Raw genomic sequence first — 57671 nt, forward strand, 5'->3', positions numbered from 1 at the left:
GTGAGTTCGAGATACCGGTCACGGCCCGAGTCCTCCCCGGTTGTAGAGACATCTGCTGCCGGGTCCGGAACCGTTTGGGCCGGTGCGATATTCGAATCCGAATCCGCGGGGATCGGTCCGGGACCACGATCGGTGGTGGTTCCCTCACCCGGGGTGGGTGTGGGTGAGGGAACCGCTGATGCCGATGCATTGGGGAATGCACCGACACCAGTTTCCGAGGCCGGGGCCTCGGAAGCAATGGGCGGAACCTCGATCGTCGGAACCGGGACGATGGGGGTGCCGTTGTAGGTGGGAAAGTTCGTCGGAGCATTGGCCCCGACATTCGGGCCACCGCCTGGAGCCTGCACACCGGGGAGCCCGACCGTGGTCGTCGGCGCAGCTGTCGACGTCGTGGACGGCGCGCTCAGGCACGGGTTGATGATCTCTGGCGGGATGGGCGCGCCAGGTGGCAGCGACGCAATGAGATTCAGGTAGATCTGATGATCACGTGCCCGCACCGCCGCGCAGTCTTCTTCCGGCGTCGCGTTCGCCGGAGCGGCGGAGAGTGCGATTCCCGCACCGATCACTCCGGCCGCTCCGGTCAACAGCGCCCCGGCGGCAAGCACTCCCGCGAGAGTCCGGCGAAGTCGTCTACCGGACTTCACCGGTGCGCACCACGATTGTCACTCTTCTTCGTTCGGAGTAGCGCGATGAGTTTGTCTGCGCCCCAACAGAACAACCGTCCGGAGATCGACATCCACAAGAAGAATGCCAGGTAAACCAGGATCGTCCCGTAGTCGTTCGCCCAGCCGGCGAGCTTCCCGATCACCGCGAATGCCGCGATCAGCAACCCCAGTCCGACTGCGGTGGCGATCACAGCCTTGGAAAGTGGACTGAGTTCGCTGTCCGGATCCCAGTCATCAACGTCTGCAACGTCTTTACTATCGACGGCAGTGGATTCCGACTGGACACTGCGGCGTTCGGCGTTGTTGACGGTCATGGCTGGAACTCCAAATAGGAAGGGAGAGCGGGGACAACGGGTCGCCGACGTTCGGCCTGGTATCAGTTCCAGTACTGCTCCGTCAGCACTATGTGCCCCTCACTGGCGGGGTGATTCGGGTCGGAGACAAAGACATTGGCATGCCCACCACGCGCGGCTGCTTCACCGAGCACAGCTCCTTCGAGGGCGTCGACCTTGCCATCGGTAACAGTTATCGCGGAACCAGGCGCCAACCAGACCCCCCTCAGCGAACCTGGAACGATGTTCGCAATCGCATCAGGAATCGGGCTCGCCGCCAATGCCGCGGTTTCCGCATTCGAGAGCGACAGACCGATCCGGCCATGTTCCGGTTCGACGATCGGAGTTGCGGCAGATGCCACGCCGGCGCCGAGAACACCGATCAGGGCGATACCTGCGGTGAGAGTTCCGGCAGTGGCCAAGGTACGAATCTTCATGATTTCTCCTTTGTGGGCGTGATGAGTAACCACCCCTGGACGGGGCGGATCGGGAATAGTCGCCAGCAGCGCTGACGACGGCTGCGTGGGTTAGAGCCAGGTGGGATCGGAGTACACGAACAACGTGTTGTCGGACGTCGCCGTCGACACCGAGAGTTGTGCGTACGAGCGGATCGTCACCGGCCCCATGCACGCATCAACCTTCACGTGCACGTTCTCTGCCGTGATCGACGCCTTCGACGACTCGAGATCCTTCTTCCCCAACGGAATCGTCGTGATCGTGCCCGGCGCAATCGTCGACTGAATACTCGGATTCACCGACGCATTCACACCCACGTTCGCCGACGGGACACCCGAAATACTCACACCGACAGACGGGCCGAGCGAAAAGCCGAGCCCCAAGCCAAGTCCGGAGGAAACATCGATCTGGCAGCCGATCTGCAATCCCTGCTCGACATAACCGGTCTTCACCGCCGAATCGCCCGCACCACCGATCGTGCCGGTCACCTTCGCCGACACGAACCCCTCACGAGTGAACGCCGTCGTCGCCAGATTCGGCACCGGGTTCGCCGACAGTTTCGTGGCGACAAGATCCAACGACCAACCGTCATCGGTGACAGTGCTCGCGAACTTGTCCGCCAACGCCATCGGCGTTGCCGATGCGCTCCCTGCGAAGACCACACCCGACGACAGCGCGGCAACCGCACACGCCGCGAGCCCTACCGCGGCCCTCGATCGACGGTGGGATACGCCGTTTTGCGATTCGATCGACATGAACTGCTCCTCCACGTGACACAGCAACCAGAGCGGTAGCCGACAACTAACTGAATTAGTTACCGGACGGTACCAATCGTCCTGTTTGCCCGCCAGCGCGCCATCTCCCCCATCTTGGATTTAGGGTGAACTTTCGGTAACAGATATATATCGACAGGCTTATCAGCAGCGAAAAGGACCTAGGTCCTACTATGAGCAAGGTCACCGTTTACGGACGAGAAGATCCCTCAGAAACAGTGCGGCAAATCGAATTGAATCCGCATTTCGCGGGCCTCAGAGCAGTTGGAGACCGAAAGTACGGGCATCAAGCCAGTGCGCGTACTTGAATATGAAACCAACAGGCATTACTTGGCAATCAATCGTGAAGTACGGCGCCCGAGCGGGGCCTGGGAGCGCAACTCTGCACAGCTCACGCGGAGATACTCACTTCGTGGTCGGCGCGAACTCGTCGGACCCACTGGCATCGCATCGTTAGCTTGTCAATCACTGATTAGCGCAGGCGACGCACACAAGTAGTACGCAAGTACGAGAAAAGGCTCTGACCAAGACCGGAGTCCTTGATCAGAGCCTTACCAACTCGGGGTCGAAAGTTATGCCGGTTCTCTCATGATGCCGAGATGCCGTGCAGTCCCTGACACCCCAGGAACCTCTTGCACAGGAGACCAGGTGTTCAGCCCGTCCGTGCTGTCGGAGTAGAGATACTTACCTTCGGTATAGGCGTCAAGATAGATCCGCCAGTCGCCGCTCGGCAACTGAACCACGGCCGGACCTTCGACAAGCGAACCCCAATTCCCTGGCGGGACAAACGAATAAGGTCCCGTCACCGAAGGAGCGACCGCATGCTCGACGACCTTCTTCGTCTCGTTCTTGGTGAACGCATGATAGGTCGATCCGACTTTGACCACGGTGGTGTCGATATGGTCCGCACCGATCCCGGCGAGCGGAACAGGCGGGCTCCACAACCGGAGCGACGGTTCCAACGCCGTCATCAGATACGGCACAAATCCTCCACCGGTCGACATCGACAGGATGACGTTGACGCGATCGCCGTCCACAAACCATTCAGGCGCCCAGGCCTTGGTGACGAATGGTGACAGCGACGGTCCGTCGCTGAATCCGGCCGAACCCGAGAAGCCCGGGGGGCTCGCAGAACCGGTGCCATCTCCCGTGCCAGGCATCAAGGCGCAGCAAAACGGAACCGGATAGTTCCCCAGCGGCGTCCAGTTGATGCGGTCGCTGCTGCGTGCGAACCCGATGTTCGCCCCACCACCCGTCGTGTAGGTGAGGTAGTACACCCCGTCCGTGTTCCGGAAGATGCTCGGATCACGCACGAGCCCAGATGGCGGCCTGTACGCCGACTGCTGGACGAGCTGAAAGCCGGTGCCGTCGGCCGACTCGTAGACATCCATGTCGCGGTCGCTGGCATTGCTGAACGCCACCATTGTGTATTTCCAGTCAGGCGGCGGCGCGGCGCTGCTGGCAGGGGCTGCGACCAGCAACCCCGCGACGACGAGGATCACCAGCGATACAACAGAAAGGCCGGTCCGTTTTGTCGGAATCACCGATGAAGTATGTATGACAGCAGGCCCACACCATGGGTAACTTCGGTCGGAGGCAGAGCAGGATCGTTACCTAAGTCGATTCGTCTTGTAGTGACGGCGGGACGGCGGCAGGTCGGCCGTTAGCATCACGCCATGGAACTTGGGGTGCATTTCGCGCTGTCAGACAGCGTGGCAGCGGAACTTCTGGACGCGCGCGGCGACGACGACAAACTCGGCGCTGTGGTCGAGGACATCGAGGAGACGGGCCGATCCGAGTTCTCGTGCGACACGGACAAGGCGTGGGATCCGATCCTGTGCGCCCTCTCCAGCACGGGGTACGAGCGCGTGTCCGAGAACTGGCCGGCCTACGGCGTGATCCTGGGGGACGAAGACCTCAACACCGACACCGACGACCAACTCGTCACCTACCTGGCACCCGATCGGGTCGCCGAAGTCTCCTCGTACCTGGCGGAAATCACCGAATCCGAGTTCGGCGTGCGCTACGACGCGATGCCGCTCGACGACCGCAACCCGGAGTACGGCTCCGACGAGCGCGGGTACGCCTGGGGCTGGCTTCAGGAAGTGGCGGACTTTTTCCAGCGCGCGGCCCGAGAGCGTCGCCACGTGGTATTCACCGTGCGGTTCTGACAGTCGAGAGCCCACTGCCGAAGCAGCGCGCCCTCGAAGAAGGAAAGACCGCTTGACAGTGGCGCTCAACTGCGGAGGACCCTCTGCGCGGGTTCTTGCTCTGACAATTCCTGTGCCGCAGCGTTTCTGGGTGACCGAGTGCGTGTCCTTCTCGCAGCCAGACTGACCAGTAACGGAAACGTAACGACGGTCCGGGCGCTTCTCTGGCATTCACGATCTTGACCAGCAATTTCACTGAAACAGTTTATTCTTCAACGGATTTCCAGTAGTGAGCTGCATCTCAAACCAACCCAATGGATTGCTCATTGTTTGCAACATGTCGTTGACTGTTACCGGAAGAATCAGACAAAGTGGCCCGTGGAGGCGCCAACTCGAGTGGGCCACCGACGAGGGAGAAGCCGAATGACGCACCTACGCAGGATGATTACCGCGGCCGCATTGATACCTGCCGGTATCGCAGCCATCGCACTCAGTGGCGCGGGCGCAGCATCAGCTGTTACTCCGATCGCCGACAACGGGCGCATCGGCGTGCAGCTGAACCAGGGTGAGACGGCATTGTTCGGCCAGCTCAATGCCGGCGCTGCGATCGAAAGCATCACTAACTCCACCCAGATCGGCGTGCGCCTCGCACCAGGATCGCGCTTCGAGAGCGGCCCCAACGTCGTCTGGGGACGTCTCGACCAGTTCGCCAACGAAGCAGCCTCCCGTGGTGGAGAAATTTCTCTCGGCGTACTCAACCCGGCGAGGGGTTCACAGCAGTTCTTCTTCATTCAGAACTGGTAATACCCTCCGCCGTCGAATTGATGCTTCGCTCTTCCTGTGGCGGGGCGGAGCATTTTTCGTTTCCCGTGGCCACGTTCGTCGCCGAGTGTTGAACAGGCGACGCTATCCCGGGCGACTTTTGTGAGGACTGTAAACGGGCACCGATTCGAGCGAGAAATTCCTTGTGCCGCTGCGTAATAACGCATCCACAACCGACCCCTGAGGCGAACGAATGAGCTGGACTCGAAAAGAGATAGCGATCATCGTGACCGCCACCGCGGTGAAACGGGTGCTGCCGTCATGGTGCGAAATGGTGTGACGCTGTTCCCAGCAGGATCCGGTCCCACAGGGTTCAGCGTGTGCATGGTGTATGGCAAGCAAAACAGCAGCGCGGGACCATCGCTGAGGTGGTCAAGACCGTCTTTGATTAATCGTCCCCGGACCGAACAAAAAGGACTACGGAAGCAATTCCAAGAATTCTTGGATAAATTCTCGAACTGCCGTCTCATTTTTGGATGCCTTCGCGGGATCGTCCCACCGCACCGCATTTACTATTTCAATCTGAAACCACGCACCCCTCAATTCCTCGAAATCGGGCGCATTTTCGGATTCACGTGCGTCCACATAACTCTCAAATATATCGACGAGCGTTTGTAAGGATATTTTACCTTCCCTGTAATCACGACTAACTTGCTCGCCTTCAGTGCGATATTTTCCGTTTCCCGTCATATCAACTTCACTTTCCTCTTAGCCGACCAAATGAGGTCGTCACAACTGTACCGACCTCGTTAACGACGACTGATAGGTTATTTGCCGAATCATAGAATACGATCGTTGCGTCGCTGCTAGGGGTGGCCACCCCATTTCGAATTGCCTGTTCGACAAGGGAGGGGAGGTTGCCGCGCCGCTGCATTCGATCAAACGCATGCCCAGTGTATTCGCGACCGTTGACCACTCCCGGAGGATTGGTTCCTGGCTTTACGTCCAACTCGCGGCGGATGCTCGAAAAAATGGGATGAGCTGCAGAGACTAGGGGAAGAGGACTACCGCTCGCGATGGCGTTGACAGCTACTGAATTGGGCTGCGCGAAGAGCAGTTTCGAGCCATCGATCATCCTGGTTGCTGTACAGCTTGCGCAAACCGGGCGCGTGTACGCCGCCATGTGGAAAGTACTGTTTCCCATGGCATCTCACTACAAGCTGTTCGGGTACGCGCGAGGGTGGTATTGAGGACATCACGTCAAAGCGCTCTACGCGCCGGCTCAGGTGTTGACCTGATTTCCGTCAGAATCGGTATCTCGTGCTTGGCGGTCAGTGTCTTTGTAGTGCAGTTTGTCGTACCTGTTTACCGGAGGTGCATCCTTCTGCTCGCGGTAGAGCGCCCGTGTCAGCCAAGCACCGAAAACATCGTTGAATCCGGTGGGATGCCTTCGCGTGAGGAAGGGGGTCCACCACCACGCCACGAACACAGCAGCGAAACCGCACAAAAGGACAGGTCCGAGAATCGACCGCTGAGGAGCGGTGAGCCAACCGAAAACGATGGTCAGGATCGACGAACTCCAGTAGATCGTTCTCGCATGACTGCGGTACATCACGTAGGGCGTGGATGCGATCAACGCCACAGCCCCTGTGGTGATCGCACAAATTGCATAAAAGGTGGTCATGGTGCCGATTCCGCTTGAGGAACGGTGTGTTGTCGGTGCACAGGACTCTTCTGCTGGACGCTGCTGTACAGGTAGTCGGTTTTACCTGGAATCATCAGGATGTGGTTGTGTTCCTCTGGGATGCGGTAGGCGAGGTAGTCGTGATCGGCGATCAGGGCAAATGGATGGCCACCCTCGAAGGCGAAGACGTCTGAACCGTCAGCCTGCGAATCCTAATCTGCTCCCACATCACAATAAGCAACTGCTGGCCAGTGTCACTTGACATGACACTGGTCGCGCAAGTGAGTCAAAGCCTGCCTTGATTAGTCGCCCCTGGACCGAGAAAAGAGACTACGGAAGCAAGTCCAAGAATTCTTGAATAACTTCTCGCACCTCCGACTCATTTTTGCTCGAATTCGAAGGATCATCCTGGTTAATTGCATTCATTATTTCAATTTGACCCCAGGCGCCCCTCAGGGTTTCGGAATCTGATGCACGCTCCGATTCGCGTTCTCTGACGTACCTCTCGAATATTTCAACTAGCGCATGCAAGGATATTTTTCCGTCACAATAATCGCGATTAACCTGCTCAGCTTCCAGGCGGTAAATTGATTGATCCGTCATGTTTTTCACTTTCCCGATAAATTGCCAAATGAGGTGGTCACAACTCTGCCCGTTTCATTGATGATAACTGATAGGTTGTTTATCGAATCATAGATCACGGTCGTGTTTCCTCTGCTCGGGGTCGCCACCCCTTCACGAATGGCCTGTTCAACCAGGGATGGGAGTATGCCGCGCTCTTGCATTCGGTCGAACGCATGCCCCGTATATTCACGACCGTTGACTATTCCAGGACGATTGGTTCCGGGCTTTACATTTATTTCGCGATCTCCGCGCCCACCCACAGGCGTCGAGGCCGGTCTGTCTCCGACGGGAATAGTCGGATCGCTAGGGGCTCTATTCCCGGCCTCACCGGCGGTGGCGGCTGCCCTGCGACCTGCGGCTTCGGCGTCTGCGGCGGTTCCGCCGCGCCGCAGAACAGCCTCCACCGCTTCTTGCACGGCAGCTCCGCCGACTCTGCCTCCTGTGCCTACGATCGGAATGAGGGAGACGATATTTGCTGCTGCGGCAGCGATCTCAGCCGGAGAATGCTCGGGTGAAGGTTGTGCTCGTTGGCCGCGATTGAAGCCGAACGGATCGACGGCGGCATCGTGCACGGGGACTACGAGGAAGTTTCGCCACGCATCTCCGAGCGTTCCGACGCTATCGACTGTTGTGTCGACGGCACTTTCCCCGACACCCCACGCGGTGTCCCATACTTTTTGCGGGAACGATCGGTCGTCGGGCGCGTTCGGATCTGGCGGGATCGGCACATTGCCGGTGAACCCGGCAGGCACGTCCCCGTGCGCTTCGGCAAGCTGGTTCGCAGCGTGTTGACGTGGACTGACAGTGGGTTTGGGGCCCGGACTGGTTGTGGTGCGTGGCGACTGATTTGGTTGCGCGGGTTTCGAAGGTGCAACCGGAGGGACTTCGCCGTATGCTTGGGCGAGTTGGTTCGTTGCTTGTTCCTGAGAGGTCGGCGCGGGCTTCGGTCCAGGTTTGGTGGTGGTGCGCGGTGACTGATTGGGAGATGCAGGTTTCGTGACCGGAGCGGAGCCTTGGGTGGTGGTCCCGGCGTACTTACCAGCGGTGGTGCCGCTGTTCGTGGCTCCGGAAGTGTTGCCCGAGTTCGTGTTTCCACTGTTCTGCGGTTTCTGCGGACTTGTGCGCGAGGTCATCGAATTCGGCTTGGGTGCGGCGGTGTTCGTATTTTTCTGGACTTGTTTCGAAGCGACAGAGGTGGGTGCTTTCGCCTTCTTTTCCGGCGGATCAGCCAAAATCGGGTACGCGGTCGCTTCGTCGGCGTACACCGTCTGAATCAGGCGGCCGTCGCGAACTTCGTAGTCGGTGGGAACAGGATTGCCGTTGGCGTCGTACGCCCACGGAGCTGCCACGACCGAGACCGGGTTTCCGTCCGCGTCGAAGACGGTGACTGAGCCGTCCGGATTAACGCTCATATGCCCGCCGGGCGGGACGTCGACGGGGATTTCCGCTTCGTGTGAGGACGTCGCGTCATGGATGAGGAAGAACGTACGACGTCCCCCGCCCGGTTCGGTGACCGTGATCTTCGACTGGCCACCCTTGGCGTACTGCATCAGCGGTGACGCGAGGGTACCGACTGTCTGGGAGAGGATCGATTCCGGCGTACGCCCACCCAACGGTATGCGTGGGCCGAACGGTGAACGACGCCCACGTACTCCGATCCCGCCGGCTGTGAATGCGGCGGCACCGACCAACACGAGTTCGAGGTAACGATCGCGCCCGTCGTCGTCGCTGAGTCCCGAGGGCGTGACTGTGGGATTCGATTCCGACTGTCCGGGAACAGTCTTCGGTGTTCCAGAGGGAACAGGTCCGGGACCACGATCGGGGACCGCTGTGGGTGCGGTCGATCCAGCGGGCTGCGGGGTGGTCGGGGCGGGTCCGCTGGTGGTCGTCGGAACCGGGACTCCTGCAGGGTTGTCGATACTTGGCGCTGTCGGCGTATTCGGCTGTCCAGGCAGCGCGGCGCCGGGGACGGGGACGATGGGGGTGCCGTTGTAGGAAGGGAAGTTCGTCGGAGCGTTCGCGCCGACGTTCGGGCCGCCGCCCGGAGCCTGCGCACCGGGCAACCCGACGGTGGTCGTCGGGGCGACGGTCGCTGTCGTGGATGGTGCCGTCAGGCATGGGTTGATGTACTCGGGCGGGATGGGGGCACCGGGTGGCAGTGACGCGATCAGGTTCAGGTAGATCTGATGATCACGTGCCCGCACAGCCGCGCAGTCCTCCGCTGGTCCCGCAGTTGCGGGTGAGGCGGTCAGTGCGATTCCCGCACCGACGGCTCCGGCCACGCCGATCATGAGCGCTCCGGCAGCAAGTACTCCCGCGATGGACCTGCGCAGCTTCAGCACGGACTTCACCGGCGATCACCCGTGTTCGACTTCTTCCGCGCCTCGGCGATGAGCTTGTCCGCGCCCCACCAGAACACCCGGCCCGCGATCGACATCCACAGAAAGAACGCCAGATACACCAGAATCGTCCCATAGTCAGCGGCCCAGCCCCCGAGACGTCCGATCACCGCGAACGCTGCAATCAACAATGCGAGACCGAAGACGGTGGCGATCATGGCCTTCGAGGTTTCGCTCAGCTCACTGGCGGGGTCCCAGTCGTCGACGTCCGCACTTTGACCACTGTGCACTGTGGCCGGCGGCTCCGTCATCGGGCGGGACCGAGCGTGTTCAGCGTTGCGGATGGTCATGACAGAAACTCCAAACGGCGGATAGGTGAAGTGAAACAACGAGATCGGCGGCAGCAGTCAGGGTCCGGAGTTACCGGCCCTAGTTCAGTTCCAGTGCTGGTAGGTCTGCACGATGTAGCCCCCGGTGACGGGGTTGTTCGGGTCGGACACGTAGATGTTGACGTAGCCACCCGGATGCGCCGCAGCTTCGGCGATCACGACCCGATCGGGGGCGCTTGCCCTGCCATCGACGTTGGTGATGACCGAACCCGGAGCCCGGCCAACCCAACGTTGCGAGCCGGGAACAATGTTCGCGATTGCATCGGGGATCGGGCTCGCCGCCAGTGCTGCGGTCTCCGCATTCGAGAGCGAAAGCCCGATCCGACCCTGCTCCGGCTGCACGATCGGGGTAGCAGCCGATGCCACGCCCCCGCCGATAACACCGACGAGGGCGATACCTGCGGTAAGCGCTCCGGCTGTGGCCAAGGTACGAATCTTCATGAACTTCTCCTGTGATGCTGATTGATGGGCAAACCCGTGACTCGGGCCTCGTGTGACGGGGTGTGCGAGGGCATGGTGGCCTGCGCAGAGTGGGTTGAGAATGCAGCGCTGACGACGGCTGCGTGGGTCAGAGCCAGGTGGGATCGGAGTACACGAACAACGTGTTGTCGGACGTCGCCGTCGACACCGAGAGTTGTGCGTACGAGCGGATCGTCACCGGCCCCATGCACGCATCAACCTTCACGTGCACGTTCTCTGCCGTGATCGACGCCTTCGACGACTCGAGATCCTTCTTCCCCAACGGAATCGTCGTGATCGTGCCCGGCGCAATCGTCGACTGAATACTCGGATTCACCGACGCATTCACACCCACGTTCGCCGACGGGACACCCGAAATACTCACACCGACAGACGGGCCGAGCGAAAAGCCGAGCCCCAAGCCAAGTCCGGAGGAAACATCGATCTGGCAGCCGATCTGCAATCCCTGCTCGACATAACCGGTCTTCACCGCCGAATCGCCCGCACCACCGATCGTGCCGGTCACCTTCGCCGACACGAACCCCTCACGAGTGAACGCCGTCGTCGCCAGATTCGGCACCGGGTTCGCCGACAGTTTCGTGGCGACAAGATCCAACGACCAACCGTCATCGGTGACAGTGCTCGCGAACTTGTCCGCCAACGCCATCGGCGTTGCCGATGCGCTCCCTGCGAAGACCACACCCGACGACAGCGCGGCAACCGCACACGCCGCGAGCCCTACCGCGGCCCTCGATCGACGGCGAGATGTTCGTGCTTTCAATTCGGTTGCCATGAGTAACTCCTACGTCGCGGACCAGCAACCAATTCGGTAGCTGAACACTAACTAAATGCAAGTTACCGGACAGTACCAAGCGTTCCGTTTTATCAACAGGCTCCCGCGACCAACTATCGGAGACTTGCGGTGAACTTCCGGTAACAGATACATATCGACAGGGCTCAGAGCAGGGAATGGGACTTAGGTCCCAATGTGGCGAACGACACCAAACTTGGACCATCCGCCCATTGGTGACAGTCGAGCAAACGTGCAAACAAGGCACGATCCGGAGCATTTCAGCAGATTGAATGCAACGTGGTCTCTGGCGATATGGCCACGCAAACTTATTGAACGGTCAACAGTTAATTGGTGGCGCGCAGCTCATTCGGACACCAAGCGCAAGGAGGCCGCGTAAACCACGAGCCCATCTAGCCAAGGAGGGAATCGAATTGACCACCAGCCGCACGATGCGATCACCTGGAACTCTCGTCGCCGAGCGCCGCAATGGCTGATCGTTCACCACAGCACAACGAGAACCGGCAGATTGCCGCAACATCGGACGTAGCACCGAAGTGGCGAAGCCATTGCTTCACCCGGCGACCCCAGGGCGGCAAAGATTGCTACACATCCGACTCCTCGACGCTCCTGCGCTTCGTAGGGCACGAAAAAACCCAGCCCACGCTTTCGCGCGGGCTGGGTTTGAACAACGAACATTTGGCGGAAGCGGAGGGATTTGAACCCCCGGTGGGTTTAACGCCACGCTCGCTTTCAAGGCGAGTGCATTCGGCCGCTCTGCCACGCTTCCGTGGGCGATCCTATCGGGTGTTCCCACGGACCGCGAAAACGGCTCCAGAAGTCAGCGCTCGCCGATGGCTTTGTCGACCTTCTCGAAGACGTCTGCCAGCACGTCCAGTTCCTGGGGAGTCAGCAGATCGACCAGATTGTTCCGCACCCCGGCCACGTGAGTAGGCGCTGCCTCGGCGAGGCGACGCCTACCCTCTTCCGTGATCCGCGCGAGCACGCCGCGACCATCTTCGACGCAGGTGTCTCGCACGACGATGCCCTGAGATTCCATCCGCCTGATCTGGTGCGTGAGGCGACTCCGCGAAGACAGCACGCCGTCTGCCAGGTCACTCATCCGCAACGACCCGTCAGCTGACTCCGAGAGCATGACCAAAATGCGGTAATCGGCCAACGACAGGTCGTGTGAATCCTGCAGTTCGCGGTTGAGCACCTCCATGAGGCGCTGATTACCGTCCATGTAGCCGCGCCATGCACGCATCTCGCATGGCGTCAGCCACGGTGTCTCACCGTGCGCCGCCTGCGATGTCTCCTCGGTTGTCGCTTCAGCTGTCACAGGTTCCAAGTTTAGACCTGTGTCCGCCCGTCACAGTAAGACTCACCCTAAAGTCACGAATTGGACATCAGGATCGAACGGTCGATTTCGGCAACCGATGCCAGCCCCGCCAGTCCCATAGTGAGATCCAGGTCGGCCAGGAGACTGCGCAATGCATGACGCACTCCGTCCGCTCCGGCCAATCCCAACCCGTACACCCACGGCCGCCCGTACAGCACTGCGTCGGCACCCAAGGCCAGAGCCTTGATTACGTCTGCGCCACAACGAATTCCGGAGTCCATCAGGATGTCCACCTCATGCCCCACCGCATCAGCGACGGGACCGAGAGCATCGAGTGCCGAAATCGACCCGTCAACTTGACGCCCACCATGGTTGCTCACGACAATGCCGTTGGCGCCGGCTGCGACGGCCTCACGTGCGTCGTCGGGATGGACAATTCCCTTCACCGCGATCGGAAGTGTCGTCCACTGGCGAAGTTTCGCGATATCGGCAATCCGCACCGCATGATTGCCGAACAACGACACCCACGTGAGAACCGCGATCTGCAGCGCTTCTGCGCTCTCCTCGGGCGGCGTCGCCAGTTTGGCGCGGAACACCGGATCCGACAGGTAGTTGGCAATACCCTTCGCCTGCAGGAACGGAAGGTGACCGAGTTCGAGATCCCTTGGACGCCAACCCATACCGGGAGTGTCGGCAGTCAGGACGATAGCCTTCGCGCCCGCCGTCTCCGCTCGGCGGACAAACGACTCGGCAAGTTCGTCGTCGGCCGGCCAGTACAGCTGGTACCACCAGTTCTCGCCGGAGGCCGCCGCTACGTCTTCGATGGTCGAGGATGCCGCCGTCGAGAGAATCGATCCGATCCCCAACTCGGCGGTGACCGAACCGACCGCAACCTCGGCGTCGTCGTGGACCAAGCCGAGCACGCCCACCGGAGCCGTCAGGATCGGTGCAGCCAACCTCGTCCCCAACACCTCGACGCTCAGGTCGCGTGCGTCGGGCGCCGCAGTCCCCCGCAACATCCGCGGCACGATCGCATGCTTGTCGAACGCCCGCAGATTCGACACCGCGGTCCGTTCGGTCGACGCGCTACCGGCGATGTACCCGAAGGCCTCCGGTGAGAGTTGCTCGCGCGCGGCATCTTCCAAGCCTGCCGCAGTCATCGGCAAAGCCGGCTTCGCGCCGCTCAGTCCCGTCAGATAGATCTCGTTCTGCATGTTCCCGAAGTAAGTCACGTCCGCGACGGTAGCGGCAAAACACCCGTCAGCGGGGAGATTCGCTAGCGTCGTATCCATGTACGCCATAACGATCGATCAGCCCGGCGGTCCCGAGGTCATGAAATGGGCGCAACAGCCCGATCCTGAACTACCTCGCGGGCACGTACTCGTCGAGGTCGCCGCGACCGCAGTCAACCGCGCCGACCTGCTCCAACGTCAAGGCTTCTACCCGCCGCCGCCCGGCGCGAGTGACATTCTCGGCCTCGAATGCTCGGGTGTGATCACCGAACTCGGCGAAGACGTCACGGGTTGGTCCGTCGGCGACGAAGTCTGCGCACTGCTGGCCGGCGGCGGTTACGCCGAGAAGGTCGCGGTCCCGGCAACACAACTTCTCCCGGTTCCCGCGGGCGTCGATCTCCGTGTCGCAGCGTCCCTGCCGGAAGTTGCGTGCACGGTGTGGTCCAACGTCGTAATGCGCGGAGGTCTACGACGCGGACAGGTCCTCCTCGTCCATGGCGGTGGCGGCGGAATCGGCACCCACGCCATCCAGGTCGGCAAAGCCCTCGGCGCCCGCGTCGCAGTTACCGCGGGTTCGGAGGACAAATTGAACCGCTGCCGCGAATTGGGCGCGGATATTCTCATCAACTATCGCGACAGCGACTTCGTAGCATCACTCGCCGAAGCCACCGACAACCACGGCGCCGACGTGGTTCTGGACAACATGGGAGCGTCGTACCTCGGGCGCAACGTCGACGCACTCGCCATGGACGGCCACGTCGTGATCATCGGAATGCAGGGTGGCCGCAAGGGCGAGGTCGACATCGCCAAGCTGATGGGAAAGCGCGGAAACATCACGTCGACGGGCCTGCGTGGGCGTCCGCTCACCGGCCCCGGCGGTAAAGCGGACATCGTCGCCGACGTCCGCGCGAAGTTGTGGCCGTTGATCGCAGACGGATCGGTTCAACCGATCGTGTCGACCGAACTTCCGATCACCGAGGCGCCATTAGCCCATCAGTTGCTGGATTCGCCGGAAACCGTAGGCAAGGTCATCCTCACCGTGAAGTGAGCCGAGCGGGATCGATCAGCCCAGGGCGCCGAGTTCGGCGACCAGCTGATTGATCTCGTACCGCGTCGTGTACGGCGCAAGGCCGACGGTGACCGCGCCGCCTTCGTCGTTGACGCCGAGGGCGTCGAGCAGCCTGGAACCGCCGTGCGTACCGCTGACCGTCGCGATGCGCTTGTCGGCCAGATGCGCGGCGACCTTGTCTGCCGCCATGCCCTCGAGCGTGAAGCTGAGCGTCGGCACCCGCGTGGGTGCGCCGCCGATCACCATCACGTTGGGTAGGGCTGCGAGAGAACGCATGAGGTGATCGAACAGACCGTCCTGGTAGTCCTGCAGCGAGCTGATCGAGGTTTCGAGGCGCTCACGCCTGGTTCCCGTTGCCGATTCGTCCAAGCCCGCCAGGAAATCGATCGACGACGTGAGACCGGACAGCAGCGCGAACTGATGACCGCCCACCTCGAGTCGCTCGGCGCCACGCGCGTACGGGTTGAGCGACACGGCCGGAATTCGGTCGAGCAGTCCGGGATCGCGGAAGACGAGTGCGCCCACCTGCGGACCGCCCCACGACGGCGCGCTGACGGCAACGATGTCCGCCCCGAGATCAGTCATGTCCACATGCGCATATGGCGCTGCACCGACGGCGTCGACCACCATCAGTCCGCCGAATTCGTGCAGACGATCAGCTGCGGCGCGGACGTTCGGAGCCGAACCGACGACCGGTGATGCGGCCGTCAAGGCCACCAATCGAGTGGTCGAGGTGATGAGATCGTTGAACTGCCAACTCGGGAGCTCACACGTTTCGATTTCGACCTCTGCCCATCGCACCTGAGCGCCGTAGCGACTGGCCACACGAAGCCAGGGCGCGACGTTCGCCTCTTCGTCGAGGCGCGAGAGTACGAGACCGGTTCCGAGGCCCAACCGCGAACTGAGCGACTCGGCGAGCCAAGCCAACAACACCGCTCGGTCTGATCCGAGAACGACTCCCGCAGGATCTCCGCCGACCAGATCCGCGACCGCGGTGCGCGCACTCTCGAGAATGGCAGCACTACGACGGTTCGAGACGTGGCGACCGGAGGAAGAAGATGCAGAGGCACGGAACGCGGTGGAGACCGTCCGCGAGACGGCGTCCGGGATCTGCATTCCGGCCTGCGGATCGAGGTGGATCCAGCCGTCACCGAGTGAGGGAATCAACCCCCGTACGCGGGCAACGTCGTAAGCCATGCTCGACACTCTAGGTGCAGACGCCCGCTTAGTCGAAGGCAGTCACCCAATTACCCGTCAGTACAGTTATTCGGTAGCTAACTTTTTGGGGGTTACGCGGCGTTTGTCGCCCACACACGACAAGATGGAAGCATGACGAACCCCGACAAAGAGCAGGTACTCGTTATCGGACCCGACGGTCGACCCGTCGCGATGCCGGCGGCCGAGGCAGAGGCCTCCACATCTGGCACCACCGAAGGCGCGGAATCCGAAGCCGAGTCCGTCGCCGAGATGGTCGAGCAGCCGGCGAAGGTCATGCGAATCGGCACGATGATCAAACAACTGTTGGAAGAAGTGCGCGCCGCGCCGCTCGACGACGCCAGCCGCAAGCGCCTCAAGGACATCCACACCTCGTCCATCCGAGAACTGGAACAAGGCCTGGCACCCGAACTCCGTGAAGAACTCGAGCGACTGAGCCTCCCGTTCACCGACGACTCCATTCCCTCGGACGCCGAACTGCGAATCGCGCAGGCCCAACTCGTCGGCTGGCTCGAAGGACTGTTTCACGGAATTCAGACCGCACTGTTCGCGCAGCAGATGGCAGCGCGCGCTCAGCTCGAACAGATGCGTCAGGGCGCACTGCCTCCCGGCATGAGCATCGGGGCTCCGCATTCGCCTGCCCATCCGGACCAACAGAGCCCAGGAACCGGCCAGTATCTGTAACTCGGACCACCACGAAGTCCGCGGGAAAACCGGCTCCGACGCCAGGCCGGTAGGCTCGACCTCCGTGTCAGCATCCGCAATCGAATCCGAGACGCCGGGCGCACCCGCGCCCGTGTCCGACTCCCAGACGTTCCGTCGTGCGTTCAAAGACCTTCGCGACGGTCTGAATCAGCGTGAGTTGTGGCTCAGCCTCGGCTGGCAGGACATCAAACAGCGCTACCGCCGGTCGGTGATCGGTCCGTTCTGGATCACGATCGCCACCGGCGTTCAGGCCGCCGCGATGGGTCTTCTGTACTCCGCGTTGCTGAACATTCCGCTCAAGGAGTTCCTGCCGTACGTCACGGTCGGGCTGATCGTGTGGAACCTGATCAGTGCAAGCATTCTCGAAGGTTCCGAGGTCTTCATCGCCAACGAGGGCCTGATCAAGCAGTTGCCGTCGGCGTTGAGTGTGCACGTATATCGCCTGGTTTGGCGTCAGGTGCTGTTCTTCGCGCACAACTTCGCGATCTACATAGTTCTTCTGTTCGCGTTCAGTATCTGGCAGAACATGAGCTGGACGGCGCTCGCGGCAATACCGGCATTCGTGCTGATCGTCGCGAACACGCTGTGGGTCTCGATCGTCTTCGGTATCTTCTCCACCCGGTACCGCGACATCGCCCCCATCCTCGGCAGCCTTACCCTGCTGCTGTTCGTGCTGACGCCGATCATGTGGACGACGCAGGCTCTCAAGGATCAAAGTCCAGAAGCCGCAGGGCGCGTGCGACTCGCCGAGCTCAACCCGCTGTACCACTACCTCGAGATCATCCGAGCACCACTCATCGGGGCCGACCAGCAGGCATACCACTGGTACATCGTCATCGCCTTCACCGTCGTCGGCTGGGCCGTCGCGATTCTGGCACTCCGCAAGTACCGGGCACGCGTGCCCTACTGGGTCTAGAGGAAACACATGAGTCAGCCAGTCAGCATCCACACGCAGAACGCGTGCGTCGACTTCCCGATCTTCGACGCGAAATCCCGCTCGCTCAAGAAGGCCTTCCTCGGCAAGGCCGGAGGATCCATCGGCCGCAACGACTCCGATGTCGTCGTCGTCGAAGCGCTCCGCGACATCACGATGACGCTCAAGGAAGGCGACCGCATCGGGCTCGTCGGCCACAACGGCGCCGGCAAATCCACCCTGCTGCGCCTGCTCTCCGGAATCTACGAACCGACCCGGGGATCCGCCAGCATTCGCGGACGCGTCGCACCCGTCTTCGACCTCGGTGTCGGCATGGACCCGGAAATCTCCGGGTACGAGAACATCATCATCCGCGGCCTGTTCCTTGGTCAGACCCGCAAGCAGATGCTCGCGAAGATGGACGAGATCGCCGAATTCACCGAACTCGGTGAATACCTCTCCATGCCACTGCGTACCTACTCCACCGGTATGCGCGTTCGCGTTGCCATGGGCGTCGTGACCAGTATCGATCCCGAGATCTTGCTTCTCGACGAGGGCATCGGTGCCGTCGACGCGGAATTCATGAAGAAGGCCCGCATCCGGCTGCAGAAGCTGGTGGAACGCTCCGGCATCCTGGTATTCGCCAGCCACTCCAACGAATTCCTCGCTCAGCTGTGCAACAGTGCGATGTGGATCGACCACGGCCAGATCCGCATGCAAGGCGACATCGAAGACGTCGTACGCGCCTACGAAGGTGACGACGCCGCCGAACATGTGCGCCACGTGATCAAGGAAATGGAACGGGAGAACACCCCGTGAGCGCACCCGAGAAAATCATCGGGGTCGTCGTCACTCACAAGCGTCGTGAACTGCTGGCCGAATCCTTGAAGGTTCTCAGCACCCAGTCGCGTCCGCTCGATCATCTGGTTGTCGTCGACAATGCCGACGAAGCCGATGTGAAAGAGCTCGTCGACAACGCTCCACTGCCGACCAGTTACATCGGTTCTCAGCACAACCTCGGCGGTGCCGGAGGATTTGCTCTTGGCATTCTCTACGCGCTTTCACTCGGCGCCGACCGCGTCTGGCTCGCCGACGACGACGGCCGCCCGGAGGGGCCTGAGGTCCTGGAAACACTGCTCGACTGTGCAATTCGGAACGACCTGGCCGAGGTCTCCCCCGTCGTCTGCGACATCGACGACCCCGACCGCCTTGCCTTCCCACTTCGCCGCGGCACGTCGTGGCGCCGGTTGCGTTCCGAGCTCGGCGACGAGGATCTCCTGCCCGGCATCGCGTCCCTCTTCAACGGCGCACTGTTCACCGCCGACGCGATCGATGCCGTCGGAGTTCCGGATCTACGCCTGTTCGTCCGCGGCGACGAGGTCGAGGTACACCGTCGCCTCGTGCGCTCCGGCCTGAAGTTCGGTACCTGCCTGCAAACTGCTTATGTCCACCCCAACGGCGCGGACGAGTTCAAGCCGATCCTCGGCGGACGCATGCACACGCAGTACCCCGACAACGACACGAAGCGCTACTTCACGTACCGCAACCGTGGATACATCCTCTCCCAACCGGGAATGCGGAAACTGCTTCCGCAGGAATGGGTTCGGTTCGGCTGGTACTTCCTGATCACACGCCGCGATCCGGCCGGACTGCGCGAGTGGATGCGATTGCGCAAGCTCGGCCGGGAAGAGAAGTTCGAACGTCCGAGTTAAGTCGGCCGCCCCGAGTTAATTCAGTTGCACAGTCGCGTCTGCGGCTGAGACGATTCTGATCCGACGCATGGTGCGTCCTGAGATTTTCGAGGAGTGAGTATTGATGACTGTCGTGTTCCGCAGTTTCAGCACCGTCAACATTCACACTTCTTCGTACTCGAGGACACACTCACCATGCCGGAAAACAGCGCGCCCCTGACCGAATACGGTTGGAACGCAACACTCTCGAACACATTCACTGCCCTGGCCCCACCGGACTCCGCACCCGGGCGCGTTCTTCGCGTCGACCGGGGGCGGTGTGACGTGGCCGTCGCCGAAGGCACAGTTCGCGCACTCACCGGCAGTGATCCGCTCGCTACCAGCCAACTGTGCACGGGTGACTGGGTGGCCGTCGCCGAGGTACTGAACTCACGCGAACCCGAGATGCACACGGTCACTTCAATACTCCCCCGATCGAGCAGCATCGTTCGATCCTCGGCGTCCGGAAAATCGGAAGGCCAGATTCTGGCGGCCAATGTCGACACCGTCGTCATCGCCACGGCTTCGGACGGCGACGTCGATCTCGGGCGCATCGAGCGACTACTCGCACTCGCCTGGGAAAGTGGCGCAACACCTGTCGTCGCACTCACCAAATCGGATGCAGCTCAATATATCTCCGACACTCTAGTTGAGGTCTCTGCCATTGCGCCCGGCGCAACAGTGCTGGCCGTCAGTGCCGAGACCAACGAAGGAATGGATGTACTCGATGCAGTTCTGGACGGCACCGTGGCGATACTCGGTCCATCCGGCGCCGGTAAGTCGACGCTCGCGAACGCACTCCTCGCGGACACCACAGGCGCCGATCGACTCGAGACCGGCCGCGTTCGAACCGGCGACGGAAAGGGACGCCACACCACAGTCACGAGAGAACTGATCCCCTTCTCCGGCGCCCGGACGTTGATCGACACACCCGGCCTGCGAGGGGTTGGCATGTGGAATGCGGCGGAGGGAATCGACAAGACGTTCCCCGAGATCGAGGAACTGATTGCAGAGTGCCGGTTCTCGGATTGCGCGCACAACTCCGAGCCGGGATGCGCAGTCCTGACCGCACTCGGGCGCGGCGATCTGGACGAGCGGAGACTTGCGAGCTACCGGAAACTACAGCGAGAGAACGCGTGGAACGCCGCCCGAAGCAATGCTCGTCTGCAGGCAGAGAGGACGCGGGAGATCAAGGTGATCTCCAGACAGCTCAAGAGTCACTACCGCGGTCGGGACCGGTAGCGTAGAAAGCCTGGCAGCATGGGGGTGATCCCGACGAGAGGTTGCCATGTTCGAGCAGTTCCGTTCCAGCGCCAGGACCAAGCTTCAGCGTGCGGTATCCGAGGTGGTCGAGGCCGCCGACCGGCGCAACGCAGACCGCACGCAACAGATCCTCGACGCGCTGGCTCTCTCACGTGACGAACTGGCCGAGGCCCGCGGTGACATCGCGGGCCTCCGGTCCAGGATCGACGAGCTGGAATTTCGTCAGCGTCGGGATCTGGCCTACGCCGTGGACCTGGAAGCGACGGCGTCGACGGCCGAGTTCATCCTCGAGCACCTTCGAGTCGCGGAGACATTCGGCCACCCGCACGACACGCTGCGCCACGCATTGGGCCTGATCGAAATACCCGGCATGGCACTCGAATTCGGCGTCGCCAGCGGAACCACACTCAGGATCGTCGCGGAGGCTTTCACCGAACGCGAGGGGACCGTCGCAGGTTTCGACGTGTTCTCCGGCCTTCCGGAGACCTGGCGCACCGGGTTCCCGGTCGGCGAGTTCGCACAGGAATCCATCCCCGAAGTGCCTGGAGCGCAACTTGTTCCGGGCCTCTTCGAGGACACCTTGCCCTCGTTCCTGAACGACGAATCCGGCCCCGTTGCGTTCCTGCACCTCGACGCCGACCTTTACTCGTCCACCAAGACCGTGCTCGATCTCCTCGGCGACCGACTGGTCCCCGGGTCGATCGTCGTCTTCGACGAGTTCTTCAACTATCCCGGGTGGCAGCAGCACGAGTACCGGGCGTGGACGGAGTTCGTCACACGCACCGGCATCTCGTTCGAATATCTCGGGTACACCGTCGACAACGAGCAGGTCATCGCCAAGATAGTGCGTTGAGGCTCACTTCTCGTACAGTCGAGCCCAGTTCTCGCGGCTGGTGAGCTGCGGGAACTCGCGAGCGAATGCTTCAGCCACACTTGGCGCTTCGGCGAGGAACCGCTTCATGACGCCGGCGAGGCGACCGCTCATCTCGGCGGCCTTCTCGCTGTCGAAGCGGCGTTCACGCACGCCTCCCTGCGAAGCATCGGTGACGAAGACGTGATCGAAACGTCCGACGTGCCACCACTGCGCGTCTTCGTACGAGATCGCCACCGGACCCCGCTCGAGGTGATTGCGTGCCTGCATCACAGCGCGTTTCGCCAAAACGAGGTCTGTCCACAAACCGGGTTTCGGGCTCGGCGCAACACGACGGATCGGCAGCCTCCCCGGCAGCTCGGAGGCCGGGCGAGTTACCGTCTCGGGGAAGCGCTTACGTTCCTGGTTGATCGCGGCAAGCGCCTTCTGCCCACCGTCCGCCAAACCTGCCGGCCCCTCGAGAAATCCCTCGATCGCCCGGAGTTGCGTATGTGCAAGGCCGTACTGCAAACCCACGATCGAATGCGAAATGTCGCGGGAGAGCTGCTTCGCGAGGGTTTTGGGTGCAAACCCTGGGTCAAGCGCAGCGGTGATCAGTCCGTTGCGCGTACTGAAGTAGTGCGCAAAACCGTCGACGTCCTTCCAATAGAAGTCCGCGTGCCAGACAGCAGCCGACGGCAACGTGATGGTGGGAATCCCGGCCCGCCCAGCCCGCAAGCTGTACTCGACGTCGTCCCACTGGAAGAAGACCGGCAGTGGCAAGCCGATCCGCTCGATGGCTTCAGCAGGGATCAGGCAAGACCACCAGCCGTTGTATTCGGCGTCCACGCGACGTTCCGGCAGCTTCTCGAGCACACTCCGGTTGCGAACACCGTGCTCATCGGTCGGTACACCACGCTGAAGCGTGCCCAGATCGACGCGTTCACCTGAAGCCAGCAGGTAGTCGGGGTTGAACAGGAAGAGCATCTGGGCACCGATCAACGCCGGCTCCGTCGTCATGTTCGCGAACGCACTCAGTCGAAGAACCGATTCGGGTTCGCACAGAATGTCGTCGTCCATCAAGATCACGTCGGCGTGCGGCCCGGCCGCCGAAGCCTCGTACAGGCCCCGGGTGAATCCGCCGGCACCACCCAGATTCGCCTGCCGCAGATATTGCAACCGCGAACCGAACTTCTTCGACACTTCCTGGAACAGCTCACGGCTCTCTACCGGATCCGTTCCCTGATCGACGACGTACAGAGCGTCGAGCAACGCGAGTACACGCTCGTCGGACGCGAGGGCCTCGACCGTGCGCGCACAGTCGTCCGCACGATTGAACGTGCAGATCGCCACGGCTACCGGGCGAATCGACTCCGGCGAGACGACGGTCCATTCCACATCGTCGACCACTGCGCCGCCACCCTGCGCTTCGAACTGCAGCCACAGTGCCCCGCCGTCGACGAAAGTATCGAGCGGGGCGGTCATGGACACTCGCTCGTCGCCGGTCACGACGACGTTCGTCACGATACGTCGGTGGCCACCGATGTCCGAGGCCTGGATCTGGATGCGGCAAGCGGTATCGGCGACGACATGTGCAGTGACGGTGACCTCGGTGACATTGGTCCAGCGCTGCCAGTAGCTGGCCGGAAAACGACCGAAGAAGGTATTGGTGTGCGCGACCGCGCCCGGCTGAAGCCGCAACTCGAACCGCGATCGCGTCGACATACCGACCTTGGTCACCGCATACAGTTCGTCACTGGCGACGGGCGAAGTTCCGGTGAACAACGTCCGCTGCGCCAGCAGTCGATCCGACGTCGCGCTGCGTTCGATCAACTCGACTCCGGAATCGGACTGGTCATCGGTCGTGTTCACGGTATCCACGCCCCGCAGGGTATCGCGAATCCGCACCTCGGCGCCCCGGGCACCGAGACACACCAGGTCTACCCGCGATTACTCCTAGCGATCACTCACTGCAGCGGCCGCCCGCAGCTCGGTCTTTCGCCGACGAAGCGACAACAAACCCTTCGCCATCTGGATCACGTCCTTGGGCGAGATACGGCTCGCATGCGCCAGATGATCGTCGCTGAGTCGGATCGGGACCTCGACCGGGCGTACTCCGGCCAATTCGAGCGCGTAGTCCAGTTCGGTGGTGAAAAGGAAGCCACGCTCGGTCAACGAGGGTGCGATTCGACGCAGCAAGACACCGTCGACGATGAAAGTTCCCTGGGGATCGCCCGTGCGGGTACCCAGCACCACCCGTCGCAGCGTCGCGAATCCACCCGTCATCACCGAACGCAGCAAGCCACGTTCCACCTCTGATTCCGAATGAGCCTTCGAACCGATGACCACCGGCGGGACGGACCCTCGATCCGCCATCACGCGGTCGGCGCCTTCGATGTCACCGAAACCGAACGGAAGGTCGTCCGCGGTGAGCAACACGCGTCGTCCACGAGAAGCAAGCGTCCCGGCGCGAAGCGCTGCGCCCATCCCTTTGTCGCTGCTCATCGGCAGGAAGGTCACTCCAGGCCAAGACCAGGAAGCTGCCAGAGCAGCACACACGTCGGCAGTGTTGTCCGTCGAACCGTTCTCCACGACGATGATCTCGACCTGACCGGCGCTCTCGGCGGGGCGGTTGGTGAAGTAGTCGGCGAATTGACGCACCGTCGACTCCAGCACCTCGCCTGAGTTGTATGCGGGGATGATCACCGAGAGTTCCGGCGTAGCTGGTTCCCCACGAACGGGTTCCGTTCGCGATGTCGCCACGTCCCGATCTCCTTACTTCCCCGACTGCAGTTCGAACTCGTCGGAATACTACGCTCCGAGAAACAAGGCGCAGCCCAGGCTCCGAGAAAAAGAGCACGACCCAGGCTCCGAACAACAGCCATCGACTCGAAGACGAAAGCACATCGTGAAATCTGACTTACCGCTCGCACAACGCGTGGTGCCGCCAATTCTTCTCGCCGCTCTGGTGTCGATCGTCGCCGCCATCCCACTGATCTCCAATCGGTGGTTCTACTACTGGGACGACAGCGCAGCAGCTTTCACGCCTGGTTGGCACACGATCGGCGAGCGAATCCTGTCCGGGTCATGGCCGACGCTCATTCCCGAATTGTGGGCCGGCGGCAATGTCACAGCCGAAGCCCTTTACGGGACATACAATCCCGTGATCCTTCTGGATTCGGTTGCCATTGCACTCATTCCGAACCTGGGAATCGGAATCACCCTGGTCAAGATGCAATTCATGGCGATTCTCGCGGTAGGCGTTTATCTGGTGGCCCGCCAGTACGGCGCCAATCGGTCGATGGCTTTCATCGCCGGATTTGCCATGCCGTTCGCCGGATACACGCTCTATTTCGACGCCTCCAGTTGGGCGTCCGGGCTGATCGCCTTCGCCTGGATCCCCCACGTCTGGTGGTCTACCCGCGCCAGCGCCCTCGGCCGAGTGAACCCCCTGGTACCGATCGTTTTCGGCTATCTTGCGATGACCACCGGAAACCCGTACGGCGCTGTCGGTGTCGCGGTCGTCTACCTCGCTGTCATAGCGGAATGCATCGCAATCAAACGCGCAGGCAGCATCAAATCACTGATGATCAGCGCGGCAGCGATCATCATGATGTCGCTGATCGTGTATCTACCATTGCTCTTCACCACCGGCGTGTCGGTGCGTACTCAGTCCGGAATCGCGAACGACGGTTCGCTTCGACCCGATCTCGGTGACCTGCTCAACCTCTCCGGCCCGTCGAACCAGCCGTACGTCACCGCTTTCGCTTCGCCTGCCATGACGATTCCACTGGTGTACCTGGCCTGGTTCCTCATACCGCTCGCACCGTGGATTCAATGGAAGTCACTGAAGAAGTTGGGCCGCCACAGCGTCTCGCTGTTCGTATTCGGCGGAATCTACGTCGTACTACTTCTCGGACCGTCGAATCTGTGGCTGTTCCGTTGGCCCGCGCGACTGCTCGAGTACGGTCAACTGCCCGCAATCGTGGTCACGGCGGTCGCCCTCTCTGCCGGACTGCATCGTGATCGAATCCGGGCAAGATCAATCATCACCGCGGGATTGTTGGCACTTCAGTTCTATCTTGCCTGGTCGAATGTCCCGGAAGACATCGGTATTCACTCGGCATCACTGATAATCACCGTGGTTCTCACCGTCTTCGCGTTGGTCGTGGCCTACCGAAAGCCCCGCTACCTCGCCGGTGCACTCGCTGTCGGCATCGTCGTCGTGCTCAGTGCTCAGACCAATTTCTGGTTCACCGGAAACTACAACGTGACACCGTGGAAGTTCCCCAGGCAGGTGGCATTCCTGGAGTCCAAGTTCGAGGACCGTTACCAGGGAACCACTTTCGCGATTGCCGATCCCGTCAACATCCCGCCGGACAACGAAACCGGGCAGTGGGGTGACCTCCTGTTCGGCAGCGCCTGGCAGCCTGCCGGAGTCAATGCCGTCAACAGCTACGCCGGAATCAGCTACAACGATTTCGTTCAAGCACTGTGCTTGAACTACTACGGCGGCGTCCAGTGTCCGGACGGCGTCGACCGACTGCTCGCTGAATCGCCGGGAACGGGTGTGTCCTGGCTCGACGCGATGCGAGTCGACACGGTCGTCGTTCAGAATTCCGGACCGTACGGCGGAAAACGCGCCCTCGACGCCCTACCCGAGGGCGAGTGGACCGTATCGCCGGATCGGGTGGTCACGGTCGGCCATCGCACCACCGAGCATCAGTGGCCCGACGGTCGCGTATCGGCAACGACGCCTGGTCTCGACGTGCGTGGCGATGCCGCCGCTACGGACACCAGGGAAACCGTCGAATACACCGGATCAGGCACGGTCACATTCGCCCTGCTGGCCTGGCCGGGTTGGAGCGCGACCGTAGATGGTCAGACGGTCGAGACGAAGGCCAGCCCCGGCGGGTTGTTGCAGGTCGATCTACCGCCGAGCGCCGAATCCGGATCTACCCTCACCATCGAATTCAGTCCGCCCGGAAGTACTTTCGGGTGGACTGTCGCCGGCGTCGGACTGCTCCTGGCACTGTCTCAAGGAGCGTGGGCCTTCCGACGCCGACGCAGCGGTCAGGACGACAACGCTGCAGCCAACGCAGATTCCGTCACCTCGTGAACCGCGCGGTGAGCGGGCAGAATCGACGCTCGCTCACCGTCTGCGTCACCGGTGCCCTGCACCAATCCGAGGAAATGCGTCAGCTGCGCGGCAAGCGGTTCCTCGCTGTAGCGGATCGTCGGAATTTCGATGACCGTCTGCTGCTGGTAGCCGTCCCGATCGGTAGGCATGTTGTCGTCGATGTGCCGGTAGATCGTGATGTCGCGACGCAAGAGATCGATCTCGATGAGTCGATCGGCCTCGAGCAACGACAGCTGGCGAATCTTGCGCTGACTGATCCGGCTCGCGGAAATCGTTGCAACAGCACCTGATCCGAAGCGCAATACGGCGTCGGCGCAATCTTCCGACCGGTTCTGCACGGACGTCGGGTGGAAGTAGCCGAACTCCCCTTTTGCCAAACTGGGTTCCGAGCCGGCAAATCCGATGGCAAGGTCGATATCGTGAATCAGCAGGTCCGTCGCGACACCCGTCGGAATGCGGGAAACGAACGGCGAGTGACGGATACCGTTCACCTGCCACACATCGCCGGAGAACTCGCGGGCGGTGCGGACAGCGGGATTGAACCGTTCGAGCAGTCCACACATCAGGGGAACACCGGACGCGCGTGAACGATCGACCAGGTCGACGCTCTGCTCGTACGTCGCAGCCAACGGCTTCTCCACCAGGACAGGCTTACCCAGATCGAGAACCCGCCCGGCCAACTCGTAGTGCGCCGGCGTAGCAGCGGCGATCACGACGGCGTCGATACCGTCGAGCGAGTCGAAATCTGCAGCCCAACGCGTATCGAACCGCGCAGCAACAGCTTTGCCCTGCTCCTCGCGCGGCTCGATCAGCAGATCCAACTCGCACAGCGCCGACTGCGCGATGACCCGCGCATGCAGCGAGCCCATCTGACCGGATCCGACAAGAGCGATACGTGGCTTGCTAGCAGTCATTTTTCAGGCCTCCATGGCGCCGCGTACCGCGGCAACGATCTGATCGACGTCGCCGGCGGACAACGCAGCGTGGACGGGGATGCTCAGGCACCGCGACGCCACCGAAGTGGCCACCGGCGTCTCGTCGATGACGACGCGCGGATGCTCGCGGTAGCACTCGTAGTCGTAGACGGCCTTCGGGTAGTAGATGCCGCTACCGATGTCCTTCGCGGCCAGACGCTCACTCAACTGGTCGCGAGTGATCGGTGCGCCTTCGGCCAGCAGCAAGGTGAACTGATGCCAGACATGTCCACGACCGGACAGTTCGCTCGGCAGGATCAGTCCTTCGACGTCCTTCAGGCCGACACGCAAGGCCTCCGCATTCCGGCGGCGCGCCTCGACCTGCTGCATGTACGTCGCCATCTGGGGCAGAGCCAAGCTCGCCTGGAGGTCAGTCATCCGGTAGTTCTGGCCGACCATCTCGTACTGGTAGCGCGCCCGCATGCCCTGGTTGCGCAGGACCCGAAGTCGATCGGCGATCGCGTCGTCGTCGGTCGTGATCATTCCGCCCTCGGCGGTCGTGAGGTTCTTCGTTGCATAGAACGAGAAGCAACCCACACCGAAACTGCCGGCGCCTCGCCCGTCGTACGTCGCTCCGTGGGCCTGAGCGGCGTCCTCGACGACAGTCAGACCGTTTTTCGATGCCAGCGGCATCAATGCGCCCATGTCCGCCGACTGTCCGTACAGATGAACCGGCATCAGAACCTTCGTGCGGTCCCCGATTCGATCGGCAGCGACCGCCGGGTCGATATTGAAATCGGCCTCGGAGATATCGGCGAACCTCGCCGTCGCGCCTGCCTCGAGGATCGCGTTGAGCGTGGCCACGAACGTGAACGGCGTGGTCAGAACCTCGTCACCTGGCTGAAGATCCTGGACCTGCAGAGCCGCGATCAACGCCGTCGTGCCGTTGTTCACCGCCACCGCGTGTCGCGTCCCGACCAGCGCCGCGAACTCGTCCTCGAGCCGCTTCACCTTGGGTCCCTGCGCGACGATCCCCGATCGCAGAGTGTCCAGCACCTCGCGCTCGACTTCTTCCCCGAACGAGATACTGGATATCGCGATCACTGAGTTACCTCCGATAGATTCATCCGACCGTCGTCGGAACGAAATACCCCGACAACCCAGGAAGCGTATCGAAACACGATTCGATACTTCGAGAGGATTCCGGAACCCGCATGTCTGAACGAGCCGACTGCCACATCCATCCGACCGCCGTCATCGGCGCCGACGTACTGATCGGGGCAGGGGTCACGGTCGGACCGAACGCCGTGCTGACCGGCCCACTCGAGATCGGCGACGAGTGCTGGATCGGCGCGGGAGCGGTCTTGGGAGCTCCCCCCGAGATCCTCGGCGCGCTACACCCGACATCCTGGTCGGTCAGCGCCGGTCTGGGAATTCGAATCGGTGCTCGAACGACGATTCGCGAATTGAGCACCGTCCATCAGGGCAGCGAACGCCGCACCGAGATCGGCGAAGACTGCTTCGTGATGAACAGAGTGGGAATCGAGCACGACGTGCAGATCGGTGACCGATGCGTCGTGTCATCCGGCACGACGCTTGCCGGGCACGTCAGCGTCGGAAACAGCGTCAACCTAGGCATGCACACTGTCGCGCACCAACGCCGCATCATCGGCTCCGGATCCATGATCGGGATGGGAACCGTCGTGGTCAAGGACGTTCCACCCTTCTCGAAGGCATTCGGCAACCCGGTGTCGTTGAACGGTGTCAACCGGATCGGAATGAGCCGATCAGGTATCTCGGACGCGGATATTTCCGCAATCGAAGACCTCTACGCCGCCGGCAGCTTCGGCACGTCACCGGCCATTCCGGACTCACTCTCGGAAGCCTTCACCTGGTGGCGGGAACGCGCCGACAAACCGCTCGTGGTTTAGCGAGACAAATCCTGGTTGGTATCGTCTGCGAAATGACGAACGGGCGGGATGCAGGCGCGTGAGTACCTCTCCCGAATCTGAACAACCGGTCGAAGACGTCGAACCGGCCGCACAGCCGAACGCTCTGCGCGGCCTTCTCGTCAACGGGTTCAAGGTGCTCGTCACCCTCGCGATCGTCGTCGCGATCATCTTCGCGGTGAAGTCCCAATGGTCCGAGGTCAAGAACACGATCACCGAGCTGAACTGGTGGACGCTTGCCGCCTCGTCGGTGTTCATCTTCCTCGGTATGGGTGCCGCAGTGCGGGCCTGGCAGCACGCACTCGGCGCCCTCGAACAACCGATCCCGGCCTTCGACGCCGCTCGCGCTTATCTGGTCGGCCAACTCGGCAAGTACCTTCCCGGCAGTGTCTGGGCCTTCGTTCTGCAAACGGAACTCGTCAGGCGCGCCGGTGTGTCCCGTGCCGCAGGGTTTGTCGCAGTGCTGGTCACGGTGGGGTTGAGCACAACTTCGGCGCTGGTCGTCGGCCTCTTCGGTCTACCTGCCCTGTTCGAGGTCAGCACGGCGGCAGCGGTCGGCGTGATCATCCTCGTACCGATCGCATTGGTCTGCGCCTACCCGCCGGTGCTCACACGCCTGGTGAACCTCGCGCTGAAACTGCTCCGCCGCACGCCGCTGCACAAGCCGCTCACGATGCACAAGATTGCGCTCGCTTTGGGCTGGTGCGCAGCAAGCTGGGTGCTCTACGGCATCCAGTTGTGGTTGCTCGCGTCCAGTTCGGCGGGCTTCGAAATCCGTGGGCTCGTCCAGTGCATCGGCGCTCTCGCCCTCGGTATGTGCGCGGGGGTCCTCGTCTTTGTCGTCCCGTCCGGAATCGGTGTCCGCGAAGCCGTCATCGTCGCAGCGCTTTCACCGTTCATGGATGCCGGCGTCGCGCTCGGCCTCGCACTGGCGTCGAGGCTGCTGTTCACCCTCTGTGAGGTCTTTGCCGGCGTCGTGGCTGCGTTGTCGGGATCACGGGGCCTGCGCAATGCACTCGTGCACGAGCGCTCGCGGGTGCCGGACCCCACCAAAGCCTGACGTTCGGTCAGACCACTTTCTCGGACGCGGAATACTGCGTCTCGACGCCGGCCTTCTGCGGACGCCACCACTGCTCGTTGTCGCGATACCACTCGACGGTGGCTTCCAGTCCGCTTCGGAAATCGCGGTACTGCGGCTTCCACCCAAGCTCCTGCTGCAGTCGCGTCGAGTCGATCGCATACCGCAGATCGTGACCAGGGCGGTCGGTGACGAAGTCGAAATCGTCCGGCTTGCGTCCGAAAATTTCGAGCAGAGCCGCAATCACCGTCCGGTTGTCGGTTTCACCGTCGGCGCCGATCAGATAAGTCTCGCCGGACTTTCCGCGGTCCAGGATGTCCCAGACGGCGCGGTTGTGGTCTTCGACGTGAATCCAGTCGCGGACGTTGCGACCTTCCCCGTACAACCGCGGACGCACCCCGTCGAGCAGATTGGTGATCTGGCGTGGGATGAACTTCTCCACATGCTGGTACGGGCCGTAATTGTTGGAGCAGTTGGAGATGGTGGCCGCGATCCCGAACGAGCGCACCCAGGCACGCACGAACAGATCACTCGACGCCTTGGACGCCGAGTACGGACTCGACGGGTTGTACGGTGTCGTCTCCGTGAACTTCGCCGGATCATCCAGTTCGAGGTCGCCGTACACCTCGTCGGTGGAAATGTGGTGATAACGGACCCCGTGTGAACGCACTGCCTGCAGGAGCGAGAAAGTGCCCATGACGTTGGTGCGCAGAAACGGTTCGGGGTCGGCGAGGGAATTGTCGTTGTGGCTTTCGGCGGCGAAGTGCACGACTGCGTCGGAGCGCGAGACAAGATCGTCGACCAGCGGCTCGTCGGCCACGTTGCCGTGAACAAACGTGATCCGGTCCTCGACGGACGCCAGGGACTCGCGATTTCCGGCGTAGGTCAGAGCGTCGAGAACCGTGACTTCCGCGTCGGGACGCGTCGACACCGTCTGATGAACGAAATTGGCACCGATGAAGCCGGCACCCCCGGTGACCAGTAGTCGCACTTCATCTCCTCAGGTTCATCGAACGAACTCCCACTTTAGCGGCAGAATTCGCCATGTCCCGTTTGCATCGGCGGGCAGGAGTGCAGGACACTGCACGCATGCGCGGAATCATTCTGGCCGGTGGCACCGGGTCGCGGTTGCACCCGATCACCCTCGGAGTGAGCAAGCAACTCTTGCCTGTCTACGACAAGCCGATGATCTATTACCCGCTCTCCACTCTCATGCTCGCGGACATTCGCGACATCTTGATCATCACGACTCCACACGACGCCGAGCAATTCCGACGAGTTCTCGGCGACGGCTCACAATTCGGTGTGAATCTCACGTACGCGATCCAGCACGAACCCAACGGCCTCGCAACGGCATTCACACTCGGCGCGGATCACATCGGATCGGAATCCGTGGCTCTTGTCCTCGGCGACAACATCTTCTACGGCCCCGGTCTCGGAACTCAACTCAGGCGTTTCTCCGATATCGACGGTGGCGCCGTGTTCGCTTACTGGGTATCGAATCCGACCGCCTATGGCGTTGTCGAATTCGACGACTCGGGTCGAGCAGTGTCCATCGAGGAAAAACCGACGTCACCGAAATCCAATTACGCAGTCCCTGGCCTCTACTTCTACGACAGCGACGTCGTCGACATCGCACGCACGCTGAAGCCCTCTGCGCGTGGCGAATACGAAATCAGCGACATCAATCAGCGCTATCTCGAAGCAGGCAAACTCACCGTCGACGTCCTCCCCCGCGGAACGGCGTGGCTCGACACCGGAACACCCGATTCCCTGCTCGAGGCTGCAAACTACGTGCGGACCATCGAACACCGCCAGGGTCTCAAGATCGGTTCACCCGAAGAGGTCGCGTGGCGTCAGGGATTCATCGACTCCGACCAATTGCGCACTCAGGCAGAAGCATTGGGCAAATCCGGGTACGGCGACTACCTACTTGAACTGATCGAGCACGGCAAGGAATGGTGACGTGGAAATTCGTCCACTGAAGATCGCTGGAGCGTGGGAGATTACGCCGAAGCAGTTCGGCGACCACCGCGGCGTCTTTCTCGAATGGTTCAAAAGCTCTACCTTCACCGCCGCGACCGGCCGCACACTCGACCTGGCCCAGGCCAACTGCTCCGTTTCCGAAGCCGGCAGCCTCCGCGGGATCCACTTCACGGACAATCCGCCCGGACAGGCGAAATACATCACCTGCGTGAAAGGTGCCTTCCTCGACGTTGTCGTAGACCTACGGGTCGGATCACCGACCTTCGGCGAGTGGGATGCGGTGGTGATCGACGACGTCGATCGACGAGCGGTGTTCCTGGCGGAAGGCCTCGGCCACGCGATCCTTTCACTCGAAGACGGATCGACAGTGATGTACCTGTGCAGCATCGAATACTCCCCCAACCTGGACCGCGACCTCGATCCCTTCGATCCTGAACTCGCGATCGAATGGCCGAAGACGGACCGTAATGGCGACCCCCTGACCTACGAGCTCTCCGCAAAGGACGCCGCCGCACCGTCCCTGGCGACGCTCCGCGCGGACGGTCTGTTGCCCGGTTTTGTGGCCGAAGATTCGCCGAATCGGTAATCTTCACCTTTCACACTCGATGGGATGACGACCGGCGGGACGGACGGCTGGATGACCACACGTGCGGGCAGACGCGGTCTGTGGACGGCCGCCGTTCTCGCAGCCGGACTCGGCGCCCTCGCACTGGTCGCACCGCCTCTGACTCCGGGCACGATCGAGTCCGCCCCCGTCACAGTCATCACCACCACCCCACCGGCGCCGGTTGTTCCGCTCACCCCGGAGGAGCTCTCGGCCCAGGTGGTCCCCACCATCGTCACCATCACCGCGCCGGCCGGATTCACCACCACCGCCGGAACCGGGATCGTGCTCTCCCCTGACGGAGTTGTGCTCACGAATCACCACGTCATCAGCGGAGCCTCGGACGTCACTGCCGTCAGCATGTCCAACGGACTGATCTACGACGCCGAGATCCTCGGGTACGACAGCGTCAGCGACCTTGCCGTCCTTCGACTCGCGGGCGCCACGGATCTGCCGGTGGCTGTGGTCGGCAAATCAGCAGAAGCCACTCGTGGGGATGCCGTCACCGCAATCGGAAATGCGGAAGGCGGCGGAGTACCCGTCCCAGCTCCCGGCGTCATCACCAACCTCGGTGTCACCGTCAACACCCGCAACGTGTCCGACGGATCGCGAAACCAGTTGAAGGGCCTCATCGAGGTGGACGCGGACATCCGGCCTGGCGATTCCGGTGGCCCCCTGGTCAATGCCGTTGGCGAGCTGATCGGCGTCAGCAGCGCGGGCAACGCCGTCACCGACCGCACCGAAACCTCGCCGGCGCCTCAGTCCTACGCGATACCGATCGACACCGCGCTGCCGATCGTCGAGCAGGTACTCAGTGGCCGCTCCTCCGAAACCGTGCGTGTGGGACCGACGCCCGTGCTCGGTGTCGCGGTGAAGGATCACGCGGAGATGCCGGCCGGCGCGGAAGTTGTTGCCGTGAGCTTCGATTCGCCGGCCGAGCGGGTGGGGCTGATCAAAGGTGCGGTCATCACCGAGTTCGGTGGCAGCCGGATCGCGTCGTCCGCTGATCTCAACGCGGCGATGAGCTCGCGCCGCCCCGGCGACACCGTCGCAGTGACGTGGGTGGACGCAACGGGGCAACCCGGGACCGGTTCCCTGGTCCTCGACGAGGGGCCACCTCGCTAGTCGTACAAGGCGCCAGCCGTGAAAGCATCGTGGCATGACCACGGTTCTCCTGCTCACCTGTGACGGCGCCGCCCGCGAGGCGGATGTCGAAAGCAAACTCGTCATGGAAGCTCTCACCTCCTACGGCATCGCGTCGACGATGGCGCCGTGGTCGAGCCCGTCCCTCCTCGATATCGACGCCGACCTGGTTCTGATCCGGTCGACCTGGGACTACACCCAGCGCCTCGACGAATTTCTTGCCGTTCTCGATCAGCTGACCGCCCCGATCGCCAACCCGCTCCCGATCGTCGAGTGGAACGCCCACAAGGGATACCTCACCGAACTTGCCGCGGCCGGCGTACCTATCGTCCCAACCGCTGTGATCGCTGCCGGAAAGAGCGAAACACTCACCCTCCCTTCGTTCGAGGGTGCCGACGTCATCGTCAAGCCTGCAGTGTCCGCCGGCGCTGTCGGAGTGGGAAAGTTTGCCGCCGGGTCCGAGCAGGCCCACGCTCACCTCAGTTCAATCCTCGAGAGTGGCAACGACGCTCTGGTCCAGCCCTTCATCTCGGATGTCGTAGACGGCGAGCGCTCGATCATCCACCTCGGCGGACGCTACTCCCACGCCGTCCGGAAGATCCCGGCCACCAACGACTTCCGCGTGCAGGAGTTCCACGGCGGAACCAACCACGTCCACGAACCGTCCACCGCCGAACTCGCGGTGGCCGACGCGGCGCTGGCCGCAGCCCCTTGCGGTCCCGGCGAATTGCTTTATGCGCGTGTGGACGTCGTGGGGCCGGTGGATCAACCACTGCTCATGGAAGTGGAATTGATCGAGCCCGAACTCTTTCTGCCATTCGCCCCGGGATCTGCCGACGCCCTCGCACGGGCAGTTGTCGCGTCTCTAGGTCTGTGAAGCGCCTCGGAGTGCCTTCTTGTCGACCTTCCCCAAAGCAGTGAGCGGCAACGCTTCCACAATTGAAATCTCCTTGGGCGCCCAGATCGGGCCCTTGTGTGATCTCACGTGTGCGACGAGCTGCTCGGGCGTGACCGACCATCCCGTCTTCAGCACGACTGCCGCGGTAACCGCTTCTCCCCATTGAGGATCGGGGACACCGAATACTGCACAGGCGGCCACTGCGGGATGATGTCCGAGTGAGTCCTCGACTTCGCGCGGGTAGACGTTGAATCCACCACTGATGATCGTGTCCTTGATGCGGTCGACGATCGAGATGAGCCCAGTTTCGTCGATCCGAGCAACGTCGCCGGTGTGCAACCACCCATTCGCGAGCGCTGCAGCGGTTTGTTCAGGTTTGTTCCAATAGCCGTCCATCACGAGCGGACCTCGCACACAAAGCTCGCCGGGTACGCCCGTCGCGGTCTCGTTTCCCTGCTCGTCGAACAACACCACTTCGACACCTGGCATCGCGCGCCCACAACTCCCCAGAACTGCGGGATCGTCCGTGTGCTCACGTGTATCGAGCACCGTCAACGCATTCGGGGCTTCGGCCTGACCGTAGTGCTGGCTCAGGATCGGCCCGAACACCGCCCCTGCCTGCGCGAGCCTGGTGGGGTCGATGGGTGCAGCACCGTAAAGCATCCAGTTCAGCCCGGACAGATTCGCATCCGACAGGCGTGGATGGTCGAGCAAGGCGTAGAGCATCGTAGGAACGACGAATGTAGCTGTGACTCCGTCATTTTCGATTGCGTCGACAACCCTGTCCGGGTCGAACGACCTGTGCAACTCGAAGCTTGCACCTCGCTGCAGACCGGGTGCGACGAGCAGACCGGCAGCATGAGACATCGGCGTGGTGAGCAGCATGGTGGTATTAGCCGGCCACTCCCACGTGGTGCAGGCCCAGGCATTGGCGACCAAAGATCGGTCCCTGAGCATGACGCCCTTCGGCTCACCGGTAGTTCCACCGGTGTAGAAGAGATACAAAGCTCGACCCTGACCGCCGAAGCCTGAACCTGTTCCCGCCGTAGCCAATTCACACGCTGATTCGAGGGCTGACAGTGACATCACTCGAGTCTGCGCCGCTTCGGCGCGCGCCTGGAACTGTCCGTCGGCAACCAACAGGAGATCGGTACCACTGTCTTTCAGCACCATCCTGTCGTTCTCTTCGGTCGCGAGCGGATGGAGGGCCGTGTAGCGCACGCCCGCCAGACACGCTGCCGCCATGACCGTGAATGCTTCAGGACACGGACCCGCAAGCAGGGCTACCCCGCCTCCGTCCGGCAGAGCGAGGCTACTGAGGACACCTGCAATCCGCTCGATCTGTTCCGCGGTCTGCCGATACGTCAGCTCGGCCCGATCACCGTTCCGATCCGTGAATCGAAACGCGATGTGGTCTGGTCGGCGTCGCAGCGCCGACAGAATCAGATCCGCATATCCCGCTTGCTCGTGCAAGCCTGGCGCCATCGGTTCATCGTTCATCATGTCCGCGTTCATCGTGGCCCTCCCAAGATCGTGACCGCGGCGACGGCTTCCTCGATGCCGTAGAGACCTCCGCCGTTCTCTGCGACCGCGATTCGAGCCCCGGGAACCTGTCGCCGCGCTGCTTGTCCACGCAACTGCGTGACAAGTTCGAAGACCTGCGCTAGTCCCGTTGCCGAGACCGGATGACCACGGGATTCGAGCCCACCTGACGGATTGACCGGACGCACGCCTCCCAATGAACTCGCACCGGACGCAGACCACGCGCCGCCCTCACCGATCGGGCAGAACCCCAAATTCTCGACCTGCTGTACTTCACCGAAGGCCGTGGCGTCGTGGACCTCTGCCACATCCACATCGCCTGGCCCGACTCCGGCTTCCTCGTATGCGCTCATTGCCGCTCGGCGACCGATGTGACTCTCGACGTCATCTGCGGCCCGATCCGTGCCTGACACCAAGCTGCAACCGAGTACCCGCGCCGCCCGCCGAGAGGAATCATGCCTTCGCGCAAAGTCTGCAGTCGTCACAACAATTGCCGCCGCACCGTCACTGACGGGCGAACACATCGGAACGGTCAGAGGCCACGCGACTCGCCTCGCGGCAAGCACCTCGTCGACAGTGAAGGGTTTGCGAAAGTGCGACCACGGATTGTGCACGGAATGCGCATGATTTTTGGCTGCTACGGACGCGAGTTCGAACTCGGTCGTTCCGAATCTCTCCATGTGCGCCCGAGCAAGAGAAGCGTAGATCTCCATGAACACCGACCGCTCACCCTGCGATCCGAGTTCACCCGGCACCGGAGCGGAGAGTGAGGCAAGGCCGGCGAGCGTCTCGTCGCGATGCGCAACGTCGAGTGCACCGTCGAACACCTCCAGACTTCGAGCGGGATCCGAGCACACCAGCTTGTCCACCCCGACCGCCAATGCGACCTCGGACAGACCGGCGCGAACGTGGGCGATCGCCAGCCAGAGTGCCGTTGCCCCGCCGGCGCAGGCATTTTCGACATTGACGACCGGGACTCCACCGAAACCGTAAGGCCTCAAGGCAATCTGGCCTGGGATCATGTGCTGCCGGTCGATCGCCTTCTGACTGACGGTCGCGTAGAAGACTGCACCGACGTCACCGCGGGTCAGGCCCGCGTCTTCGACGGCGTCGATCGCTGCACGCCCCGCCAATTCCGAGGCCGAGGTATCCGCGTGCCGCCCGAAGGGAGTCGCGCCGACACCGAGAACCATGACTTCGCCGCTCACGCCACCACTCGATTCCTCAATACACCGAGGCCGGCGACCTCGAGTTCGACTACGTCTCCCGGTTCGAGGAACCGCCCGTGTTCCAAGCCGCATCCACTCGGCACGGTGCCGGAACAGAAGACTTCACCCGGGTACAGCCGCGTGGAAGTCGAGGCGAACGAAATCACGTCCTCGAAACGATGGTCCATGTCGGCGCTGGTTCCTCGGCTCACCTCGTCTCCGTTGATTCTCGCGGTCATCTCGAGCTGGTACGGGTCACCGACTTCGTCGGCCGTCACGATCCAGGGGCCGAGGACATTCGCGTTCGAAAAGTCCTTGCTCTTACTGAGACCGAGTCCGGTGGAGATCTCCTCGAGCTGAGTATCGCGGGCGCTGAAATCGTTGAAGATGGTGTAACCGAAGATATGCGCAGGGGCATCCGCTCGTGAGATGTCGCTTCCACCGCGCCCCAACACACAGGCGAATTCGAGTTCGTAATCGCGCAGGCTCGAGTACTCGGGCCACACGACCTCAGATTCGTGTCCGGTCACCGCCAATCGGTTCGCTATGTAATACAGCGGGCGCTCCAACTGGATCTTCGGCAGTTCGACGTCCTCGAGTGCGACCCCTTGAATTCGGGCGCGAGCGTTGCGGAAGTGATCCATGAAGCAGCCGAAGTCTCGGATCTGGACCGGCTGAGGAAGCGGCGACATCCAGCGCACATCACCCGCGTCGACGATCGCACTTGCCGGCTGCTCGTCTGCGAGCCGATCCAGGATCTCCCGTGCCGCCGGACCACCTTCGATGATGGTTTGCATGGTTTCCAGTTCTGGAGCCGGTTTTCCCGTCACATCATGATGAGCTCGCTCGAGTAACAACAGTTGCTCGCCGCTGCCCGTCACCAGAGCCGTCTGCTGGGTCTTTTCGTACTCGACGGTCGCAAGTTTCATTGTGAATCAATACCTTTCACTGAATTGTTCGTTAGGTGAGGCGGGAATTCTGCTCAGACGAACGCGACCACACGAGCCGGGGCAGCGCTGGCTCGCGCAAGCTTGATCGGGAAAAACGCCACGTGAAATCCCGAGGGCGGAAGCGCGGCGAGGTTCGACAGCTGCTGAACGATGAATACTTCACGTTCGCGTCCGGCCCGGTGCCCGTCCCAGAGAACCGAGTTGTCGCCGGTGTCACGAAATTTCTGCGCCATGACTGCAAAGCTCAAGTCCCAGCCGCCAGCGTCGGTGCCCAGCACCTTTGCGCCTTGCTCGGCGAGAAATAGCGTGCCTTCGCGACTCATCCCTGGATACTGAAAGAACCCTGGATCGGCCAAGGTGAAGCTCTCTTGTCCGGTACGGAGCAACACGGCACCACCCTGGGGAACGGACGCACCGTTTTCCGCCAGGGCAGCCTTCAGCGCGTCCACCGAGATCGGCTGATTCGCCTCGCACCGGCCGCGCAGGTCGAGCACCACTGTCTCGCAGAATAATTCATCCAACGCGATGTCTGTGATCGTGCGAGAAGGCTTACCCTCCGAGGTTGATCCGTAGTGCAACGGCGCGTCGACGTGTGTGCCCAGATGGCTGTTGAACTCACTCAACATCTCCGATCCCCACCCCTCACCGTCCGGAAGATCATGAATTCCGCACTGCAGTGCTGCCGCGAACTCGTCGCGTCCGGCACCTGCGGGGTGCGAGTAGGTCACCGAGGGGGCAACGACGGAAGCCAGTGCCTTCAAACCCTCGGGGAGCAGTTCCCGATCGGCCGGATCGAGAGTTCTAGTCAGATCGATGAGTTCCATGTCCGCCCATTCCGTTAAGTTATTGGACGCTCAGCATAGAACTGGACGATCAACATAGGCAAGAGGGTGTCGCGAGAGGAATACGACCGGCCGATGGCCGGCCTCGTAGCATGAGTGCGGTGCGCAGGTCTCGGCCCCGACGGGCACGTCGACGTCACCGCGTGCCGGAATTGGCTGCACTCGAGAACGAAAGAAGGCAGGAACACCGAATGGCGTCGACACGCAAGCAGGAGATTTCCGAGGAAACCAGACGGCGACTGGTGAAGGCCGCGGCCGAACTGGCTGCGGAAGGCGGGTCGGCCGCTATGTCCGTACAAGCCGTGGCGGAAAGATCCGGCATCAGCCGAGGGTCTGTGGCCTGGCACTTCGGATCGAAAGACGGGCTTCTACGAGCCGTCGTCGAAGACGCATTCCGGTGGGGCATGGAGAAGTTGCGCGCAGAGTTGGCATCATCCTCGGCGACCGGAATCGAAGCATTGATCGAAGCCAACTTCGTGTTGATGTCGTACCCCGAGGCACGAATTTTCTCGACCATCTTGATCGAAGCCGTGATTCCCGGGTCCACCATCCGCGAGACCTACGCAGAGCAGTACGTCGCAATGCGAACGCTGTACGCGGACTACCTGCGTTCGATCGACACCCCGGTCGCCAATCCGGAGTTGGTTGCCGTCACCCTTCTGGCCGGCACTCTCGGGATCAACCTCCAACATCGCCTCGATCCCGAGAACGTCGATCGACGGTCAGCAGTAACCGAGCTCGAATCGATCTATGCCCGCGCAATGGCACCTACCGCAACGCCAGGGCACGAGAATCCCTAACCGGACCGGAAGTTCAACTTCCCGAACAACTTTCGCCCGCAGCGTGGGGCGGGACCGCATCGAGCCTGGCGCGAATGAACCTGGCAACGTCACGTAGCGCGGCCCGACTCTCCGGCAAGCCAGGCCAGACGGCGGGAAACGCGTGAACCTGGCCGTTCCAGATCTGCAGCGAGCACGGCACCCCCGCGGCGGCGAGCCGTTGCGCCATCACCTCCGAATCGACTCTGAGCACCTCGGATTCGGCGGCGATCAGCAACGACGGCGGCAACGCGGCAAGATCGCCGTCGACGGGCGAGTTCGTCTGTCCGCCAAGCTTTCCGATCGCCATCAATGCCGACACCGGGGCGATCACGTCGCGTCGAGCGTTGGCATGGACCGATTTGGTGGTGCAATCGAGATCGAGGAGCGGTGAGAGCCCGACCAGGCCGGCCGGAACCTCGAGCCCCGCGGAAACTGCTGCAAGCGCCGTCGCGAAGACCAGGAAACCTCCGGCCGAATCACCAACGAAGACAACCTTTTCCGGAAAAGCTCCCTGTTCGAGAAGCCACCGGTATGCATCGAGGCAGTCGTCGACGGACCCGCTGATGCTCGTACTCGGCAACTGCCGATACGCGATGTGCAGGACCGGAAGGCCGGTTCGCTTGGCGATGCCGGCAACGACCGGCCGATGCGTGTTGAGCCCGCAGCACATGAACCCGCCGCCGTGCAGGTAGAGAACTACACCCTCGCGCAGATCAGCCGTCGAGCCTGCCGTGCGCACGAGTTCACCGTCGAAACCTGGAAAACGAATCGCTTCCCTATCGATCCCGGAGGGAATGCGTACACCCGCGGCCGAGTCCAGAACTGCGGCGCGGCGCATTGCGCCAGGCGTCAGCGGCGCGATCCCGACCACGGGCCGAAGCATCCATCGACACGCGTTGTAGAGGACCTGCGATTCGATACTCGGCCTGCCGTATCGAGTTCCGGTCCTACGACTGACTGTCGGCAACAGAGACATCTGTCCAGATTAGAAGCGATCAGGCACCGAAGAGGTCGACTTCGTCGAGATCGTCGACGATCGTGACCTTTCGTTTCCGCCCGCCGATGACCTTGCCCAGACCGCGCAGTCCACCGGACTGAGCTTTCGGGGCGGGTTCGATGCGCTGCGGCGCAACTCTCGTCCGCGCTGCGCGCTGTACGGGCTTGGGTGCGGGAGCTGATGCCGGTGCCTCCGGAACGACGGGCGCCGCCGGAACCTCGGGTTCGGGAATCTCTGTTGGAACGACCGCTTCCGGCTCCACGAAGCCCTGAGCAACCGGGGCCTCGGGCGCGACCTCAGCGACCTCAGACACCTGCTCCACCTGCACCGGTCCGTCGATCACCGGGATGTCCGACGCCCAGCGGACCCGATACTCGAGGCCGCGCGACGCCAGTTCACGTGCGAGATCCGCGTGCCAGACCCCGTCTTCGCCGTCGCCGTATGCCCGTGCGTCGGAGCTCACCCAGATGACGTCGACCTCCGGGTTGCGGTGGGCGAGATCGAGCACGGTCAGCCAGTTCAGCGTGGCCGGGTAGCCGTCTCGCTTCTTCTTGTCGGTATAGGGCCGACGCAGCGAGATCGCCCTCTCGGCCACCTCGAGATGCGACACGTCGACTGGATCGACCACTTCGACGCCGATCGCCACGAGGTCTTCGATCACGTCGTCGACGTAGCCGTCGGCCTTGTCGTGAGCCGCGTCGACGAACCTCGTGAGGTCGCGCCGCAACCCCAGTCGGTCGTACATGCGCGCCTGGACGCTCAGGGCCGCGATCATCTCCGCCGATTCCTCGCGGTAGCGGCTCGCAACTTCGAGGACGACCAATCGCGGCACGACGACGCGGTGTCCGAGTGCGCGAGCGTCGGCGATGGCGGCGTCGAACCGTGCGCCCCTGGTCAGGGCCGAAGAATCGAGAACGATGATCATGGGGTCGATTCTCTCTCGAGAAACCGGACGAATGCGCTAATCCACCCCGAACCGTTACTTGATCTTGAAGATCACTGCCCGCTGAACGATGAAGTTGATGACCGTCGCGGTGCCCTGCGCGATGACGAAGGCCAGCGGTGTCCGCCACCAATGCTCGTCGAAGACATGGACCATCAGTTCGTTGAGTCCGACCTGAACCGCAAAAGTGACCGCGTACAGCGCGACCACAGCGATGAAGCGGGCGCGAGAAGGCTCGGCCTTGAACGTCCACCGACGATTGATGAGGTACGCCGTCGTGGTGCCCGCAACGAAGCTCAGCGATTTTGCGGCGACGCGCGGCAACCCCAACGCGAGGAGCAGCACATACAGCCCGTAGTCCACGACAGCCGACAGCCCACCCGTCGCGACGAACCGGACGATCTGCGTTTTCAGGTCCATCGCGTCGTCGGCGATGTCCGTCGTGACAGGAATCTCGACGGGCAGCGGGACATGGGGTTCGTGCTGGTGACTTGCAGGTGTTTCGGGCACGACGACGAGAGTAACCACTCGAGTCGGAGCCGTCGGCACTACTCCCAGGTAACCTCTACCTTGATGTCCACGACAGCAGAAGAGACGCCGCAGCCGGCTCTCCACACCCAAGCCCGCACCCTCACCGGTTGGGGACGCACCGCCGCCACCACCGCACAGGTGCTGTCCACCCCCGACGTGGAAGTGATCGCCAACGCGGTCGCCCAGGTTGCGGAACAGAACGATTCCAAGCCATCGCATCTGCGACGCGGCGTCATCGCGCGTGGCCTCGGCCGCTCGTACGGCGACCCGGCGCAGAACGCCGGTGGGCTGGTCATCGACATGAATGCACTCAGCCGCATTCATCGCATCGATCGCGACACCGCCCTGGTGGACGTCGACGCCGGTGTGAATCTGGATCAGCTGATGAAGGCTGCTCTGCCGTTCGGCCTGTGGGTTCCGGTCCTGCCGGGTACTCGCCAGGTCACGATCGGCGGCGCCATCGGATCGGACATCCACGGCAAGAACCACCACAGCGCAGGTAGCTTCGGCAACCACGTCGTGTCGTTGGATCTACTGACGGCCGACGGCAAGGTTCGCACGCTCACCCCCAAGGGCGGGCGCAACGACCCGAAGGCCGCACTGTTCTGGGCCACGATCGGCGGCATGGGCCTGACGGGCATCATCTTGCGGGCAACCATCAAGATGACACCGACCGAGACGGCGTACTTCATCGCCGACGGCGACGTCACCAACAGCCTCGACGAGACCATCGCGCTGCACAGCGACGGCAGCGAGGCCAACTACGAGTACTCGAGCGCCTGGTTCGACGCGATTTCCGCGCCCCCGAAGCTCGGCCGTGCGGCAGTCTCGCGCGGATCTCTGGCGAAGCTCGACCAGCTTCCGGCCAAGCTGCAGAAGAACCCGCTCGCCTTCGATGCGCCGCAGTTGCTGACGTTCCCCGACGTCTTCCCCAACGGGCTGGCCAACAAGTTCAACTTCACCGCGATCGGTGAGGTCTGGTTCCGCAAGTCCGGCAAGTACCGCGGCAAGGTCCAAAATCTGACGCAGTTCTACCACCCGCTCGACATGTTCGGTGAGTGGAACCGGGCGTACGGATCCAACGGATTCCTGCAGTACCAGTTCGTGGTTCCGCCGGAGGCCGTCGACGAATTCAAGAAGATCATCGTCGACATCCAGCGCAGCGGGCACTACTCGTTCCTCAACGTGTTCAAGCTGTTCGGCGAGGGCAACCAGGCGCCGCTGAGCTTCCCGATCCCGGGCTGGAACATCTGCGTCGACTTCCGCATCAAGCCGGGCCTGAACGAGTTCGTCACCGAACTCGACAAGCGTGTCCTCGAATTCGGTGGGCGCCTGTACACGGCCAAGGATTCGCGGACGTCCGCGGAAACTTTCCACGCCATGTACCCGCGCATCGACGAGTGGATCGCGACGCGCCGCAAGTACGACCCCACAGGCGTTTTCGCCTCCGATATGTCCAGAAGGCTGGAACTGTGATCAACGCTGTAGGTAACCCGCAAACCGTTTTGCTTCTCGGTGGAACCTCCGAGATCGGCCTCGCCATCTGTGAGGAATACCTGAAGAAGGCGCCGCTCCGCGTCATTCTTGCGGCACTTCCCGGGGATCCGGGACGCGAAGCTGCGGTCAAGCAGCTCGAAGCGAAGGGTGCCACCTCGGTGGAGCTCATCGACTTCGACGCCGTTGATTTCGAATCGCACCCGAAGGTGATCGACCAGGCGTTCTCGAACGGGGACGTCGACGTCGCGATCGTCGCCTTCGCACTGGACGGTGACTCCGAAGAGCTGTGGCAGAACCAGCGCAAGGCGGTTCTGGTCGCAAACGTGAACTACACCGCGTCCGTCTCGGTCGGTGTACTTCTCGGCGAGAAGATGAAGGCTCAGGGCTTCGGCAAGATCATCGCGATGTCGTCGGTTGCCGGCGAGCGCGTCAAGCGTGCCAACTTCGTCTACGGCTCCACCAAGGCAGGCCTCGACGGTTTCTACCTCGGACTCGGCGAGGCTCTCGCGGAATTCGGACCGCAGGTCACCGTCGTCCGTCCCGGCATGGTGCGCACGCAGTTCAGCGCCCACGTCAAGGAAGCTCCGCTGACGGTCAACAAGGACATCGTCGCGAAGCTCGCTGTTGCCGCCTCGGACAAGGGCAAGGAAATCGTCTGGACTCCCGGCCCGTGGCGCTTCGTCATGATGGGTCTTCGCCACGTGCCGCGCCCGATCTTCCGGAAGTTGCCGGTTTAAGCTCCTCCCGTGCCAGAAACAACAACTGCTCCGAGTACAGAACTTTCGACCCCGTCGCCGTGGCGTAATGCCGCGGCGACGGTGGTGGAAATGGCCCTCGGAGCGCTGGTCGCCGCTGTTGTAGCCGCTGTCGGGCTCTTTGCTTTCGGCCGAGTGCAGTGGCCGGCGTTCACGTCTTCCAACGTCACGCAGGCCGTCACGACGGTGCTGCAGGTGCTCTGCATCGCAGTGGTCGGTGTTGCGGTTCTGATGTTCCGCACCCGCAAGGCCGAGCGGGTCGCAAAACTCCTCTCGTGGGCAGGGCTCTCCGGTTTCGTCACCACGACGCTCGGACTTCCCCTGGCCGCGACGAGTCTGTATCTGCACGGCGTCTCGGTCGATCAGCAGTTCCGGACCGAGTACCTGACCCGGCTGACGGATTCGGCTGCGCTGCAGGACATGACGTACGTGGATCTGCCGCCGTTCTACCCGGCCGGCTGGTTCTGGATCGGTGGACGCGTCGCGAACCTGCTGGGCATGGACGGTTGGGAAGCCTTCAAGCCCTACGCGATCGGCTCGCTGGCTGTCGTCGCCGTCGTCGCACTCGTGTTGTGGACCAAGCTGATTCGACGCGATTGGGCCGTAGTCGCAGCGTTGGCCGTCACTGCCGTCGTGTTGGCGTACAACGCCCCCGAGGCGTACGGCGCCGTCATCAACCTCCTGATCCCGCCGGTGCTGATCCTGGCGTGGGGGGCTCTCGATCGCCCGGGTGCCTCTCGATTTGCCGGAGCCGGCGCAATTCTCGGGACGGGCCTGTTCCTCGGTTTCGCCGCAACCGTCTACACGCTGTACCTCGGATTCGCCGCATTCGCCGTGACTCTGATGGCAGTCGTTGCCGCAGTACTTGCCGCCCGCGCTCAGAACACGTGGAAAGCCGCACTGGGTCCCCTTGTCAGGCTCGCCGCAATCGCGATGATCTCGGGTTTGGTCGCTCTGACGGTCTGGGCGCCCTACCTGTTGAAGGCACTCTCGGGTGCCACTGCAGAATCCGGCACGGCAATGCACTACCTCCCCGATTCCGGTGCGGTACTGCCCTTCCCGATGCTGAGTTTCTCGCTCGTCGGCGGACTGTGCCTACTCGGCACGGTCTGGCTGATTTCTCGTTTCCTCTTCTCCCGCCGCGCCCGGGCACTCGGTATCGGTGTCATTGCTGTGTACCTGTGGGCACTGCTGTCCATGACGTTCACCGTCGCCGGCAGTACGCTCCTCGGCTTTCGACTGGAGCCGGTCCTGATCGGACTCCTTGCGGCCGCCGGCGTGTTCGGATTCTTCGAGTTCGCCGGTTGGATCGTCCTGGCCACCAGCGAAAATCCCCGCGTCAAAGCGGTACTGGTTGCACTCGGTGTCATCGGAGCCATCGCCTTCGCGCAAAACATCCCGCAGGTGCTGGCGCCGGATATCGCTGTGGCATACAGCGATACCGACGGCAACGGCGAGCGCGGGGACAAGCGACCTCCCGGGGCAGAAGCCAATTACGCGGACATCGACCGGATCATCCGCGAACAGTTGGGACGTGAACCCCATGACACGGTGGTACTCACCGCCGACATCGGCTTCCTGAGCTTCTACCCGTACTTCGGTTTCCAAGGTCTGACGTCGCACTACGCAAACCCCCTCGCCGATTTCCGTGCCCGCGCCGCACTGATCGAGCAGTGGTCGGAACTGAAGACCCCTGACGAACTGATAGCTGCGCTGGACGCGTCGCCGTGGCGCAGTCCCGACGCCTTCGTCTTCCGGCAGGGCGCCGACGGGTACACGCTGCGGTTGGCCGAGGATGTCTATCCCAACGACCCGAACGTCCGCCGCTACACGGTCACGTTCCCCAAGGAACTGTTCGACGATCCTCGTTTCACAGTCACCGAGCAGGGTCCGTTTGTGGTCGTTACCCGCTCTGACGCGATCTAACCAGGAGATACGTCACAAAAGGCTTACCGTCGGGGTCGTTGACGCGACCCCGACGCACCCCTAACTTCATACCGTGACCCGAACCGATGCCCGAGCGGCAATGATCGATGCAGCCGAGCGTCTGGTTGCCGAACGAGGTCTGGCCGCTCTGACGCTTCGTGATGTTCAGACCGAAGCCGGACAGGCCAACAAATCGGCTGCGCAGTATCACTTCGGTTCACGTGAAGGTTTGCTGGCGGCCGTCGTCGAGTCCAGAATGCGACCTGCCGGTGAGCGTCGACGCGAGTTGCTCGACACGATCGATCTCGACGCGAATCCACCGACGATGCGTGCCCTCGTCGAGGCTCTCGTCCTGCCGTTGGCGGAACAGACCATCTACCGCGAGGGCACGTTGTACGCACGGTTCCTGGTGCAGTCGATCTTCGACCCGGCCATGTCGTCGACCATCCGTGATCACATGCAGGCCGAGAGTTTCCGCGAAGTTCAGCGGCGGATAGTCGCTGCGTCCTCGTTGCCGGCAGAGATCGCCGAACTTCGGGCGGCAACTCTGACCGTGCTCGCCGTCGTCACTTTTGCCACGTGGGAGGGTCGCGTCGACAGCCGAGAACGTGCTCACGTGATTGTTGCCGACCTGATCGAAAGTTGCCTCGGAGCACTCTCGGCCCCGGCTGCGCAAATCTGACACGCTGTCCGGCGAGTTTGTTTCCGAAACTGCCGGGGTACTCAGCCCCTCCAAGCGCAGTCGAGCAAACGGCCGCATCAACCACCGGCGGGGTAGGTGATGACAGTGAGCGAACTCGTTACGCAAAGCCGCGAGCTTGTACCGCATCGTGCAGTTCTCGATTCCGCAGAACATGTTCTGGTCATTGCGCGCGGCAAACCGTTCGGGCGCGAGCAGGCCTTCCACGAAGTGTTGAGCGTCGCGATTCGCAATCGCATCGAAGTACTCACTCTGGCAAGGGCTCTCATCGACGTTTCCGAGTCCCGCGACTACCGCGCGATCCCGACCGACACCGCACACACCGTTGCGGTGCTCGAATGGGGTGAGCTACTCGAGATCCCGACCGAACACCACGAGAAGTCCAGAGCCGAATCGGCTGGAGACGCCGATGAAACGAACGACTTCGACGATCCGATCGAGCCGGAGTATCTGGTCGAGACCGACGTGGGCGGACGCGTCGTCTTCGTCGCCCTCGCGTTCACGATCGGCGGGATAGTCGGATTCTTCGCGCACGACTGGGCGCTTCTGCTTCTGATCACCGCCGTGTACCTCGTGTGGATCGCGGCACGGCTGGTCGCGAAACTCGTCAGTGTTTCCCGCAGTGCCCATTGGGCGGACGCCGAGCCTATTCGTGGCACCGATTCGACAACTCACAACGCGGAACGCTCCCACCACCACGCTGTTGCAGCGTGAGGGCGGGAGCGCCGGTACTGCACTACAACCGTTGCGGCACACCGTAAGTGACGACGGTATCGCCATTCGACGTGACAGCCTTCGCGTAGGGCCTGATGGTTACCGGCCCGATTGCTCCCTGTACGTATCCGTGAACTCCGGAGAGCCGGACGGCTGCTTCAGGTCCGTCGAATTCCTGGTCTTCGAGTAGCGCGACGTCGGTGATACCGCCCGGCGCCAGATCGACGTCAAGTTCCTGTGAAGGAATGATGTCGCCGCCGATGGCGAACCCGTTCGAAATGTCCAGGCCCAGTTCGAAGTCCGGAACCAGACCGATACCGAGGTTGGTTCCACTCTCGACAGCCCAGTCGAGACCGGGGCTATTGAGAACAACCGTCGCGCCGGTCAACGCGATCGGGTAGCCGATTTGATAACCGATCGTCAGCTTCGTGCCGGTGAAACTTGCTGCGTCCGGCCCGTCGATCTTCACGCCGGCAACCCCGTCGTGGAAGAACTCGACACTCAGCGGTGAGCTGTCGAGAGGCGGAAAGACGTGGATAGCGGTATCAGCCTGATAGACCTCTATCCGATTTCCTTTGACGTCGGTGATCGAACTGGTGTTGTCGACGCCTGCCGACGCCGTCCCACCCCCCAGGACAACGGCCAGTAAGGCCACTGCTCCCACTGCGCTACTGCGAACTGCTGTCTTCGACATGCACAAGCACCATCCCATCCGGTATAGGCCCCGGACGTAGGTTCCAACTCTTCGTCGAGGATGGGATTCGTCGGGGCTGCCTGAACAAACGCGAGCAAGATCCTTGTTGCGATACCCCGGTCACGAACCCGTCAAACGATGCACGAAAACATTACTTTCCGGACAAGTCGGGTGGCCCGGTTTGTCCCGTCGACTGCGCCCGCTCGCGGACGCGAACCGTTTTGTTCGTTACTCTGACAGAGGAAGTTATCGAATCGAGACCTAAATAGGCCACCCCGAACTTCTGAGAACTGCCACTTCAGGGATGGGCGCCAGCACCGAAAGGCACCGACTGCATGACCGAGACCTTGCCCGACGTCCAACTGCTCGAAGAAGCACGTCCAGGGCGAGTCCGTTCAGCAGTGCGACGCTCGGTCGTCCAGCGCGGGCGTCTTGTCGACCTCGCGATCATGGCGACGTTCACCGTTGCGGCGATCTACGTGATGTCGAACCTGTGGAGCGATCTGCAGTCCGGCTATCTGTTCAACGCGGGCCGCGACCAGGCCATGTGGGAATGGTTCTTCGCCGATACCGCTCACGCCCTCGCCCAGTTCCGCAGCCCGCTGTTCAGTGACCTGCAGAATTACCCGCTCGGCGTGAACCTGATGGCCAATACCGCGATGTTCGGCATCAGCATCCCGCTGGCCCCGATCACGCTGATCTTCGGACCGACGGCCACGTATGCGATCGGGCTGACCGCCGGCCTCGGCGGCACTGCCATCGCTTGGTACTGGGCATTCTCGCGGCACGTACTTACCGGCGTCTCCGTCCGCTCCAAGATCGCGGCCGCCGTCGGAGCGGGGTTCTGCGGATTTGCGCCCGCCATGATCTCGCATGCCAACGGCCACCCGAACTTCGTCGCGTTCTTCGTACTTCCGTTCATCTTCTTGCAGGTAGTGCGCATCTCGAACGGCAAGCGTCCGGTTCGCGACGGAATCGTTCTCGGCCTACTCGTCGCGTGGCAGATCTTCCTCGGCGAAGAGCCGCTCCTCATCTTCACGATGTCAGCCATGGTGTTCGGCGCCGCCTATGCACTGCCTGACCTGGCCAAGTCGCGCCAGGCGATCAAGCGCGCGATGCCCGGTCTCGTGATCGGCGGCGCGGTCACACTCCTGATCACCGCGGTGCCGCTGTGGTCGCAGTTCTTCGGCCCTGCGAGCTACGACGGCGTCTCACACGGTCAGGCAGGCAACGACACCGCTGCACTCACCACGTTCCCGACCGAATCGGTTGCGGGTGATCCCGAGGGCGCGGAGTTCCGAATGAACCCGACCGAGGAGAATGCGTACTTCGGATGGCCGTTGGTGCTCCTGCTTCTCGGTGCAACGGTGTGGCTGTGGCGCATCCGCCTGACCCGCGCTGCCGCCGCCGTGATCGTGGTGATGGGTGTGCTCTCGCTCGGTTCGGAACTGACCATCGACGGTGACAAGACCGGCATCACCCTGCCGTGGAAACTCCTCGCCGACTTGCCGTTGTTCGAATCGGTGCTCGAATCCCGATTCGCCATGGGCGCGATTCCGGCGATCGGACTGTTGCTCACCCTCGGCACCTACCGCGCTTTTGTCGAACTTCGTGGACCGCGCCGCACGGCAGCCGGTGTCTGGCTGGTGGCACTCGCCGTCGCGATGATTCCCCTGATCCCGACCCCCATCGACGCCGATCAGCGATCTGCGACGCCCGAATTCATCACCAGCGGCTCGTGGGAGAACTACGTCAGCGACGGCACCCTGGTGACGGTCCCTGTCGCGAGCGCCGAAGACGCCCGCGCACTGAGCTGGCAGGTCGACGCCGACTTCGGCTTCCCCATCGCCGGCGGATACTTCGTCGGCCCGGATTCGAAGACCCGCGCCGGAATCTACGGCGCCGAGTCCCGGCCCACCTCGACTCTGCTGGTCAATGCCAAACAAACCGGCAAGGTCCCGTTGATCGACGTGGGCACCAGAGCCAACGCACTGACCGACCTGCGGTACTGGCACGCCGACGTACTCGTGCTTCCCCGATTCTCCGGCGACGACGCCCTGCGCCACACGGTCGACGAGCTGGTCGGCTTCGACGCCAAGCGCGTCGACGACGTGTGGGTGTGGGACGTACGAGACCTCGTTAGCGGCAAGACCTCCAACCAGAGCTGAGCGGGTTGATCAGCGGGTCATGATCACCGGACCGTCTTCGGTGATCGCGACAGTGTGCTCACTGTGCGCAGCCCTGGCGCCCGAAACGGTGCGAAGGGTCCACCCGTCGGCGTCGTGCCGGTAGTCGTCGGTTCCGTCGGCTATGAGCATCGGTTCGATGGCGATGACCAGGCCGGGCCGTAACCGGAAGCCTTTGCCTGCTCGACCTTCGTTGGGCACGTCCGGGCCTTCGTGCATCTCGCGGCCGATGCCGTGCCCACCGTGATCGGCGAGCATTCCGTATCCGAGGCCGCGCGCGTACTGTCCGATCGCGGCACCGATGTCGCCCAATCGGTTTCCGGGCTGGGCGGCGGCAATGCCACGGGCAAGTGCCTCATCGGTCGCGTCGATCAGTGCCTGATCCTCACTACTTCCCTGTCCGACGGTGAAGCTGATGGCAGAATCGCCGCACCAGCCGTCGAGTCTCGCACCGCAGTCGATACTGATCAGGTCACCGTCACGGAGTCGGTACCCATTCGGGATACCGTGCACCACAGCATCGTTCACGCTGATGCAGGCGACGCCGGGAAAGGGTATCGGCGCCGTCGCCGGCCGATAATTCAAGAACAGCGCCGAGGCGCCGGCAGCCGAAATGACCTCCGCGGCAACGGCGTCCAATTCGAGCAACGTCACTCCGACGCTCGCCGCCTCACGCGCCGCAGCCAGCGCCTGCGCGGTGATTCTCCCCGCCGCCGCCATCGCGTCGATTTCCCCTGCGGTCTTGATTTCGACCATTTCGAACACCTTCCTTGTCGAATAACTATACCGGTATTACTATAAGCACATGGTGCGCGTGCCGCTGACGGCGGAAGAACTCGAACGAGGACTACGACTGGGTGAACTCCTGCGATCGGCGCGGGGGGACCGAAGCATGGTTCAGGTAGCGCTCGACGCCGGTATTTCCGTCGAAACGCTGCGCAAGATCGAAACCGGACGCATCGCGACACCCGCCTTCTTCACCATCAGCGCGGTCGCGGAAGTGTTGGGTATTTCACTCGACACCATCGCCCGAACACTTGAAACACCACAATCCGAACAGGAAGTTGCATCCTGAGTAGTTCTCTCAGGATGTGTGGGCCCGCACTCGCCTAACATCGTTCCTTGTGCCGTCTGAAGTAGTAGTGCCCCCGAAACCCGTGCCCACTGGCCCCGAAGCTCCCCGAGAATCGGATTCCCAGAGAGTCCGGACGGCACGACTCATCGCGATAGTCACCGGCCTTCTTGGCCTGCTTCTTGCACTCGCGACGCCGTTCCTGCCCGTCAAGCAGGAAGCCGCGAGCATCGACTGGCCGCAGGGTGGGACCGTCAACAGCGTCTCGTCGCCGCTGATCTCCTACTCGCCCACATCGCTGGACATCAGCATTCCCTGTTCCACCCTGGACCAATTGGGCGGCAGCGGCGGCACACTGCTCTCGACCATGCCGAACGGTGCGCCGGACCGAAACGCCCGCGGCCTCACCGTCCGCACCACGGCCGACCGCCTGGAAGCACTCACTCGCGATTCGGTGCTGATCTCGGCTCCGCTCGATCAACTGAGCGGGTGCACGGCGATCACCATCACGACCAACTCCGAGCAGACCGTCGCGGCGGTCACCGGAATCGACGGCGTCGGCACCACCCTGACCGGTGACTACCGGCCACAGGTTGTCGGCATCTTCACCGACCTGCAGGGCGCAGCGCCCGCCGGACTGTCCGCCCACATGGACGTCGACTCGCGGTTCTCGTCCAGCCCCACACTTCTCAAACTGTTCGCGATGATCGTCGCGGCACTCTCGACCATCGTCTCGCTGTACGCACTGCACCGGATCGACGGCGCCGACGGCCGTCGTGCCCGGCGGTTCCTTCCGGCACGGTGGTGGAAGTTCACCGGCATCGACGCCCTGGTGATCGGCACGCTGGCGCTCTGGCATGTGTTCGGCGCCAACACTTCCGACGACGGTTATCTGCTCGGCATGGCCAGAGTCTCGGAGCACTCCGGGTACATGGCGAACTACTTCCGTTGGTTCGGCGTCCCCGAAGCGCCGTTCGGTTGGTACTACGACGTGCTGGCGCTGTTCGCGAAGGTCAGCACCGCGAGCATGTGGATGCGCCTGCCCGCATTGATCGCCGGCATTCTGTGCTGGATGGTCATCAGCCGCGAGGTGATACCGCGACTCGGTGTTGCGGTGCGCCGCAACAAGGTTGCCATCTGGACGGGCGGGCTCGTGTTCCTGGCCTTCTGGTTGCCGTACAACAACGGCCTGCGTCCCGAACCCATCATTGCCCTCGGCGCCCTGCTCACGTGGTGCTCCATCGAGCGCGCCATCGCCACCGGACGTCTGTTGCCCGCCGCGATGGCCGTGCTGATCGCCGCATTCTCGCTGGCCGCCGGGCCTTCCGGGCTGATCGCCATCGGCGCGCTGATCGCCGGAGCCCGGCCGATCCTGCAGATCCTGATCGCCCGCGGCAAACGCGTCGGCTTCCTGTCCCAGGTCATGCCGATCCTCGCAGCCGGAACCGTGGTTCTTGTCGCAGTCTTCGCAGATCAAACCCTCGCAACGGTTCTCGAATCCACCAGGGTGCGAACCGCCGTCGGGCCGAACGTTCCGTGGTTCGAGGAGCGGTTGCGGTGGGACGCACTGATGACCATCTCCCCCGACGGCTCACTGTCCCGCCGCTTCGGCATGTTCGTCATGATCGTCGGACTCGTCTTCTGCGTCATGATGATCCTGCGCAAGGGCCGGATCCCCGGCACCGCGATCGGGCCCTCGCGCCGAATCCTCGGCATCGTGTTCGCGTCGCTGCTCCTGATGCAGTTCACCCCCACCAAGTGGACTCACCACTTCGGTGTGTACGCCGGTCTGGCCGCTACGGTTGCCGTGCTCGCCGCCGTCGGCGTGAGTGCGTCGAGCATGCGTTCCAAACGAAACCGCGCGCTGTTCGCCGCGGGCATCCTGTTCATCCTCGCTGTGGCGTTCACCAGCTCCAACGGCTGGTGGTATGTCTCGAGTTACGGCGTCCCGTGGTGGGACAAGCCGCCGTCAATCGCCGGCAAGGGATTCTCGACGGCCTTTCTCGGTCTGACAATCCTCGCGCTGCTGTTGGCAGCTTGGTACCACGTCATGGAGCCGCGCGAGCGAAACGGTGCGGAAGACAGCGTCAAGAAGACAAGGCGACTTCGCCTTCTCGCCCCGTCACCGTTGACCATCGCGGCCGGAGCCGTCGTGCTCTTCGAGGTGCTGTCCCTACTCAAGGGAGCGGTCGCTCAGTACCCCGCGTACTCGATCGGCAAGTCCAACATCGAATCCGTCTTCGGCGGAAGCTGCGGTCTCGCGGGTGAGGTACTCGTGGAATCCGATCCCAACACCGGCGTCCTGCAATTGCTGGACAGGCCCACCGACCTCGCCGGCGCCGGAGCTTTCGGTGCAAGCGAATCGACCGGATTCTCGCCGGACGGAGTCGCCGGCGACCTCACCGCAGACGCCGAGGACTCGACGGCGGGCAGTGCAAACAGCCTCGACACCACGACCTCTCAGTCCGGCACCACCAGCACGCCCGGAACCGGATCCGGAACCGCTGGCGGCTCGCAGTCGACCTCGGGCGTGAACGGCAGCAACGTCGCGCTCCCGTTCGGGCTCGACCCCGCAAAAACGCCGGTGCTCGGTAGTTACGGAGCGCCCCAGAACGCGTCACTGACCACCGGTTGGTACTCACTGCCCGAGCGCAACGACGCCGCGCCGCTCCTCACCGTCGCCGCGGCCGGACGAATCCGCTACGTCAACTCCGACGGCATCGTCACCCCCGGCGCGGTCTTGCAGGTCGAATACGGCAAGAAGCAGGCCGACGGAAGCGTCGACGCGCTGGGACGAGTCGATCCGATCGACATCGGCCCGTCGCCGTCGTGGCGCAACCTGCGCGTTCCGATGGATCAACTGCCCGCCGACGCCGACACCGTGCGTCTGGTGGCCAGTGACACCGACATCAGTGCCGACCAGTGGCTGGCAGTGACACCGCCGCGAGTGCCGACCATGCGCACGCTGCAGGACGTCGTCGGATCCACCGATCCGGTGCTGATGGACTGGGCCGTCGGTCTGGCCTTCCCGTGCCAACGTCCGGTCGATCATCTGTACGGCGTCGCCGAGATCCCCGAGTGGCGCATTCTGCCCGACCGCATCGGCGCGGAGTCCACCAACGCCTGGCAGGACCACTACGGCGGCGGACCGCTCGGTTGGACCAGCGAACTGCTCTCGGCCAGGGCATTGCCCACCTACCTGGACAACGACTGGGACCGGGACTGGGGTTCGCTCGAGCAGTACACACCGCTCGATCCGGACGCGATTCCCGCGCAAATGAACGTCACCACCGAGACCCGGTCGGGCACCTGGACACCGGGCCCGATTCGTTACCAGTCGTAACTGTTACGCGTGGACCTACCAACCACCCAGGCACGGTAGGTCCACGCTCAGCCCTGACATACCATCGGTAGCCGTGCCCGACGCCGTGACAGCTTCACCCCAGACTTCGAGTTCGCCGCCTCCTGCTGGTCAGGATGCCCGCGAGCGTTTCCATCGCACTCGATGGGTTGCGATCATCGCCGGCTTGCTCGGCTTCGTACTCGCACTGGCAACTCCGCTGCTTCCTGTCGTGCAGACGACGGCGACGGTCAACTGGCCACAGAACGGCGTGATCGGCGACGTCGAGGCACCGCTGATGGCGCAGGTTCCCATCGACGTCAACGCGTCGATCCCCTGCACCGCGGTCAGCTCGCTCCCCGAGGGCGGCGGCATCCTGATGTCGACGGCACCTGCTCAGGGCGACGGCGCCGCGCTCTCGTCGATGTTCGTCCGCGTGTCCGCTACCAGCGTCGACGTGCTAGATCGCAACGTCGTCGTCGCTTCGGCAGCGCGCGAGGACGTCGAGTCGAGTCGCTGCGGCGCCATCGCGTTCAGCTCTGACATCAACCGGACCTCGGCAGAGTTCGTCGGCCTGACGTATCCCGACGGCAACCCGATTCGTGGCCAGCTCGACGGCGACTTCCGCCCGCAGGTGGTCGGCGTCTTCAGCGACCTGCCCGACGGCGCTGCCCCCGAGGGGCTCGGCTTCTCGATGACGATCGACTCGCGTTTCTCGTCGAGCCCCAGCGTCTTGAAGCTGGTCGCGATGATCGTGGCAGTCCTCTCGACCATCGTCGCGCTGGTCGCCCTGGCTCGCCTCGACGGCACCGACGGCCGCAAGCACCGACGCTTCCTGCCCGAACGCTGGTGGAAGTTCTCCGGTATCGACGGAGTTGTGGTCGGCACGCTGGTCGTCTGGCACTTCATCGGCGCGAACACCGCCGACGACGGTTATCTCCTGACCATGGCCCGAGTCTCGCCGGACGCGGGATACATGGCCAACTACTTCCGTTGGTTCGGCGTTCCCGAGGCCCCGTTCGGCTGGTACTACGAAGTCCTGGCCGTGATGGCGAAGATCTCGACGGCGAGCCCGTTCATGCGTCTGCCCGCTCTGCTCGCCGGAATCCTCTGCTGGATGGTGATCAGCCGCGAGGTCGTCCCGCGTCTCGGCCGGGCGGTCCGCCGGAGCAACGTCGCCCTCTGGACCGGCGGTCTGGTATTCCTGTCCTTCTGGCTGGCGTACAACAACGGTCTTCGCCCCGAGCCCATCGTGGCTCTCGGCGCACTGCTCACCTGGTGCTCCATCGAGCGCGCCATCGCCACCGGACGCCTGCTGCCCGCGGCCACGGCAATCTTGATCGGCGCCTTCACTCTTGCCGCCGCACCCACCGGATTGATGTGTATCGCAGCCCTTCTCGCCGGTGTGCGCCCGTTGGTGCGCATCGTCGTCAAGCGTCACCGACTGGTCGGCACACTGCCGCTTCTCACTCCGATCGCCGCTGCCGGAACCATCGTGC

Annotated in this window: 54 protein-coding genes, 1 tRNA gene and 1 pseudogene (1 of these 56 running past the window's edge); 27 read left to right on the forward strand and 29 right to left on the reverse strand. The window is 62.6% G+C overall.

Going from position 1 to position 57671, the window contains the following annotated elements:
• From H7C86_RS18080 to H7C86_RS18100, 5 genes and pseudogenes are all read right to left on the reverse strand, one after another.
• Positions 1-644, reverse strand: a pseudogene (locus H7C86_RS18080) (hypothetical protein); the annotation flags it as partial.
• Positions 641-979, reverse strand: coding sequence for a hypothetical protein (locus H7C86_RS18085; RefSeq protein WP_020968151.1), 339 nt, complete (start codon positions 977-979; stop codon positions 641-643). The pseudogene H7C86_RS18080 and the gene H7C86_RS18085, both read right to left, overlap by 4 nt.
• A 62-nt stretch (positions 980-1041) precedes the next feature.
• Positions 1042-1434, reverse strand: a complete 393-nt coding sequence (locus H7C86_RS18090; RefSeq protein WP_020968150.1) for a hypothetical protein — start codon at positions 1432-1434, stop codon at positions 1042-1044.
• Between the two features lie 90 nt (positions 1435-1524).
• Positions 1525-2208, reverse strand: coding sequence for an MspA family porin (locus H7C86_RS18095; protein ID WP_149357854.1), 684 nt, complete (start codon positions 2206-2208; stop codon positions 1525-1527).
• A 590-nt stretch (positions 2209-2798) separates the two neighbouring features.
• Positions 2799-3650, reverse strand: a complete 852-nt coding sequence (locus tag H7C86_RS18100) for a glycoside hydrolase family 43 protein (protein ID WP_007731746.1) — start codon at positions 3648-3650, stop codon at positions 2799-2801.
• A gap of 252 nt (positions 3651-3902) precedes the next feature.
• Between H7C86_RS18100 and H7C86_RS18105 the strand changes: the two genes are divergently transcribed.
• Positions 3903-4397, forward strand: a complete 495-nt coding sequence (locus H7C86_RS18105) for a DUF1877 family protein (protein WP_019746449.1) — start codon at positions 3903-3905, stop codon at positions 4395-4397.
• A 402-nt stretch (positions 4398-4799) separates the two neighbouring features.
• Positions 4800-5180, forward strand: a complete 381-nt coding sequence (locus tag H7C86_RS18110; protein WP_020968146.1) for a hypothetical protein — start codon at positions 4800-4802, stop codon at positions 5178-5180.
• 1240 nt (positions 5181-6420) lie between these two features.
• Here the strand turns inward: H7C86_RS18110 and H7C86_RS18115 are convergent.
• Positions 6421-6822, reverse strand: coding sequence for a hypothetical protein (locus tag H7C86_RS18115; protein ID WP_020905813.1), 402 nt, complete (start codon positions 6820-6822; stop codon positions 6421-6423).
• 35 nt (positions 6823-6857) lie between these two features.
• Between H7C86_RS18115 and H7C86_RS18120 the strand changes: the two genes are divergently transcribed.
• Positions 6858-7016 (forward strand): hypothetical protein, encoded by a 159-nt coding sequence (locus tag H7C86_RS18120; protein ID WP_155250639.1) that lies wholly within the window; start codon positions 6858-6860, stop codon positions 7014-7016.
• Positions 7017-7152: 136 nt separating this feature from the next.
• Here H7C86_RS18120 and H7C86_RS18125 read toward each other — a convergent pair whose 3' ends face one another.
• From H7C86_RS18125 to H7C86_RS18160, 8 genes are all read right to left on the reverse strand, one after another.
• Positions 7153-7425, reverse strand: a complete 273-nt coding sequence (locus H7C86_RS18125) for a hypothetical protein (protein ID WP_020968145.1) — start codon at positions 7423-7425, stop codon at positions 7153-7155.
• 5 nt (positions 7426-7430) lie between these two features.
• Positions 7431-9797, reverse strand: a complete 2367-nt coding sequence (locus tag H7C86_RS18130) for a hypothetical protein (protein ID WP_182261968.1) — start codon at positions 9795-9797, stop codon at positions 7431-7433.
• A complete protein-coding gene (locus H7C86_RS18135) occupies positions 9794-10135 on the reverse strand; it encodes a hypothetical protein (protein WP_020968143.1) in 342 nt (113 codons plus the stop codon). The genes H7C86_RS18130 and H7C86_RS18135 overlap by 4 nt, the downstream gene beginning before the upstream one ends.
• Before the next feature lie 84 nt (positions 10136-10219).
• The gene (locus H7C86_RS18140) at positions 10220-10615 is read right to left on the reverse strand and encodes a hypothetical protein (protein ID WP_020968142.1); all 396 of its coding nucleotides are present in this window, start codon (positions 10613-10615) and stop codon (positions 10220-10222) included.
• Between the two features lie 127 nt (positions 10616-10742).
• Positions 10743-11426 (reverse strand): MspA family porin, encoded by a 684-nt coding sequence (locus tag H7C86_RS18145; protein ID WP_020968141.1) that lies wholly within the window; start codon positions 11424-11426, stop codon positions 10743-10745.
• 697 nt (positions 11427-12123) lie between these two features.
• A tRNA-Ser gene (locus H7C86_RS18150) sits at positions 12124-12213 on the reverse strand.
• A 51-nt stretch (positions 12214-12264) separates the two neighbouring features.
• Positions 12265-12690: a MarR family winged helix-turn-helix transcriptional regulator gene (locus H7C86_RS18155; RefSeq protein ID WP_020968140.1), complete on the reverse strand. Its 426-nt coding sequence runs from the start codon at positions 12688-12690 to the stop codon at positions 12265-12267.
• Between the two features lie 128 nt (positions 12691-12818).
• Positions 12819-14057, reverse strand: a complete 1239-nt coding sequence (locus H7C86_RS18160) for a lactate 2-monooxygenase (RefSeq protein ID WP_044480920.1) — start codon at positions 14055-14057, stop codon at positions 12819-12821.
• Here H7C86_RS18160 and H7C86_RS18165 point away from each other — a divergent pair.
• A complete protein-coding gene (locus tag H7C86_RS18165; RefSeq protein WP_007731765.1) occupies positions 14056-15045 on the forward strand; it encodes an NAD(P)H-quinone oxidoreductase in 990 nt (329 codons plus the stop codon). The two genes, H7C86_RS18160 and H7C86_RS18165, sit on opposite strands and share 2 nt — an antisense overlap.
• Positions 15046-15060: 15 nt before the next feature.
• Here the strand turns inward: H7C86_RS18165 and H7C86_RS18170 are convergent, their stop codons facing one another.
• Positions 15061-16263 (reverse strand): cysteine desulfurase-like protein, encoded by a 1203-nt coding sequence (locus tag H7C86_RS18170; protein ID WP_020968138.1) that lies wholly within the window; start codon positions 16261-16263, stop codon positions 15061-15063.
• A gap of 132 nt (positions 16264-16395) precedes the next feature.
• Between H7C86_RS18170 and H7C86_RS18175 the strand changes: the two genes are divergently transcribed.
• The 6 genes from H7C86_RS18175 (at position 16396) to H7C86_RS18200 (ending at position 21745) form a co-directional block, all read left to right on the forward strand.
• Positions 16396-16965, forward strand: a complete 570-nt coding sequence (locus H7C86_RS18175) for a bacterial proteasome activator family protein (RefSeq protein ID WP_003943894.1) — start codon at positions 16396-16398, stop codon at positions 16963-16965.
• A gap of 64 nt (positions 16966-17029) precedes the next feature.
• On the forward strand, positions 17030-17902 hold the full coding sequence (locus tag H7C86_RS18180) for an ABC transporter permease (RefSeq protein ID WP_020968137.1): 873 nt from the start codon (positions 17030-17032) through the stop codon (positions 17900-17902).
• A gap of 9 nt (positions 17903-17911) precedes the next feature.
• Complete coding sequence (locus tag H7C86_RS18185) at positions 17912-18718, forward strand: ABC transporter ATP-binding protein (protein WP_007731776.1); 807 nt, start codon at positions 17912-17914, stop codon at positions 18716-18718.
• Positions 18715-19611, forward strand: coding sequence for a glycosyltransferase (locus tag H7C86_RS18190; RefSeq protein WP_007731778.1), 897 nt, complete (start codon positions 18715-18717; stop codon positions 19609-19611). The genes H7C86_RS18185 and H7C86_RS18190 overlap by 4 nt, the downstream gene beginning before the upstream one ends.
• A 174-nt stretch (positions 19612-19785) precedes the next feature.
• Complete coding sequence (rsgA, locus tag H7C86_RS18195) at positions 19786-20871, forward strand: ribosome small subunit-dependent GTPase A (protein WP_182261969.1); 1086 nt, start codon at positions 19786-19788, stop codon at positions 20869-20871.
• A gap of 46 nt (positions 20872-20917) precedes the next feature.
• Positions 20918-21745, forward strand: a complete 828-nt coding sequence (locus H7C86_RS18200; protein WP_019746442.1) for a TylF/MycF/NovP-related O-methyltransferase — start codon at positions 20918-20920, stop codon at positions 21743-21745.
• A gap of 3 nt (positions 21746-21748) precedes the next feature.
• Here H7C86_RS18200 and H7C86_RS18205 read toward each other — a convergent pair whose 3' ends face one another.
• Together H7C86_RS18205 and H7C86_RS18210 are read right to left on the reverse strand one after the other, a co-directional pair.
• Complete coding sequence (locus tag H7C86_RS18205; RefSeq protein ID WP_037249282.1) at positions 21749-23623, reverse strand: glycosyltransferase; 1875 nt, start codon at positions 23621-23623, stop codon at positions 21749-21751.
• A 75-nt stretch (positions 23624-23698) separates the two neighbouring features.
• Positions 23699-24505 (reverse strand): glycosyltransferase, encoded by an 807-nt coding sequence (locus tag H7C86_RS18210; RefSeq protein ID WP_084324974.1) that lies wholly within the window; start codon positions 24503-24505, stop codon positions 23699-23701.
• A 145-nt stretch (positions 24506-24650) separates the two neighbouring features.
• On the opposite strand from H7C86_RS18210, the gene H7C86_RS18215 reads away from it, so the two are divergent.
• A complete protein-coding gene (locus H7C86_RS18215; RefSeq protein WP_182261970.1) occupies positions 24651-26861 on the forward strand; it encodes a hypothetical protein in 2211 nt (736 codons plus the stop codon).
• On the opposite strand, the gene H7C86_RS18220 is transcribed toward H7C86_RS18215, so the two are convergent.
• Entirely contained in the window at positions 26816-27796 is a 981-nt protein-coding gene (locus H7C86_RS18220) for a Gfo/Idh/MocA family protein (protein ID WP_019746438.1), read from the reverse strand. The two genes, H7C86_RS18215 and H7C86_RS18220, sit on opposite strands and share 46 nt — an antisense overlap.
• A 3-nt stretch (positions 27797-27799) precedes the next feature.
• Entirely contained in the window at positions 27800-28900 is a 1101-nt protein-coding gene (locus tag H7C86_RS18225; protein ID WP_182261971.1) for a DegT/DnrJ/EryC1/StrS aminotransferase family protein, read from the reverse strand.
• 110 nt (positions 28901-29010) lie between these two features.
• On the opposite strand from H7C86_RS18225, the gene H7C86_RS18230 reads away from it, so the two are divergent.
• Together H7C86_RS18230 and H7C86_RS18235 are read left to right on the forward strand one after the other, a co-directional pair.
• Positions 29011-29727 (forward strand): DapH/DapD/GlmU-related protein, encoded by a 717-nt coding sequence (locus H7C86_RS18230; protein WP_042950322.1) that lies wholly within the window; start codon positions 29011-29013, stop codon positions 29725-29727.
• 124 nt (positions 29728-29851) lie between these two features.
• On the forward strand, positions 29852-30805 hold the full coding sequence (locus tag H7C86_RS18235) for a lysylphosphatidylglycerol synthase transmembrane domain-containing protein (RefSeq protein WP_153211149.1): 954 nt from the start codon (positions 29852-29854) through the stop codon (positions 30803-30805).
• 7 nt (positions 30806-30812) lie between these two features.
• Here H7C86_RS18235 and rfbB read toward each other — a convergent pair whose 3' ends face one another.
• A complete protein-coding gene (gene rfbB / locus H7C86_RS18240; protein WP_151531479.1) occupies positions 30813-31814 on the reverse strand; it encodes a dTDP-glucose 4,6-dehydratase in 1002 nt (333 codons plus the stop codon).
• 98 nt (positions 31815-31912) lie between these two features.
• On the opposite strand from rfbB, the gene rfbA reads away from it, so the two are divergent.
• From rfbA to H7C86_RS18260, 4 genes are read left to right on the forward strand one after another with little or no spacing between them, the layout of a single operon-like run.
• On the forward strand, positions 31913-32788 hold the full coding sequence (rfbA, locus tag H7C86_RS18245; protein ID WP_029537391.1) for a glucose-1-phosphate thymidylyltransferase RfbA: 876 nt from the start codon (positions 31913-31915) through the stop codon (positions 32786-32788).
• Position 32789: 1 nt separating this feature from the next.
• Entirely contained in the window at positions 32790-33395 is a 606-nt protein-coding gene (locus tag H7C86_RS18250) for a dTDP-4-dehydrorhamnose 3,5-epimerase family protein (RefSeq protein WP_020968128.1), read from the forward strand.
• A gap of 51 nt (positions 33396-33446) precedes the next feature.
• Entirely contained in the window at positions 33447-34538 is a 1092-nt protein-coding gene (locus tag H7C86_RS18255) for a S1C family serine protease (protein ID WP_182261972.1), read from the forward strand.
• 34 nt (positions 34539-34572) lie between these two features.
• On the forward strand, positions 34573-35433 hold the full coding sequence (locus tag H7C86_RS18260; protein ID WP_029254223.1) for a RimK family alpha-L-glutamate ligase: 861 nt from the start codon (positions 34573-34575) through the stop codon (positions 35431-35433).
• Here the strand turns inward: H7C86_RS18260 and H7C86_RS18265 are convergent.
• From H7C86_RS18265 to H7C86_RS18280, 4 genes are read right to left on the reverse strand one after another with little or no spacing between them, the layout of a single operon-like run.
• On the reverse strand, positions 35422-36969 hold the full coding sequence (locus H7C86_RS18265; protein WP_182261973.1) for an AMP-binding protein: 1548 nt from the start codon (positions 36967-36969) through the stop codon (positions 35422-35424). The two genes, H7C86_RS18260 and H7C86_RS18265, sit on opposite strands and share 12 nt — an antisense overlap.
• The gene (locus H7C86_RS18270) at positions 36966-38204 is read right to left on the reverse strand and encodes a thiolase family protein (protein ID WP_020905787.1); all 1239 of its coding nucleotides are present in this window, start codon (positions 38202-38204) and stop codon (positions 36966-36968) included. Before H7C86_RS18270 ends, H7C86_RS18265 begins: the two co-directional genes overlap by 4 nt.
• Positions 38201-39133, reverse strand: a complete 933-nt coding sequence (locus H7C86_RS18275) for a fumarylacetoacetate hydrolase family protein (protein WP_019746428.1) — start codon at positions 39131-39133, stop codon at positions 38201-38203. Before H7C86_RS18275 ends, H7C86_RS18270 begins: the two co-directional genes overlap by 4 nt.
• A gap of 53 nt (positions 39134-39186) precedes the next feature.
• Positions 39187-39978, reverse strand: coding sequence for a cyclase family protein (locus H7C86_RS18280; RefSeq protein ID WP_134998583.1), 792 nt, complete (start codon positions 39976-39978; stop codon positions 39187-39189).
• A gap of 209 nt (positions 39979-40187) precedes the next feature.
• Here H7C86_RS18280 and H7C86_RS18285 point away from each other — a divergent pair, with 209 nt between their 5' ends.
• Positions 40188-40796: a TetR/AcrR family transcriptional regulator gene (locus H7C86_RS18285; protein ID WP_176450510.1), complete on the forward strand. Its 609-nt coding sequence runs from the start codon at positions 40188-40190 to the stop codon at positions 40794-40796.
• A 13-nt stretch (positions 40797-40809) separates the two neighbouring features.
• Here H7C86_RS18285 and H7C86_RS18290 read toward each other — a convergent pair whose 3' ends face one another.
• The 3 genes from H7C86_RS18290 to H7C86_RS18300 are packed head-to-tail and all read right to left on the reverse strand — an operon-like array spanning position 40810 to position 43267.
• Entirely contained in the window at positions 40810-41793 is a 984-nt protein-coding gene (locus tag H7C86_RS18290) for an alpha/beta hydrolase (protein ID WP_182261974.1), read from the reverse strand.
• A 19-nt stretch (positions 41794-41812) separates the two neighbouring features.
• Positions 41813-42739: a PIN domain-containing protein gene (locus H7C86_RS18295; protein ID WP_182261975.1), complete on the reverse strand. Its 927-nt coding sequence runs from the start codon at positions 42737-42739 to the stop codon at positions 41813-41815.
• A 54-nt stretch (positions 42740-42793) separates the two neighbouring features.
• On the reverse strand, positions 42794-43267 hold the full coding sequence (locus H7C86_RS18300) for a GtrA family protein (protein ID WP_276525119.1): 474 nt from the start codon (positions 43265-43267) through the stop codon (positions 42794-42796).
• Positions 43268-43330: 63 nt separating this feature from the next.
• Here H7C86_RS18300 and H7C86_RS18305 point away from each other — a divergent pair, with 63 nt between their 5' ends.
• The 5 genes from H7C86_RS18305 (at position 43331) to H7C86_RS18325 (ending at position 48880) form a co-directional block, all read left to right on the forward strand.
• Positions 43331-44764, forward strand: a complete 1434-nt coding sequence (locus tag H7C86_RS18305; RefSeq protein ID WP_003943934.1) for an FAD-binding oxidoreductase — start codon at positions 43331-43333, stop codon at positions 44762-44764.
• Entirely contained in the window at positions 44761-45522 is a 762-nt protein-coding gene (locus H7C86_RS18310) for a decaprenylphospho-beta-D-erythro-pentofuranosid-2-ulose 2-reductase (protein WP_019746424.1), read from the forward strand. Before H7C86_RS18305 ends, H7C86_RS18310 begins: the two co-directional genes overlap by 4 nt.
• Before the next feature lie 90 nt (positions 45523-45612).
• Positions 45613-47466: a galactan 5-O-arabinofuranosyltransferase gene (locus H7C86_RS18315; protein ID WP_259349239.1), complete on the forward strand. Its 1854-nt coding sequence runs from the start codon at positions 45613-45615 to the stop codon at positions 47464-47466.
• A 73-nt stretch (positions 47467-47539) separates the two neighbouring features.
• Entirely contained in the window at positions 47540-48148 is a 609-nt protein-coding gene (locus H7C86_RS18320; protein WP_019746422.1) for a TetR/AcrR family transcriptional regulator, read from the forward strand.
• 99 nt (positions 48149-48247) lie between these two features.
• Positions 48248-48880 (forward strand): hypothetical protein, encoded by a 633-nt coding sequence (locus tag H7C86_RS18325; RefSeq protein WP_019746421.1) that lies wholly within the window; start codon positions 48248-48250, stop codon positions 48878-48880.
• Positions 48881-48902: 22 nt separating this feature from the next.
• Here H7C86_RS18325 and H7C86_RS18330 read toward each other — a convergent pair whose 3' ends face one another.
• Positions 48903-49574 carry an MspA family porin gene (locus H7C86_RS18330; protein ID WP_020968119.1) on the reverse strand — a complete coding sequence of 224 codons (672 nt, stop codon included), beginning with the start codon at positions 49572-49574 and terminating at the stop codon, positions 48903-48905.
• A 335-nt stretch (positions 49575-49909) separates the two neighbouring features.
• On the opposite strand from H7C86_RS18330, the gene H7C86_RS18335 reads away from it, so the two are divergent.
• Positions 49910-51742 (forward strand): glycosyl transferase, encoded by a 1833-nt coding sequence (locus H7C86_RS18335; protein WP_019746419.1) that lies wholly within the window; start codon positions 49910-49912, stop codon positions 51740-51742.
• 9 nt (positions 51743-51751) lie between these two features.
• Here H7C86_RS18335 and map read toward each other — a convergent pair whose 3' ends face one another.
• Positions 51752-52516 (reverse strand): type I methionyl aminopeptidase, encoded by a 765-nt coding sequence (gene map, locus H7C86_RS18340; RefSeq protein ID WP_029537381.1) that lies wholly within the window; start codon positions 52514-52516, stop codon positions 51752-51754.
• Between the two features lie 49 nt (positions 52517-52565).
• Between map and H7C86_RS18345 the strand changes: the two genes are divergently transcribed.
• The 3 genes from H7C86_RS18345 to H7C86_RS18355 form a co-directional block, all read left to right on the forward strand.
• The gene (locus tag H7C86_RS18345) at positions 52566-52835 is read left to right on the forward strand and encodes a helix-turn-helix domain-containing protein (protein WP_003943854.1); all 270 of its coding nucleotides are present in this window, start codon (positions 52566-52568) and stop codon (positions 52833-52835) included.
• Between the two features lie 82 nt (positions 52836-52917).
• Positions 52918-56175 (forward strand): arabinosyltransferase domain-containing protein, encoded by a 3258-nt coding sequence (locus H7C86_RS18350; RefSeq protein ID WP_182261990.1) that lies wholly within the window; start codon positions 52918-52920, stop codon positions 56173-56175.
• Between the two features lie 73 nt (positions 56176-56248).
• A protein-coding gene (locus H7C86_RS18355; protein WP_182261977.1) for an arabinosyltransferase domain-containing protein crosses the window boundary here: on the forward strand, positions 56249-57671 show its 5' portion. 1880 nt of this gene lie beyond the right edge of the window; only the first 1423 of its 3303 coding nucleotides appear in the window; it begins with the start codon at positions 56249-56251; the stop codon falls past the right edge of the window.

Origin of the sequence: Rhodococcus sp. UFZ-B548, assembly GCF_903819475.1 — a bacterium.
Classification (GTDB): Bacteria; Actinomycetota; Actinomycetes; order Mycobacteriales; family Mycobacteriaceae; genus Rhodococcus_F; species Rhodococcus_F erythropolis.

Coding starts and splice junctions, on each gene's coding strand:
- H7C86_RS18095 (WP_149357854.1), bottom strand. CDS start 2,208: ATGTCGATCGAATCGCAAAACGGCGTATCCCACCGTCGATCGAGGGCC.
- H7C86_RS18155 (WP_020968140.1), bottom strand. CDS start 12,690: ATGCGTGCATGGCGCGGCTACATGGACGGTAATCAGCGCCTCATGGAG.
- H7C86_RS18185 (WP_007731776.1), top strand. CDS start 17,912: ATGAGTCAGCCAGTCAGCATCCACACGCAGAACGCGTGCGTCGACTTC.
- H7C86_RS18230 (WP_042950322.1), top strand. CDS start 29,011: ATGTCTGAACGAGCCGACTGCCACATCCATCCGACCGCCGTCATCGGC.
- H7C86_RS18315 (WP_259349239.1), top strand. CDS start 45,613: ATGGCCCTCGGAGCGCTGGTCGCCGCTGTTGTAGCCGCTGTCGGGCTC.
- H7C86_RS18110 (WP_020968146.1), top strand. CDS start 4,800: ATGACGCACCTACGCAGGATGATTACCGCGGCCGCATTGATACCTGCC.
- H7C86_RS18275 (WP_019746428.1), bottom strand. CDS start 39,133: ATGAAACTTGCGACCGTCGAGTACGAAAAGACCCAGCAGACGGCTCTG.
- H7C86_RS18165 (WP_007731765.1), top strand. CDS start 14,056: ATGTACGCCATAACGATCGATCAGCCCGGCGGTCCCGAGGTCATGAAA.
- H7C86_RS18345 (WP_003943854.1), top strand. CDS start 52,566: ATGGTGCGCGTGCCGCTGACGGCGGAAGAACTCGAACGAGGACTACGA.
- H7C86_RS18175 (WP_003943894.1), top strand. CDS start 16,396: ATGACGAACCCCGACAAAGAGCAGGTACTCGTTATCGGACCCGACGGT.
- H7C86_RS18290 (WP_182261974.1), bottom strand. CDS start 41,793: ATGTCTCTGTTGCCGACAGTCAGTCGTAGGACCGGAACTCGATACGGC.
- H7C86_RS18325 (WP_019746421.1), top strand. CDS start 48,248: ATGACAGTGAGCGAACTCGTTACGCAAAGCCGCGAGCTTGTACCGCAT.
- H7C86_RS18295 (WP_182261975.1), bottom strand. CDS start 42,739: ATGATCATCGTTCTCGATTCTTCGGCCCTGACCAGGGGCGCACGGTTC.
- H7C86_RS18145 (WP_020968141.1), bottom strand. CDS start 11,426: ATGGCAACCGAATTGAAAGCACGAACATCTCGCCGTCGATCGAGGGCC.
- H7C86_RS18125 (WP_020968145.1), bottom strand. CDS start 7,425: ATGACGGATCAATCAATTTACCGCCTGGAAGCTGAGCAGGTTAATCGC.
- H7C86_RS18260 (WP_029254223.1), top strand. CDS start 34,573: ATGACCACGGTTCTCCTGCTCACCTGTGACGGCGCCGCCCGCGAGGCG.
- H7C86_RS18285 (WP_176450510.1), top strand. CDS start 40,188: ATGGCGTCGACACGCAAGCAGGAGATTTCCGAGGAAACCAGACGGCGA.
- H7C86_RS18140 (WP_020968142.1), bottom strand. CDS start 10,615: ATGAAGATTCGTACCTTGGCCACAGCCGGAGCGCTTACCGCAGGTATC.
- H7C86_RS18115 (WP_020905813.1), bottom strand. CDS start 6,822: ATGACCACCTTTTATGCAATTTGTGCGATCACCACAGGGGCTGTGGCG.
- rfbA (WP_029537391.1), top strand. CDS start 31,913: ATGCGCGGAATCATTCTGGCCGGTGGCACCGGGTCGCGGTTGCACCCG.
- H7C86_RS18135 (WP_020968143.1), bottom strand. CDS start 10,135: ATGACCATCCGCAACGCTGAACACGCTCGGTCCCGCCCGATGACGGAG.
- H7C86_RS18265 (WP_182261973.1), bottom strand. CDS start 36,969: ATGAACGCGGACATGATGAACGATGAACCGATGGCGCCAGGCTTGCAC.
- H7C86_RS18220 (WP_019746438.1), bottom strand. CDS start 27,796: ATGACTGCTAGCAAGCCACGTATCGCTCTTGTCGGATCCGGTCAGATG.
- rsgA (WP_182261969.1), top strand. CDS start 19,786: ATGCCGGAAAACAGCGCGCCCCTGACCGAATACGGTTGGAACGCAACA.
- H7C86_RS18305 (WP_003943934.1), top strand. CDS start 43,331: ATGTCCACGACAGCAGAAGAGACGCCGCAGCCGGCTCTCCACACCCAA.
- H7C86_RS18170 (WP_020968138.1), bottom strand. CDS start 16,263: ATGGCTTACGACGTTGCCCGCGTACGGGGGTTGATTCCCTCACTCGGT.
- H7C86_RS18090 (WP_020968150.1), bottom strand. CDS start 1,434: ATGAAGATTCGTACCTTGGCCACTGCCGGAACTCTCACCGCAGGTATC.
- H7C86_RS18100 (WP_007731746.1), bottom strand. CDS start 3,650: ATGGTGGCGTTCAGCAATGCCAGCGACCGCGACATGGATGTCTACGAG.
- H7C86_RS18200 (WP_019746442.1), top strand. CDS start 20,918: ATGTTCGAGCAGTTCCGTTCCAGCGCCAGGACCAAGCTTCAGCGTGCG.
- H7C86_RS18255 (WP_182261972.1), top strand. CDS start 33,447: ATGACCACACGTGCGGGCAGACGCGGTCTGTGGACGGCCGCCGTTCTC.
- H7C86_RS18330 (WP_020968119.1), bottom strand. CDS start 49,574: ATGTCGAAGACAGCAGTTCGCAGTAGCGCAGTGGGAGCAGTGGCCTTA.
- H7C86_RS18085 (WP_020968151.1), bottom strand. CDS start 979: ATGACCGTCAACAACGCCGAACGCCGCAGTGTCCAGTCGGAATCCACT.
- H7C86_RS18160 (WP_044480920.1), bottom strand. CDS start 14,057: ATGGATACGACGCTAGCGAATCTCCCCGCTGACGGGTGTTTTGCCGCT.
- H7C86_RS18335 (WP_019746419.1), top strand. CDS start 49,910: ATGACCGAGACCTTGCCCGACGTCCAACTGCTCGAAGAAGCACGTCCA.
- H7C86_RS18105 (WP_019746449.1), top strand. CDS start 3,903: ATGGAACTTGGGGTGCATTTCGCGCTGTCAGACAGCGTGGCAGCGGAA.
- map (WP_029537381.1), bottom strand. CDS start 52,516: ATGGTCGAAATCAAGACCGCAGGGGAAATCGACGCGATGGCGGCGGCG.
- H7C86_RS18280 (WP_134998583.1), bottom strand. CDS start 39,978: ATGGAACTCATCGATCTGACTAGAACTCTCGATCCGGCCGATCGGGAA.